This is a genomic window from Variovorax humicola, from assembly GCF_037889915.1.
Lineage (GTDB): Bacteria > Pseudomonadota > Gammaproteobacteria > Burkholderiales > Burkholderiaceae_C > Variovorax > Variovorax humicola.
Genome location: NZ_JBBKZV010000034.1, coordinates 1 through 56,876, shown reverse-complemented (window position 1 = coordinate 56,876; position 56,876 = coordinate 1). Strand labels below are relative to the sequence as shown.

Here is a 56,876-nt window from a genome sequence, read left to right as displayed (position 1 = left end):
TTCTGCCCGAGGTCCGGCCCCACATTGCCGATCTGGCTCAGAGCGCAACCCGCCAGCCCCGCGATGCCCGAGCCCAGCGCAAACGCATACGTGTCGATGCGGGCGGTGTTCACACCCATGCACGATGCAATCGGCCGGTTCTGCGTCACGCCGCGCACGAACAGGCCGAGCCGCGTCTTGCCGATGAGCCATCCCATGGCCAGCAACACCAGCCCCGCGAAGATGATGATGCAGATGCGGTTCCACGGCAGCGTGACGTTGCTCAGCATGGTGAAGCCGCCGCTCATCCAGCCGGGGTTTTCAACGCCAACGTTCTGCGCACCGAAGAACGAGCGCACCAGCTGCTGCAGCATCAGGCTGATGCCCCAGGTGGCCAGCAGCGTTTCCAGCGGGCGGCCGTAGAGGAATCGGATCACGCCGCGCTCCAGGATCGCACCGACCAAGGCGGATGCGATGAACGAAGCCGGAATCGCCGCGACCAGGTAGAAGCCGAACATCGACTCCGGCATGTACTTCTGGAAGATGCCCTGCATGACGTAGGTCGCGTAGGCGCCGATCATCATCAGCTCGCCATGCGCCATGTTGATGACGCCCATCAGCCCGTAGGTGATCGCGAGCCCCAGTGCGGCCAGCAGCAGCACGGAACCCAGGCTGATGCCGCTGAAGATCGCGTTGATGCGATCGCCCCACACCAGCGACGCATCGATGCCGGCAATGGCCCTCTGCAGCGCGGCCTTGACGTCGGCCTCGGTCTCTTCGGTCAGGCGCTCGTTCAGCAGCAGCTTGGTGTCGGGGCTCTTGCTTTGCGCAAGCGCACCGGCCGCGGCGATGCGCTTGCCCTTGTCCGCGCTGTTGAGCAGCGATGCCGCACGCACCAGCTCCAGCTTGGCCTTGATGCCCTCGTTCGTCTCGACGGCCAGCGCCTTCTCGACCATCGGAATCCGCGACTCGTCCGGATTCTTCAGCAACGCATTCGCAGCTTCGAGACGCACCTTCTCGTCCTTGCTGCCGACCAGCTTGAGCACCGACTGCGCGGCATCGAAGGCGCCGCGCATCATGTTGTTGTTGACCACGTCTTCCGCGTCTTCGGGCACCTTCGACTCGGCGCCGGTGACCGGGTCGTAGCCCTTGTCGTCCTTCATCACGAAGACCTTGTCCGCGGTGAACTTGACCGCGTCATCGGACATCGCCTGGATGAACGCGGCCGTCTTCTCGTCGGCCGTGGTCACGGCCTTGTTGAGCGCGGCGACGCGGTCCTCGGTCTCGCCCGAGGCGATGGCCTTGGCTTCGTCCGCGGTCAGCGCGTGGGCCGAGCCGGCCATGAGCAGCATGGCAGCGACTGTGCCCTGGAGAATTCGTCGGAACTTCGCTGTAGGTTGCATGGTTCTGTCCAAAAAGAAGGCCCGCTCTTGCAGCAGGAATCGCAGCAAGGAACGGGCCAGCGGCTCCGCAATGCGCCCGGACAGGCGCTTCGGCGAAGGCCTCTTACATCGACTTGCCAGCCGGATAGTCAGGCTTCTTGTCGTTGCCTTCGATGTACGGGCTCCACGGCTTGGCCTTGACCGGGCCCGGCGTCTTCCAGACCACGTTGAACTGGCCATCGGCCTTGATCTCGCCGATGAACACGCTCTTGTGCAGGTGATGGTTCTTCTCGTCCATCTTCGAGACGATGCCCGACGGCGCCGTGAAGGTCTGGCCGGCCATCGCGGCCACCACCTTGTCGGTGTCGGTGCTCTTCGCCTTCTCGACGGCCTGCTTCCACATGTGGATACCGATCCAGGTGGCTTCCATCGGGTCGTTGGTCAGGGGCTTGTCCATCTGGCCGGGGATCTTCTTTTCCTTGGCGTAGTCGCTCCACTGCTTGATCCAGGCCGCGTTGGTCGGGTTCTTGATCGACATGAAGTAGTTCCATGCGGCCAGGTGGCCCACCAGCGGCTTGGTGTCCACGCCGCGCAGTTCTTCCTCGCCCACCGAGAACGCCACCACCGGCACGTCCTTCGCCTTCAGGCCTGCATTGCCCAGTTCCTTGTAGAACGGCACGTTGGAGTCGCCATTGATGGTCGACACCACGGCCGTCTTGCCGCCGGCCGAGAACTTCTTGATGTCCGCCACGATGGTTTGATAGTCGCTGTGGCCGAACGGCGTGTACTTTTCGTCGATGTCGCTGTCCTTCACGCCCTTGCTCTTCAGGTAGGCGCGCAGGATCTTGTTGGTGGTGCGCGGGTACACGTAGTCGGTGCCCAGCAGCACCCAGCGCTTGGCGCCGCCGCCTTCCTTGCTCATCAGGTAGTCCACGGCCGGAATGGCTTGCTGGTTCGGCGCGGCACCCGTGTAGAACACGTTCTTCGAGAGTTCCTCGCCCTCGTATTGCACCGGGTAGAACAGCAGGCCGTTCATTTCCTCCAGCACCGGCAGCACCGACTTGCGCGACACCGAGGTCCAGCAGCCGAAGATCACGGCCACCTTGTCCTGGCCGAGCAGTTGCTTGGTCTTCTCGGCGAACAGCGGCCAGTTGGAGGCCGGATCCACCACGACGGCTTCGAGCTGCTTGCCCATCACGCCGCCGTGCTTGTTGATGTCGTCGATGGACATGAGCACCATGTCCTTCAGAGCGGTCTCGGAAATCGCCATCGTGCCCGACAGCGAGTGCAGCACGCCGACCTTGATGGTGTCGGCTGCGAATGCGGGCGCGGCGCCAAGAGCGGCAAGCGCGACGCTGGCGGTAATCGCCTTGAGTGTGAATCGACGTTGCATGGCCATCCTTCTCCAGTGGTAGTTGATCGTTCGCCAGCGCCTTGCTGGCGATGGAGAGGAGTCTGCGGATGGGGGGCGTTTCGAGAAATACGCCGGGTGGCGTACAAAATGTGGCGCGGCACGTTTCAGTGCGTGGCAATCAATCAAACCCAAATTGGGTATCAAGAAGCCCAATATGGGTATTTCAACCAGCACCGTGCCACCGCCGACCATGGGTCCGGGGCTGGCCGATGCGCTGCTTATTACGTCGCAGCAGCGCGTCCTGGGCTATCTTGTTCGGGCAAGGAGCGGAGCTTCTCGCATCGGAGCTCATCAAGCCGATCGGCGCTGGCCCGGGCGCGCTGGCCGAGCTTTCCGAGGCCGTCCGCCTAGGGCGTGGGCGAAGCGTCGGCCGCAAGCCTGAACGCCCGCGCCGCAAACGCCCAGACCAGCTTCGAAGCATCCGGCCCCGCCGCATCGCTGAACGCGAGGCTGGAAGCGCCCCCGCTCCACGCATGGCCCAGCGCGGCGACCTGGTACAGCGTGACGCAAATGCGCCCCGACCGCTTGAAGTCGGTGACGCGAGCGGGATAGCGCCTGCCTCGCTGCAGCAAGCGCTCGACGCCGGGACGCGCGCCGCACGCGGTGGCCCACACCGCGGCCGCATTCATGGCGTTGCTCGACGCGACGACCGCGTCATGGTCCCCGTGCACGATCAGCATCGGCGGCAGGGTTGCTCCGACCGCCGCAGCGCCGAACGCCTTGCCGACGGCAACCGCCGGCACCAGCGGCACGCGCCGCCCGCTCATCGCTCCGATGGCGGTCGCACTTGATCGCGCCGCACCCGGCGCCACACCGGAGTGCATCGCCACGGCCTTGAAGCGCGTCGGATACCGCGTGGCCAGCAGCGCCGCCATCCCGGCACCGGCCGAAAGCCCTGCGACCGCCACGCGCTCGCGGTCGATCCCGTACAGGAGACTGACCTGGTCCACCGCCGCCATCAAGGTGGCCGCTTCGCGGTCCGCGTTGCCCGATCGGGTGTCATACCAGTTCCAGCAGCCTTGCGGATGGTGCAGCCTGTCCTGTTCGGGGTAGAGCACCATGAAGCCTTCGCGCGCGGCGATGCGATTCATGCGGGTGCTGGCCGCAAAGTCACGGCCGGTCTGGCCGCAGCCGTGCAGCATCACCATCAATGGTGGTTTCTCGCCACGGTCGGATTTCAGGTTCGGCTTGAACAGGTGGTATCCGCGCGTACCGCCCGGCCCCATTGCCATGCCGGTGAGCCAGGCGCCATCGCCGGGTGGCGGCTTGCGCTGCTCTGCGGCGACGCGCACCACCTCCTTTCCGACCTGTTTCGCCAGGCGCTGGCCAGTGCGAAGCGTGGCGCTGGTGAGCGCCTTCAGGTTGCGCTGGTAGGCGCGCGTGAGGGGAGACGTGGGAGAGCGGCGTGGCATGGTGCGTTGAGCGCCGGTGGGCGGTCAGCCGACACCGTAGCAGCTTCTGCGCCTCAAATATGTACCGCTATGTTCCTGATAGCAAGCTGCGCCCGCCCGGCGGACGATGCGCATCGTCTCTCGTCCGGATTCCGTCAATAGATCTCCGGGACATACATCTCCGCCGGCACCGGCTGGCGCAGATAGTCCTCATTGCGCACCCTCGGCGGCAACACCACCGGCGCATGCGGCACGTCCTCGTACGGGAACTGCCCAAGCAGGTGCGTGATGCAGTTGAGCCGCGCAGCCTTCTTGTCGACGGCCTGCACCACCCACCACGGCGCTTCGGGAATGTGCGTGCGCTCCAGCATGATTTCCTTCGCCTTGGTGTATTCCTCCCAGCGGCGGCGGCTCTCCAGGTCCATCGGGCTCAGCTTCCACTGCTTGAGCGGATCGTGGATGCGCCCGAGAAAACGCATGTGCTGCTCATCGTCGGTGATGGAGAACCAGTACTTGATCACCTTGATGCCCGATCGCACCAGCATGCGCTCGAACTCCGGCACCGAGCGAAAGAACTCCTCGTACTCCGCGTCGCTGCAAAAGCCCATGACATGCTCCACTCCGGCGCGGTTGTACCAACTGCGGTCGAACAGCACCATCTCGCCCGCTGCCGGCAAATGCGATGCGTACCGCTGGAAGTACCACTGCGTGCGCTCGCGATCGTTCGGCGCCGGCAACGCAGCCACGCGGACCACGCGCGGATTCAGCCGCTGCGTGATGCGCTTGATCACGCCGCCCTTGCCGGCCGCGTCCCGCCCCTCGAACAGGATCACGACCTTCTGTCTGCTGTGCTGCACCCAGTCCTGCAGCTTGACCAGTTCGCCCTGCAGGCGGAACAGTTCCTTGAAGTAGTGCTGGCGCGCGGCCTTGTCGGTGCTGGCGGCCATGCCGGACTCGTCGATCTCGCGATCCTCGATCTCGAGTTCCAGTTCCTCGTCGTAGCTGTCGATCAGGTCGCGGGCGATGCGATCCATCAACGCTTCCTGGTCTTGAAGGGTTGCTGGCAATGCGGTCATGGCGGGCATGCTCCAGAAAAAATAGGCGAAAACGACGATGCTGCCGCCCTCATTTGACTGCGGCATGACGCGTCGCGCGCGGTCACGCCACTGTCATACATCGCGGCGAGCATCCGACCTGACATTTTCATGCGGGGAACAGGATCATGGCCACTCTCGCCGACAAAGCCCACCTGCCGGTCTATCCGCCCGCGGCGTCGCGGCCATCGTTCGACACCAAGCCCGGCCCGGTCACGCTGATCGTGTTCGTCGGCCTGCTCGCCGCGGGTCTGCTGTATACAGCCTGGAGCCTGGTCAGCGACGTCACCGCCTCAGGCGCGCAACCCTCCAGCTGGGTTCCCTATCTCCTGCTTGGGGTCGCGTTGCTGATTGCACTGGGTTTCGAGTTCGTCAACGGGTTCCACGACACCGCCAACGCCGTGGCCACGGTGATCTACACGCACTCGCTGCCGCCAAATTTGGCGGTGGTGTGGTCGGGCCTCTTCAACTTCCTCGGCGTGCTGGTGTCCAGCGGCGCGGTGGCGTTCGGCATCATCTCGCTGCTGCCGGTGGAACTGATCCTGCAGGTGGGCTCCGGCGCCGGCTTCGCGATGGTGTTCGCGTTGCTGATTGCCGCCATCATCTGGAACCTCGGCACCTGGTGGCTCGGCCTGCCGGCATCGTCTTCGCACACGCTGATCGGCTCGATCATCGGCGTGGGCATTGCCAACGCGCTGATGCATGGGCGCGACGGCACCAGCGGCGTGGACTGGGCGCAGGCCACCAAGGTCGGCTATTCGCTCCTGCTGTCGCCGCTGGTCGGCTTCGGTTGCGCTGCCTTGTTGCTGCTGGCGCTGCGCGCCCTGGTCAAGAACCGCGCACTGTACGAAGAACCGCGCGGCAACACGCCGCCGCCGTGGTGGATTCGCGGCCTGCTGGTGCTGACCTGCACCGGCGTCTCGTTCGCGCACGGCTCCAACGACGGGCAAAAGGGCATGGGCCTGATCATGCTGATCCTGGTCGGCACAGTGCCGATCACCTATGCGCTGAACCGGGCCATGCCGGCCGGGGAGACCGTGAAGTTCGTGGCCGTGGCCGAACTCGCGCAAGGCGCGATGAGCCGCAGCGTGCCCACGTCATTGCCGGCCGCCAGCGTGCCGGCCGCGCGCGAAACGTTGTCGACTTACCTGCGGACCCGCGAATTCGGCCCCACTGTCGTGCCTGCCGTCGCCATGCTCGCCGGCAGCATTGCCGCCCAGGTGCGCGAGACGGGCTCGCTCGCGGCATTGCCCGCCAACTCGGTGGCCAACGTGCGCAATGACATGTACCTCAGTGCCGAATCGCTCCGGCTGCTCGACAAGAGCGGTGCGGCAAAGTTCGATGCCGAAACCAGATCGACCCTGAATGCGTTCCGCAAGGAGCTCGACGACGCGACCCGCTTTATTCCGCTGTGGGTCAAGGTGGCGGTCGCGATCGCGCTCGGCCTCGGCACCATGATCGGCTGGAAGCGCATCGTCGTCACTGTCGGCGAAAAGATCGGCAAGACCCACCTGACCTATGCCCAGGGCGCCTCGGCCGAACTGGTGGCCATGCTGACCATCGGTGCAGCCGACGTCTACGGGCTGCCGGTATCGACCACGCACGTGCTGTCGTCGGGTGTGGCCGGCACGATGGCCGCCAACCGGTCGGGCCTGCAATGGGGCACGCTGCGCAGCCTGGCCATGGCCTGGGTGCTGACGCTGCCGGCGGCGATGCTGCTGTCGGGCTCGCTGTACTGGCTGTTTACCAAAATCTTCTGACCGCACCTCGCCTTGCCCCTTCTGCATGAACTCGCCGCCGCGTCCTACGGCGGCGATGAATCCGGCCTGATCTGCGGCTACCTGTTCGATGCCACGTCGGCCGAGCCATCGCACGCCTTCGACTCCGCGCAAGCCGCGCAATGGCTGGCGTCGGCCGGCCAGGCGCCGGCGGGCGCCTACTTGTGGCTGCACTTCAACCTGAGCCACGCACAGGCCGAACGCTGGCTGCTGCGCCACGCGGGGCTGCCGGACACCTTCTACGAGACCCTGCGCGACGGCCTGCATTCGACGCGCATCGAACGTGCCGACGATGCGCTGGTCGCCGTCATCAACGACGTGCATTTCGAATTCGGCTTCGAGCCCTCGGACATTTCGACCTTGTGGATCAGCGTCGGACCGCGCCTGGTGGTGACGGCGCGCACCAAGCCGCTGCGCTCGGTCGATGCGCTGCGCACCGCGGTGAAGGCCGGCGACGCGCCCCGCTCCGGCACCGAACTGCTGGAGCACCTCCTGCGTGTCCAGGCCGATGTGCTGGTGGGGATCGTGCGGGACGTGACGACGCGCATCGACGACATCGAAGACAAGCAACTGGCCGGCCGCCTCGACCACAAGCGCGTAAGCCTCGGTGCGCTGCGGCGCTTGCTGGTGCGCCTGCAGCGCCTGTTGGCGCCGGAACCCGCCGCGCTGTTCCGCCTGCTGCAACGCCCGCCCGACTGGATGGACAACGCCGACGCCGATCAACTGCGCGCATCGACCGAGGAGTTCTCATTGGCTGCGCGACATGCAGGCCCTGCAGGAGCGCATCAAGCTGCTGCAGGAAGAGATCGCGGCCAACGTCAACGAGGACAACAACCGCAGCCTGTTCGTGCTCACCGTGGTGACCGTGCTGGCCCTGCCGATCAACATCCTGGCCGGCCTGTTCCGCATGAACGTCGGCGGCATTCCGCTGGCCGAACACAAGCACGGCTTCTGGATCGTGGTGGCGATCATTGCGACCTTCACCGCGGTCGCGGCATGGGCGGCATTCCGCAAGAAACGCTGAAATCACGACTGGCCGGCCCTTCAATGCTACTAATTTCATAGCATATGGATTAGTCGCCATGCGCTCTGCACGCCAATTCGATCCGAAATAGAATCGATGCGTGCCCGCCATCCTCAACGCCGATCTTCACTGTCACTCCGTGGTGTCCGACGGCACCCTGACGCCCGAGGCGCTCGCCGAGCGGGCTGCGGGCAACGGCGTCGAACTCTGGGCCCTCACCGACCACGACGAGATCGGCGGCCAGCACCGTGCAGCGGCTGCGGCCCATGCCAATGGCATGAAGTACCTCACCGGCACCGAGATCTCGGTCACCTTCGCGAACGAAACGGTGCACATCGTCGGCCTGGGTTTCGACCCCGATGACGAAGGCATGAAGAAGGGCCTGGTCGCCACGCGCGGCGGCCGTGGCGTGCGCGCGCAGGAGATGTCCGAGGGCCTGGCCAAGGTCGGCATCCATGGCGCATATGACGGCGCGCTCAAGTTCGTCGGCAACCCGGAGTTGATCTCCCGCACGCACTTCGCGCGCTTCCTCGTCGAGAGCGGCGTCTGCAAGGACACGCATGAGGTCTTCCGCAAATACCTCACCGAGGGCAAGCCGGGCTACGTGCCGCACCGCTGGGCTTCGCTGAAGGATGCGGTGCACTGGATCACCGCGGCCAAGGGCATCGCGGTCATCGCGCACCCCGGCCGCTACAAGTTCACCGCCAACGAGGAATACGCGTTGTTCCTCGAATTCAAGGCGCACGGCGGCCAGGCGGTCGAAGTCGTGACCGGCAGCCACACTGCGGCCGAGTACGTCGAATACGCAGACAAGGCCCTCGAGTTCGGCTTTGCCGCCTCGCGCGGCAGCGACTTCCACAGCCCCGACGAGAGTCACGTCGACCTCGGCAAGCTTCCCCTGTTGCCCGGCAAGCTCATGCCGGTCTGGGAACTGCTCGAAGACAGAATCCAGTGAGCGCCCGCGAGCGCTTGGCACCCACCGCAATCCGGCCGCTCCAGGACGTGGGGCCTTTCGACGAGGGCGGCGACGCAGCCATCGAAGTGGCAAAAAGCCTGCAGGCCGTCGCCCCGCGCAGTACGCGTGACGTCGAATCGGAGCGCATCCTTGCGGCCATCGGCATGGTGCTGCTCGCCGTCGCCTGCTTTGCCACGCTCGACACCACCACCAAGATTTCCGTCTCCGCCGTTCCCATACTGATGGGCGTGTGGTTCCGCTATGCATTCCAGGCGGTCGCCACCACTTCCGTGCTGTTGCCGCTGCACGGCACATCGCTGCTGCGCACGACCCGACCCGGCTACCACGTGCTGCGCGGCGCACTGCTGCTCATCACCAGCGTGCTTGCATTTTTCAGCCTGCTCTACATGCCGCTCGCGGAGTTCACGGCCATCGTCCTGATTGCGCCGCTGGCGGTCACGCTGCTGGCCGCCACCGCGCTCAAGGAACATGTTTCGCCGCTGCGCTGGGTGCTGGTGGCGGGCGGATTCGCCGGCACGCTGGTCATCCTGCGGCCGGGCGGCGGCGCCTTCAGCTGGGCCGTCCTGCTGCCGATCGGGCTGGTGCTCACCAACGCCTGCTTCCAGGTACTCACCAGCAAGCTCGCGCAGACCGAGAACCCACTGACGATGCACTTCTACACTGGCTGGGTCGGCACGCTGATCGCATCGTGCGCGCTGCCTTTCGTGTGGTCCGCGCTGCCCTCGTGGCAATGGTGGGCGCTTCTGTTCCTGATGGGTGCGATGGGCACCGTGGGCCATTTCTTCCTGATCCTGGCCTACCAGCGCGCGCCGGCCTCCACGCTCACGCCGTATCTCTACGCGCAGATCGCCTTCGCCATGTTCGGCGGCTGGATCATGTTCTCGCACATCCCGGACCACGTCTCGCTGGTCGGCATGGGCATGATCGCGGCCTGCGGCGCCGCTGGCGCATGGCTCACCGTGCGCGAGCGGCGCATACCGATCGAACCCGCGGAGTCATGAGCCTCCGCGTGCAGTCTCAAACGCTGAGAATCCCGACATGGCCCAGTACTTCGAAGTCCACCCCGACAACCCGCAGCCGCGCCTTCTGAAGCAAGCCGCCAGCCTGCTCGCACGCGGCGAAATCGTCGCGGTGCCGACCGACTCCAGCTACGCACTCGTGTGCCACCTCGACGACAAGGAGGCGGTCGACAAGCTGCGCCGCATCCGGCAGGTCGACGACAAGCACCACCTCACCCTGCTCTGCCGCGACCTCAGCGAACTGGCCAACTACGCGCGGGTCGACAACAAGCAATACCGGCTGCTGAAGGCCGCGACGCCGGGTGCCTACACCTTCCTGCTCGAAGCCACCAAGGAAGTGCCGCGCCGCGTGAGCCATCCGCAACGCAAGACCATCGGCCTGCGCGTGCCCGATTGCACCGTGCTGTGCGAACTCCTTGCACTGCACGGCGAACCGCTGCTGGCCACCACGCTCATCCCGCCCGGCGAAACCGAACCGATGAACGACGCACAGCAGATTCGCGAACGCTTCGAAAAGCAGATCGGCGCCGTCATCGACGCGGGCGCATGCCCATCCCAACCCACCACCGTGGTCGACCTCACGCCCATGGGCTCGGGTGACGAGCCGGTGCTGGTGCGGCGCGGCCGCGGTCCGCTGGCCGTGCTGGGCCTCTGAGACAATCCGGCGGGTGGATATTTCCAACCTGATTCAAACCGTCCTGATCTATGCCTTGCCGGTGTTGTTCGCGATCACGGTGCACGAGGCCGCGCATGGTTATGCCGCGCGCCATTTCGGCGACAACACCGCCTGGGCGCAGGGCCGCATCACGCTGAATCCGCTGAAGCACATCGACCCCGTCGGCACGATCCTCATGCCGCTGATGCTTTACTTCGCGACCTCCGGCACTTTCCTGTTCGGCTATGCGAAGCCGGTGCCTGTCAACTTCGGAAACCTGCGCCATCCCAAGCGCGACATGGTCTGGGTCGCGCTCGCCGGCCCTGCCTCGAACTTCGTCCAGGCACTGTTGTGGGCCGTGCTGCTGGTCGTGATGGCCGTCAGCGGCATCCAGGAAGACTTCTTCATCCGCATGGCGCAGGGCGGCGTGCTGGTCAACCTGGTGATGTGGGCGTTCAACCTGTTTCCGCTGCCGCCGCTGGATGGCGGCCGCGTGCTGGCCGGATTGCTGCCGCGCGGAGGCGCGCAGCAGCTGCTGGCACGCATCGAACCCTTCGGCTTCTTCATCGTGATGGGACTGGTGATCGCGGGCATCGTCAGCAAGTACTGGCTGAGCCCGCTCATCGCAGTCGGCTACTCCGTCATTCGCACCGTACTCGGTCCCCTGGTCTCATTGCTCAGCTAGGTTTTTTTCCATGGCGACGACTGCTCCCCCTTCCCCCCTGCGCGTTCTCACCGGCATCACCACGTCCGGCACACCGCACCTCGGCAACTACGTCGGCTCGATTCGCCACTCGGTGCGGCAAAGCGTGGCGCCGGGGGTCGAGACCTTCTTCTTCCTCGCCGACTATCACGCGCTCATCAAGGTCAACGATCCGGCGCTCATCCAGCGCTCCACGCTCGAGATCGCCGCCAGTTGGCTGGCCTGCGGCCTCGACCCCGAGCGCGTCACCTTCTATCGCCAGTCCGACATCCCCGAGATTCCCGAGCTGACCTGGTTCCTGACCTGCGTCACCGGCAAGGGCCTGCTCAATCGCGCCCACGCCTACAAGGCCTCGGTCGACAAGAACGTCGCGAAGGGCGACGACCCCGACGCCGACGTGACTGCCGGCCTGTTCATGTACCCGGTGCTGATGGGCGCCGACATCCTGATGTTCAACGCCCACCAGGTGCCGGTCGGCCGCGACCAGATCCAGCACATCGAGATGGCGCGCGACATGGGCCAACACTTCAACCATCTCTACGGGGAGCACTTCACGCTGCCGGAGGCACTGATCGACGACAACGTGGCCACCCTGCCCGGCCTCGACGGCCGCAAGATGAGCAAGAGCTACGGCAACACGATCCCTCTGTTCGCGCCGCGCGCCCAACTGCAAAAGCAGATCGCCAGCATCGTGACCGACTCGCGCGCGCCCGGCGAACCGAAGGACACCGAAGGCTCCGCGCTGTTCCAGATCTACCAGGCCTTTGCCAGTGAAGACGAGACTGACACGCTGCGCCGCGCGTATGCCGACGGCATCGGCTGGGGCGATGCCAAGCAATTGCTGTTCGAGCGCATCGACCGCGAACTCACGCCGATGCGCGAGCGCTACGAAGCCTTGCTGAAAGACCCCGCGCTCATCGAGACGACGCTGCTCGCGGGTGCGGCCAAGGCACGCGCCCTGTCGCGGCCTTTCATGGATCGGCTGCGCCATGCCGTGGGGCTGCGCAACCTTGGCGCACAGCAGGCCAAGGGTGCGGGCAAGGCCGCCAAGACGGCCGCCAAGCCAAGCTTCAAGCAATACCGGGACAGCGATGGCCAGTTCTATTTCAAGCTGCTCGACGCGCGCGGCGAGTTGCTGCTGCAGAGCCTGGCATTTGCTTCGCCGCAAGAAGCCGGCCGCGCCATCGGACTGCTGCAACAGCAACGCGGTACGGCACTTCCAGCGTTGGCAGACCGCCTTCAATCACTGACCCCTGAATCTTCTCGCGCAGTGGTGGAAGCACTCGATACGCTCGCCGCGGCAAGCGACAAATAAGAAGAAATAGCTAGTTGTTACAAGCACTTAAACGCCGCAATTGAGGCGGTGGATCCAGCGTTGCGCACGTACACTTGACGCATGAGCATTTACGTAATCGACGACCATCCCCTGATGCGTGACGCTATCGTCATGGTGCTGCGGCGCCTGCGTCCGGCTGAAAATATTGTCGAACTGGACCGACTCGACAAGCTCGCCGGCGCCGTCAAGCAGCACGGCAAGCCCGACCTCTTCTGCCTCGACCTGAAGCTGCCGGACATCACCGGCGTGTCGGGCGTGGTGTCGGTCAAGCAGATCTATCCCGACGTGCCGATCGCCGTGTACTCGGCCTCGCCCGCAGCGGACATGGAAGAGGCCTGCATCGAGGCCGGCGCCGACATCTACATCGAGAAATCGGCGGGCTCCAGCGAACTCGCAGCCGCCTTGCGCGGCCTGCTGTTGGCGGAAGCAGAAACCGAAGAAAGCGCCGCAGCCAGCAGCAGCACGGGCAAGCTGTCGAAGCGCCAGACCCAGTTGATCGCGATGCTCGACAAGGGCATGAGCAATCGCGAAATCGCCAACGAACTCGACATCAGCGAGCACACGGTCAAGGTGCACCTCTGGCGCCTGTTCCGTCGCCTCGGCGTGAAGAGTCGTACGCAAGCGCTGCATCACGCGCGCAGCCACGGTCTGCTCTCTTCCGGCGCCATATAGGGCTCGCCCCCAGGCTCCGCGACCACTTCGTTGTCGCTCCTCCCTCCCCCTGCCGGGGGGCAATACCAGCGGCCCGGCAAAGCCGGTTCCGCGGTATTTCACGCAATGCCGGTGACGCAAATGCCGGTAGTACGGCGTCTTTGGTCTTTAGCCCACTGAACCTGAAATTCTGGTTTGCGCCTGTGATTCGTCGGCGTCGTGAAGGGCGACGCGGAAGACGCTGCCGCGGCCGAGCCGCGAGCGCACGCTGATGGGGTGGCCCAGGGCGTGCGAAAGGCGCGCGACGATGGCCAGGCCGAGGCCGAAACCATCGGAGGTGCCGGCGTGATCGGCCACCTTGTAGAACTCAAGGAACACGTCGCGCAAGTGCTCGCGCGCAATGCCGATGCCGGTGTCCCAGACCTCGATGCGCACGCCTTCGGGCGTGGCGCGTGAAGCCAGCAGCACGCCGCCTTCGGCTGTGTACTTGATCGCGTTGGCCAGCAGGTTGCCAATCATGCGCCGCACGCGGATCGGGTCGGTCAGCACGGCGCCGCCGGTGGAATGCACGCGAAAACGCAGGCCCTTCGACTCGGCCACCGGGCGGTATTGCAGTTCGAGATCGTGCAGCAGTTGCGTGATGTCGACGCGCTCGATGTGCAGTCGCACCTGGCCGGAGTCGATGCGGGCCAGGTCGAACAGCGAATCGAACAGCGCATTGACTGCGTGCGTCGCACGCACGATCTTCGGCGCGATCTCCTCGACCAGGTCAGGCTCGTTGCGAAGCCAGTCGGCATACAGCGACAGGGCCAGCACCGGCTGGCGCATGTCGTGCGCGGCGCTGGCCAGGAAGCGGTTCTTCATCGCCACGGCCGACACCGCGGCTTGGCGCTGCTGCGTCAGCGAATTGATGAGGATGTGGTTGTGGAACAGCAGTTCGAAGCTGTTGCGCGAGGTCTCGTGAATGCGGCGGCCGGCGCGCAACAGCAACCACCAGTGCAGGACCGGCAACAGCAGGAAGCCGTAGCTGAAGTGCAGTTCGACAAATCGCAACTGCACCACGCGCAATACCAGCGACGCCATCATCGTGATGAACAGCGTGTTCACGTAGCGCTGCAAGAGCGGCGGGTGCAACGCCAAGCCGTTCAACGGGAAGGTCGCGACACCGGCCACCATGAGCCAGCACATGAACTGGCTGACCACCGGTACCCGCTCGAAAAAGATCAGGATCGAAAGACCCCAGGCAAATGCGCTGGCGCTCCACAGGTAGCGGTAGCGGTGAACGAATTGCTCCTGCGATGCGGCATCCGTCTCGGCAAAGCGCAGGGCGTAGAGCCGCTCGCCCCAGACCCGGCAACCTGTTGCGGTGACGCCGATCAGCAACCAGAGGGCGAGTTGCCAAGTCGGCACATAGCCCCAACACAGGCTGACCATGGCCGGCATCAACGCGGCGCCGAACAGGTGCGAGCCGCGCGCGGAGCGCATGAGGCTGCGGATCAACTCACCGCGAACCCACGGCTCAGCTTCGTCCGCCGTGGCGGGTGCCGGCGTCAGGCTGGCAAACGAGGAATTGCCCAATCCGGCGAAGGTGGAACCACCTCTCATGGCGAATTCCTGTTCAAGACGACACGCACAAAAAAGCCCCGGTGAGGGGGCCCTTGTCAGCGGCACAAAGGCCGATGAAAACTTTGGTTTTCGTCTGTAGATTGCGGAGCATTTCACCGAGTTTAACGCCGCCTCGCGACGCACGACAAAGGCAAAAATGCTCCTCGCTCCGGCTCTTTCTCGCGATCAGGTGCGCCGCGCTCACTGGACTTTGTTCTCGAGCTGGCCGCTCTCCTGCAGGTAGTCGACCATCCGGCCGACCTGCACGTCGGTGTACTCCGAGAATCCGCGTAGACCTCGGCCAGCCGGGAGAACAGCTTCCCTTGATCAGGCTGTCAACCACTCTCGCAGCCCATGATTGGCCGATGAAATATTGCCGAAAACTGGATAGCGCCAGCAACGACCGGCCTGGATGATCGGGGGTCACGCAGCTACGTCGTCCGGTCCAAAAGTGAGATTCCATGACCCAGACCCGCAACCTCCAACTTCTTTTTCCGCTTACGGAGTGGCTTGTCGCGACAGCGACGCACATGTGCCTGGAAGCCGACCTGTTCACGGCTGTGCCGGAACTGGTCAGCGGGCTTTAATTGACGGGGACGTCCATGTTTCTTCGCCAATGCCTCCAAGAGGTGCGTAGCCTGCAACGCGAAAGGCAGGCAGGCTTGATCACCTGGCTCGCCTACCCGGCAGGGCAGTTTGATCGCGCACCAACTCCCACGTTCACGCGAACAGGCGACCAACCCACGCATGAGGTCCTGGCTGCGCCGATCACGCTGCACAAGTCGAAGGAGCAGTAGCCGCCTGCCTCTCGGTGCCTCGCCGGCATTGAACTCGCAAGCGCAAAGACCGTGCTTGCAGCCACTACTGCCGCACGCGCGCAGGCCTCATTCACCATGCAAATAGCGTTGGTGCAAAGCTTGCCGAGATGAGTCGCGAGCATTTCGTGCGAGCGGCATCTCGTTGGTCTACGGCAGCCGTTGTCGGCCTGGCTCGGCAAGCCCGTACCCACCGGTGCGCAAGATCGACTTCACCCAGCCCCTGAAGATCGAACGGACGCGCAGCCCGCCCGTATATTTCGAGGTGCTGCGCTTCTGCTCCGCCCCCTCAGCGCAAGACGATGAAGCGCCACGCAAGCCTGCGCATATCGCCCGCGGCTGAAGTCGTCGAGTTGGGCGTTTCCGCAGGCGCTGAACCGGCACGGTCGGGGTCCCTATCGAGATCGGCGGCCCGCGCCTGACATCGTCCCTGAACCCAAAGTTGCGCCACAAGTCACGGTGACGAACTCCGGCAGCACGCATCCGTCGCATATGCAACACCTCTTCCACATTTTCAATGACTGACCAATGCCTGACTCTTTCTGGAATCTGCCGTGTGTCTACGCCGGTTCGGCGACGCGACTGACTACGGCGCGTCGGAGGAGCTGCGCGATGCGCCGGAGTCGGTCGCGAGCACCTGTGCCGGGAGGCTCCTGGACGACGCCGTGGCCGGAAGCGGCGATCCGTCCTCGTTGCGGCACTGCACCGCATCGCCCCAGAAGTCTTCTGACGAAGACCATTCGCGGCGCTTGACGCGAAGCTCCCGAAGGCATTGTCGAAGTAGCGCCATTTGAGATCTCGTTGGGCTGTGTCGCGTAATTCGGGTCGAATACGCGCGATTTGAATGAAAAGATGGTCGCCTTACGAAGGCCCATCACCACCGTTCAGGAGAAGGTATCAGCCGTGGGACCACTTCCGCCCCCCTCCCGATGGGTGGGTAGGAGACGAGACGCCGACGCCCAGCACCCGCCGGCCCGGTCGCTCGCCGCCGGAACATGGGGCGACGCTCAACCCGAGACCGCCCGAAGAGACGCAATTCCAGTCACCTGATCGATTGGGAAAAAGATGGGAGGGAGGCGTCCTGATGTCGGGCTGCAGGCCGCATGAATGCTGAAGATGCCGCGGCGCGATGGTCGCGCTTACGCGACAGCGTCCGCGAACGCATGCTTCGTGCTCGGACGCATCGCGGCATGCGCTCTTGGCATTTCATGCATGAAACGCTGCGCTGCGATTCCGATATCGTCTCTCCGCTTCGTCATACAACTGTCAACAGGAGCTCTTATGCACTTTGCTTCCAGACTCCGCGCCTTCGCCAGCGCGGCCGCGTTGATCACCGCCAGCGCCATTGCGCATGCCCAGGCGGCGCTGCCAAACGTCGTCATCCTGGCGACTGGCGGCACCATCGCCGGCGCCGGCGCGTCGGCCGCCAACAGCGCCACCTATTCGGCGGCCAAGGTGCCCGTCGACAAGCTCATCGCCGGCCTGCCCGAACTCTCCAAGGTGGCCAGCGTGCGCGGCGAACAGGTGTTCCAGGTCGCCTCCGAAAGCCTGACCAACGAGAACTTGCTGACGCTGGCCAAGCGCGTCTCGGCCCTCTCGAAACAGGCCGACGTCGACGGCATCGTCATCACCCACGGCACCGACACGCTGGAAGAGACGGCGTACTTCCTGACCCTCACCGTCCACACGCCAAAGCCGATCATCGTCGTCGGCTCGATGCGCCCCAGCACCGCGATCTCGGCTGACGGGGCGCTGAACCTGTACGACGCCGTCAACGTCGCCGCCAGCAAGGACGCCGCCGGCAGGGGCGTGCTCGTCACGATGAACGACGAGATCCAGACTGCCCGAGACGTCAGCAAGACCGTCAACATCAAGACCGAAGCCTTCAAGAGCCAGTGGGGCCCGCTCGGCATGATCGTGGAAGGCAGGAACTACTGGTTCCGCGCGCCGGTCAAGCGCCACACCATGCAGTCCGAGTTCGACATCGACAGCATCACCGCGCTACCAGCCGTCGAGATCGTCTATGGCTACCAAAGTGTGCCTTCGACGGCGATCGACGCCTTCGCCAAGAGCGGCGTCAAGGCAATCGTCCATGCCGGCACAGGCAACGGCTCCGTCGCCGACCGCATCGTGCCCGTGCTGCAGAAGGTGCGTAGCGGCGGCACCCTCGTCGTCCGCAGCTCGCGCGTGCCGGACGGCTTCGTCATCCGCAACGCCGAACAGCCCGACGACAAGTACGACTGGGTGGTCGCGCACGACCTGCGTCCGCAGAAGGCGCGAATCCTGACGATGGTCGCCTTGACCAAGACCAACGACACCAAGGAACTGCAGCGCATCTTCTGGGAGTATTGAGCCACCCTCAGGCTCTCTCCGCCCCTCCAGGGGCCCCGCGCGCGGGCCGGCGAAGCCGGTTCCGCGGGCCGACAGCGCAATCGGCAGGCCCGCTTCGAGCGATGCCGTCGCGGCCTGTCCATGCACCGTCGCCTTGATGCCCCGGTTCGACGCGGGCTTGATCGTGAGCGAACTGCCCATCAGGACCGCATCGGTGTACCAACCGCCGAGCCCGATTCCAACAACTCGGCGTATCAGCGCCAGAATCGTCGGCCATTGAGCCGGTGATGTAGCCGGTCATCGGCGAGGAGGGGCGCCGGTTTTGGCGAGTGCGGCGATATCGTGCTTGGTCCAGTCCCAGATCTCAACCTGGTAGCCGAGCGCATCGATGCGCTTGATGCGCTCGACGGGCGGAAGAAGAGCCTGTTCGGCGACATGCACGCCTACGGCGAAGAGGGCGTTCGCTTCCACACCAGGCAGAAGTCGGTCATGCAGCGCTGGCCCGAGAGCATCCGCAAGGGGGCGGAGTTTGTGATGCCAACTGCCAAGTAAGCGTTCAGTGCCCTGCGCCGAGGCGCTCGGCGTCCGGCCCCCGTTTCAACTCCAGACGGTAGGCCAGGGCGATGAAGAGGCTCTGCGCCAAGCCGATCGTGCTGGTGAGCGAGCGAAACCCGAAGGTGGTGCTCTCCTGCACGAACAGCGCGACCTGGGCCAGTTCAGAAAGCGGGCTCAACCGACTGTCGGTAATCGCGATGATGCGGGCCCCGCGCGCACTCGCGTTGCGCAGGACGTCCAGCGTCTCCGGCGCATAGGGCGGAAAGGAAACCGCCAGCAGCACGTCGCCCTGGCGCAGGGAACGCAATTGACCCTCCTGCATGCCGCCCATGCCATCGACCAGCAGGATGCGCTTGTCCGTGTGCTGCAGCGCGTAGTCCAGGTAGGCCGCTACCGGGAACGAGCGGCGCATGCCAAGGAGCCAGATCGATTCCGCCTCGGCCAGCAGTTCGACCGCCTTGTCCAGCTCGCTTTGCGCCAGGGTGTCGATGAGCTCCTGGATCCCGCCGATGCTGCCCTTCAGGAATTCCTGCGCGATGTCGACGCTGATCAGCGGCGCGCCAGCCTGGATCACGTCGCGGATGCGCGCCTGGTAGTTGCGGTCCGGCGCCAGTTGCTGGGCAATGGCTTCGCGAAACAGCTTCTGCATCTCGGTGAACCCCGAGAAGCCGAAATGCTTGGCAAAACGCACCACGGCCGAAGGCTGCACGCCGCAGGCGGCGGCCACGTCCTGGATGCCTTCGAGGCCCAGGCGTCCGTGGTGCGCCTCGATGTATTTGCCGATCAGCTTGAGCTGCTTGCTCAGCCCCTTGTATTCGCTCTCCAGGGCTTTGAGCAGCTGCTCGACAGAGGTCACAGAGGGGGCTGCGGTGGTCATGGAGTCAGGATACCAAGACGCCTTCACGTTTCGGCCCACCGCCTTCCCCGGCCCTTTGACCTCCCGCTTCAAAGCATCTCGACCTGGCCGCTGCGCAGCGACCGGGTGATGGCCAGGCCGATGCGCGTCGCCTCGGTGGCGTCGGAGAGCGCCAGGTCGAGCGCCGCCTCGCCGCGGCATGCCGCGACGAAGGCGTTCATCTCGTGCACGAAGGCATCGCCGAAGCGCTCGAAGAAATCGGCCGTCGAGGCATGTCGCACGCCGTGGCTGTCGCTGGTGACCACGCGGTCGCGCTCGGCGCCGTGGCCAATCAGCAATTTGCCGCCGGTGCCGATGACCTCCGTCTGCGTTTCATGGCCGTGCGCGAAGGTGCGCGAGGCATAAAACACTGCGCGCCCGCCACCTTCGAAATCAACCATCGCCAAGCCGTTGTCCACGTCCGCATGCTCGGCAAGGCCGGGATGCATGGCGATGGTGCCGGTGGCGAAGGCGCGCACCGCGCGCGGGTTGCCGAGCATCCAGCGCGCCAGGTCGATGTCGTGCACGCTGCAGTCCATGAAGATGCCGCCGGACTGCGCCGCGTAGCGCACGAAGAAGCCCGAGGGATCGTTCATGTCGCAGGTCTGCGAACGCACGAGAAAGGGCCGCCCGATCGCGCCCTGGCGCATGTCGTCGTGCGCGCGTCGGTAGCTGGCATCGAAGCGGCGCACGAAGCCGACCATCGCCACGCGGTCCGGATGCCGCGCCGCCACGGCCTCGACGCGCTCGCAGTCGGCCACGTCCAGCGCCAGCGGTTTCTCCACGAAGACATGCTTGCCCGCCTTCAGCGCCGCGATGGCCTGCTGCGCATGCAGCGCGGTGGGCGTGACCAGCACGATCGCATCGACATCCGGCGCGTGGATCATGCGATCGAAGTCGCTTGTGGTCTTCTCGATGCCCAGCTCGGTGCGGGCCTCGTCGAGTTCCGAACGAACGGGGCTGCAGGCCCAGACCAGGCGTGCGTTGCGGATGCGATAGGCGAGGTTTTCGGCGTGGCGCCGTCCGAGCCGGCCCAGGCCGGCGATGCCGATGCGAAGCGGGGGTGTGCGGGAGGTGGTGTTGCTCATCGAGATGCCGCGGTCACGCGCTGAAAGTCACGGGCTCGCCGCGCTCGAAAGACAGCGCCGCCGCATCGGCCAGCTTCTGCGCGGCCACGCCGTCGTGCACCGAGGTGCGGAATGCGCCGCCGCTTTGCAACTGCTCGATGAAATGAGTCACCTCGAGCCGGTACGCGGCGCGATAGCGCTCCAGGAAGAAGGCTTCGGGGTTGTCGACCTCGACGCCGGCGGCATCCATTCGCACCACCTCCGTCGGCCGGTGGTTGCCAGCCGCCAGCAGGCCCTTGAAACCCAGCACCTCGAAGCGCTGGTCGTAGCCGTATGCCGCGCGCCGCGAGGCGTTGATCTGGCACAGCCGGCCCGAGCGCGTGCGGATGCTCACGATGGCCGTGTCGATGTCACCCGCCTGGGCAATGGCCGGGTCGGTGAGGCACGAGCCGGTGGCGCTCAGCCACACGGCTTCGTCGCGCCCATCGTCGGCAAGGATCCAGCGGAACACGTCGAAGTCGTGGATCAGCATGTCGCGAAAGATGCCGCCGGACTGCCGCAGGTATTCGACGGGCGGCGCACCGGGGTCGCGGCTGGTGACGATCAGCACCTCGGGCACGCCGATTTCGCCGTCCTCCAGGCGCGACTTGAGCGCATTGAAGGTCGGATCGAAGCGGCGCTGGAAACCGATCATGCAGGCCACGCCGGCCCGCCGCACAGCCGCTGCGCAGGCCTCGGCGCGCGCCACCGACAGGTCCACCGGCTTCTCGCAAAAGATTTGCTTGCCGGCCGCCGCCGCGCGAACGATGAGGTCGCCGTGCGTGGTGGTCGGCGAAGCGATGACGACGGCATCGACAGCCGGATCGGCCAGTGCCTCTTCGATGGAAGCCACCTGCGCGCCCAGCGCATGCGCGAGCGACGCCGCGCTCTGCGATGCCGGATCGCTGACGTAGCGCAGTTGCACGCCGGGCAGCGAGGCAAGGTTGGAAGCGTGGATCTGGCCGATGCGGCCGGCGCCGAAGACGGCTACTTGTTTCATGGTCACGGAGATGGCGGGAACGAGTGATGCGGAACTTCATTGTCCGGACGCACCCCTCGAAATAGAACCGTGTTTCTACTTACTAAATAAATAGAAAATCATTTGCAATCATCAATCCACTTTCATAAGATCGTCTCCAACAAAACAGGGAGACAACTCATGGCCCAAGCACACCCGGCGCCTCGCACGCCTCTTCGCAAAGCCCTCTTCGCCGCAGCCACGCTGGCTGCCGCATCGCTCGCACTACCCTCCTCTCCCGCGCTGGCGGACAACGAGCGCATCGCCGCGCTCTTTCACAACATGGCCGAGCCGTTCTTCGTGTTCATGAACCGCGAACTGCAGGACGAGGCGAAGAAGCTCAAGGTCAAGCTCAGCGTGGTCGACGGCCAGGCGAGTTCGCCCAAGCAGACCTCCGATGTTTCGGTGGCCATCACGCAGGGCGTGGACGGCCTCATCATCGCGCCGACCGACGCCAAGGCGATGACGCCCGCGCTCAACGAAGTGCTCGGTGACAAGATCCCGGTCGTGACGGTCGACCGCCGCGTCGACGGCGCGAAGAGCCCCATTCCCCACGTCGGCGCCGACAACGTGGCGGGCGGCCGCATGATGGCCGAGTGGGTCGTGAAGAACTTCCCCGACGGCGCCAGCATCGTCTTCCTGACCGGCCAGCCCGGCAGCAGCTCGGGCATCGACCGCGCCAAGGGCGTGCACGACGCCTTCGCCAAGGCTGGCCCCAAGTACAAGATCGTGGCCGAGCAAACCGCCAACTGGGCGCGCGACCAGGGCCTCACGGTGACGCAGAACATCCTCACCTCGCTCGCGGGCAAGCCGCCGCAGGTGATCCTGTCCGCCAACGACGACATGGCGCTCGGCGCCGTGGAAGCGATCCAGTCGGCGGGCCTTGCCAGGCAGCGCATCAAGGTGCTGGGCTACGACGCGTCGCCCGATGCGCTCAAGAAGGTGCGCGACGGCGAAATGGCGCTCACGGTCGAGCAAAGCCCGGGCAGGCAGATCCGCACGGCGCTGCAACTGCTGGTGGCCAACATCCGCAACAAGACCGAGATCAAGTCGGTCGGCATCGAGCCGATCCTCATCACCAAGAGCAACCTTTCCGAAGCTGCACGGTCCGGCGAGCTCAAGTGATGGCCGCGCAGTTGCTCAAGGCGAGGGGCATCCGCAAATCCTTTCCGGGCGTCAAGGCGCTGGACGGGGTGCAGCTCGACGTGGTCGCGGGCGAGGTGCACGCGCTGCTCGGCGAGAACGGCGCGGGCAAGTCGACCCTGCTGAAGATCCTGGCGGGCGCGCAGCCGGCCGACGAAGGCGCCATCGAGTTCGAGGGCCAGGCGCTCTCGCCCGCCGACACGCCCATGCTGCGCCAGCGCACCGGCATCGTCACGATCTACCAGGAGTTCAACCTGCTGCCGGCGCTGTCGGTGGCCGAGAACATGTACATCGGCCGCGAGCCGCTGCGCAACGGGCTGATCCACTGGTCGCGGCTGTACGAAGACGCGGGCAAGGTCATTCGCGACCTGGGCATCGACCTCGATCCGCGCGACGCGGTGCGCTCGCTGAGCGTCGCCAAGCAGCAGATGGTCGAGATCGCCAAGGCCATGACCGTCAAGGCGCGGCTGATCGTCATGGACGAGCCGACCGCCGCGCTGAGCGGGCGCGAGGTCGCGCAGTTGCTGGGCATCATCCGCGACCTGAGATCGCGGGGCCTGGGCATCATCTACGTCTCGCACAAGCTCAACGAAGTCAAGGCCATCTGCGACCGCTTCACGGTGTTCCGCGACGGCCGCTACGTGACGACGGGCGCCGTGGCCGACGCCACCGTGAACGACCTGGTGCGCCACATGGTCGGGCGCGAGGTGGTGGGCGTGAAGCGCCGGGCGTCCGGCGTGCTGGGCGAAGTGGTGCTGAAGGTCGAGGGCGTGAGCCGCCTGAAGGCCGTCTCGGGCACCAGCGCGACCTCGCTCTCCGACATGTCGGTGCATGTGCGCGCGGGCGAGATCGTCGGCTTCGCCGGGCTCGTCGGCGCGGGCCGTACCGAGATGGCGCGCGTGATCTTCGGCGCCGACCCCTGCGACAGCGGCACGGTGCGCGTGCTCGACAAGCAGGTGGTGCTGCGTTCGCCCCGGGACGGCATCGACGCGGGCATCGTGCTCGTGCCGGAAGACCGCAAGCAACAGGGCTGCTTTCTCTCGCACTCGATCCGCCACAACATGACGCTGCCCAACCTCGGGCGCCTCAGCAAGATGCGGTGGTTCGTCGACGAAGCGGCCGAGACCCGGATGATCGAGGAATACCGCCGCAAGCTCTCGATCAAGATGTCCAGCGACAAGGCGGCCATCGGCACCCTGTCGGGCGGCAACCAGCAGAAGGTGCTGCTCGCGCGCTGCATGGCGCTGAACCCCAAGGTGCTGATCGTGGACGAGCCCACGCGCGGCATCGACGTCGGCGCCAAGGCCGAAGTGCACCAGGTGCTGTTCGACATGGCCGCGCAGGGCGTGGCGGTGATCGTCATCTCGTCCGAGCTTCCCGAGGTCATGGCCGTGAGCGACCGCATCGTGACCTTCATGAACGGTGCCATCACCGGCTCCACGCCGGGCAGCGAAGCCAGCGAAGAACGACTGATGAACCTGATGGCGCTGGGCACCCGGCCCGAGGCCGAGCTGGCCCTGGCGGCCTGAACCGCAGCGCACGGGCTTCCGCCAGACACGCGCACAGAAGCCCCCATAAGGAGAGACAACCATGACTTCCATCGCCGCCACGGCGCCCAACCCCAAGGGGCCCAAGGAGCGCAAGCACGACCTCATCGGCTTTCTCGAGAAGTACGGCGTGCTGCTGTTCCTGGTGCTGCTGATCGTGCTCTTCGCGTCGCAGAACCCGCGCTTCATCTCCCTGCGCAACATCTCCAACATCCTCACCGAGGTGTCGATCTACGGAATCATCGCGGTCGGTATGACCTGCGTGATTCTCACGGGCGGCGTGGACCTGGCCGTCGGCTCGCTGCTGGCGTTCTCCGCCATGTGCGCGGCCTCGGTCTTGGTGATGCTGGGCGACACCTTCCCGGTGAGCTGGCTCGTGGCGCTGGTCGTCGCCTGCGCGGTCGGCACGGCCGCGGGCTACCTGCACGGCAAGACCATCACCAAGCTCAACGTGCCGCCTTTCATCGTCACGCTGGGCGGCATGACGATCTGGCGCGGTGCCACGCTGATCCTGAACGATGGCGGCCCGATCAGCGGCTTCGACGAAGGCTTTCGCTGGTGGGGGCGCGGCGACGTGCTGGGCATTCCGGTGCCGGTGATCGTGTTCGCGCTGGTCTCGGCAGCCGGCTGCATCACGCTGCGCTATTCGCGCTATGGCCGCTCCATCTACGCCGTCGGCGGCAACCCGGAGGCCGCACGGCTCTCGGGCCTGGACGTGAAGCGCATCGTCGTCAGCGTGTACGTGGTGGTGGGCCTGCTGGCGGGCCTCAGCGGCTTCCTGCTGGCGGCGCGGCTGGGCTCCGCCGAGGCGGTAGCCGGCATTTCCTACGAGCTGCGCGTGATCGCGGCCGTGGTCATCGGCGGCACCAGCCTCTTCGGCGGGCTGGGCGGCGTGGGCGGCACGATCATCGGATCGATCCTGCTGGGCGTGCTGCTCAACGGGCTGGTGATGCTGAACGTCTCGGCCTACTACCAGCAGGTGGTGATCGGCGTGATCATCGTCATCGCGGTCGCCTTCGACACCTACGCCAAGTCCCGCTGCAGCGGCAAGCACTGAACGGCAGCAGACAGACAACCACAAAAAAAAGCATGCACACACTGAACATTCCCGAAGGACGCCGCCACGACCTGGCGTGCCTGGGCCGCCTTGCGGTCGACCTGTACGCACAACAGATCGGCAGCCGGCTCGAGGACGCCACCAGCTTCTCGCGCTACCTGGGGGGCTCGTCCGCCAACATCGCATTCGGTGCGGCCCGGCTGGGCCTGCGCGCGGCCATGATCTCGCGCGTGGGCGATGAGCAAATGGGCCGCTTCCTGGTCGAGGCGCTGCAGCGCGAAGGCTGCGACGTCTCGCAGGTCCAGGTCGATGCGCAGCGCCTCACTGCGCTGGTGCTCCTCGGCATCAAGGACCGCGACACCTTTCCCCTGCTCTTCTACCGCGAGAACTGCGCCGACATGGCGCTGGACGCCGCGAGGATCGACGGCGACTTCATCGCGCAATGCCGCGCGCTGCTGATCACCGGCACGCACCTGAGCACGCCGACGGTGCAGGCGGCCTCCGTCGCCGCGCTCGACCACGCCGCCCGGCACGGCGTGCTGCGCGTGCTCGACATCGACTACCGCCCCGTGCTGTGGGGCCTCACCCAGCGCGGCGAAGGCGCCAACCGCTTCGTGCCCGATGCGGCGGTCACCGGGCGGCTGCAGGCCATGCTGCCGCGCTTCGACCTGCTGATCGGCACGGAAGAAGAATTCCTCATCGCCGGCGGCGTGCCCGGCGACCTGATGGCCTCGCTGCGCGCGGTGCGCGGCGTGACGGCCGCGGCCATGGTGGTCAAGCTCGGTGCTGCCGGCTGCTGCTTCATTCCCGGCGCCGTGCCCCGGCGCATCGACGACGCGCCCACCGTGCGCGGCGAACGTGTCGAGGTGCTCAACGTGCTCGGCGCGGGCGATGCGTTCGCTGCCGGCCTGCTCGCGGGCCTCTTGCGCGGCCAGGGCTTCGAAGCGGCGGCGCGGCTGGCCAACGCCTGCGGCGCGATCGTCGTCTCGCGCCACGCCTGCTCGGCCGCGATGCCGACGCCGGCCGAGCTGGACCACTGGTTCGGCGGCAGCCGCAACCCCAAGGTCGATGCCGACACGCGGCTCGCCCACCTGCACCGCACCACCGCCGCGCGTGCGCAGTGGCCTTCGCCGGCCGTGCTGGCCTTCGACCACCGCGCGCAGTTTGCCGAACTGGCGCGCGAAGCCGGCACCGACGAATCGCGCCTGCCGCGGCTCAAGCAGTTGCTGGTCGACGCCACGGCCCGCGTCGAGCAAAGCCACGCGCTGCAAGGGCGCGTCGGCGTGCTGATCGACGGCAGCTACGGCAGCGATGCGCTCGCCGCCGCCACGGGGCGCGGCTGGTGGGTGGGGCGGCCGGTGGAGCTGCCGCTGTCGCGCCCGTTGCGCTTCGACGGCACCCTGTCCATCGGCTCGCAACTGGCGCAGTGGCCCATCGAGCAGACAGTAAAGTGCCTCGTCTACTACCACCCCGACGACCCGGCGCCCTTGCGCCTGGAGCAGGAATCCCGCTTGGGCGAGCTGTGGGAGGCCACCCGCGCGAGCGGCCACGAGCTGCTGCTCGAACTGATTCCGCCCGCGGACAAGCTGCCCGCCGAAGACACCGACAACGCTCGCGACGCGGTGGTGCTGCGCTCCGTCGAGCGCCTCTACAACCTGGGCTTCCGGCCCGAATGGTGGAAGCTCTCGCCGATGGCGCCGGCCGCGTGGGACCGGTTGGCGCAACTGGTCGCCGAGCGCGATCCCCAGTGCCGCGGCGTGGTGATCCTCGGGCTCAATCAGCCCCTTGCCCAGTTGGTGCGGGGCTTTGCCGCCGCCACCAACCCGATCGTCAAGGGCTTCATGGTCGGGCGCACGCTGTGGGTCGTACCGGGCCTGCGGTGGCTGCGTCAGGAGATTGACGACGAGGCGCTGGTCGGCGAGGTGGCGGGCCACTTTGCCGAACTGGTCGAGGCATGGGACGGATCGCATCCATGACGAACAAGACCCAACGCATCACGATGGCACAGGCGCTGGTGCGCCACCTGGCGGCGCTGCGCGTCGAGATGACCGACGGCACGCTCGCGCCCTATGTCGGCGGCGTGTTCTCCATCTTCGGGCACGGCAACGTGGCCGGACTGGGCGAAGCGCTGGCCGCCGAGCGCCATGCCCTGCCGACCTTGCGCGCCCACAACGAACAGGGCATGGCCAACGCCGCGGTGGCCTACGCCAAGACGCAGTTCCGCCAGCGGATCATGGCGGTCACCACCTCCATCGGCCCTGGTGCGACCAACCTCGTCACCGCCGCCGCGCTGGCCCACGTCAACCGGCTGCCGGTGCTGCTGCTCCCCGGCGATGTCTTCGCCTCGCGCGCACCGGACCCGGTGCTGCAGCAACTGGAGGACTTCGGGAGCGGCGACCTGAGCGTCAACGAGTGCCTGCGCCCGGTGACGCGCTACTTCGACCGCATCGTGCGGCCCGAGCAGATCCTCTCGGCGCTGCCCCGCGCCATCCAGACCCTGACCGACCCTGCGCAGTGCGGCCCGGTGTGCCTGTCGCTGCCGCAGGACGTGCAGACCGAGGCCTTCGACTGCCCCGAGCATTTCCTGCACCCCGAGACGCTGCGGTTCCGGCGCACGCCGGCCGATCACGGCGAACTGGCGCGTGCCACCCATCTGCTGCGCGCCGCGGAGCGGCCCTTGCTCGTCGTAGGCGGCGGCGTGCTCTACAGCCAGGCCTGGGACGCACTGCGCGCCTTCGCCGAGGCCCACGGCGTGCCCGTGGCCGAGACACAGGCCGGCAAGGGCAGCATGCACTGGGATCATCCGCTCAACCTCGGCGCCATCGGCGTGACCGGCTCGCCGGCAGCCAACGCCCTGGCGCGCGAGGCCGACCTGGTGTTCGCCGTCGGCACGCGGCTGCAGGACTTCACCACCGGCTCGAACAGCCTGCTGGGCCACGTGGCGATGCTGAGCCTGAACGTGCAGGCCTTCGACGCCACCAAGCGCGGCTGCACCTCGCTCGTGGCCGATGCGCGCGCCGGCCTCGAACAGTTGCAGGACGTGCTGGCCGGCTGGCATGCGGCACCGCAATGGACCGCGCGCACCCGCGACCTCGCGGCCAGCTGGGTGGCGCGCGTGACCGAGCTGACCACGACACCGCCGCAGGGCGAACTGCCCTACGACGCCGAGGTGATCGGTGCGGTGCGCGATTCGGCAGCCGATTCGCCGGCCAACGACATCGTCGTGTGCGCCGCCGGCACGCTGCCCGCCGAGCTGCACAAGCTCTGGCGCGCGGGCGCGCCCGGCGGCTATCACATGGAGTACGGCTACTCCACCATGGGCTACGAGATCGCGGGCGGACTGGGCGTGAAGCTCGCGCGGCCCGAGAAGGAAGTGATCGTCATGGTGGGCGACGGCTCCTACATGATGATGAATTCGGAGATCGCCACCTCGGTGCTGCTGGGCCGCAAGCTGATCGTGGTGGTGCTCGACAACCGGGGCTACGGCTGCATCCACCGCCTGCAGCGCGCGAGCGGATCGCCGCAGTTCAACAACATGCTGGACGACTGCGTTCCCGAAGGCGGCAACGCCTCGGCCATCGACTTCGCGGGGCACGCCCGCAGCATGGGCGCAGGGGCGGTGCATGTGGAAAACATCGCCGGTCTTCGCGAAGCCCTTCGCGCCGCCCGCGCCGCCCACGGCACGCAGGTGATCGTGATCGACACCACCGCCGAACGCACCACCGCCGACGGCGGCTGCTGGTGGGAGGTGGCGATTCCCGAAGTCTCGGCGCGCGCCGAAGTCAACGAAGCCCGCGCGCGCTACGAAGCCGCCAAACGAGATCAGAAACTGTGAACCCGGTCGCGGGAGAAAACCACGCCATGAACACCTGGAACGTCCGCCTCGGCATCAACCCCCTCTCGTGGATGAACGACGACCTGCCCGCCCTCGGCGGTGCGACGCCGCTGTCCACCGCGCTGCGCGAGGGCGCGGAGATCGGCTACGCCGGCTTCGAACTCGGCAACAAATTCCCGACCGAGCCCGCGGCGCTGAAGGCGACGCTGGCCGAATACGGGCTGGCCTGCGTCTCGGGCTGGTACTCCGGCCACCTGGCCGGGGACACGGTCGATGCGGAGATCGACCGCGGCGCCGCCCACATGGAAAAGCTGCGCTTCAACGGCTGCAAGGTCGTGGTCTATGGCGAGGTCACCGGCTCCATCCAGGGCCGCATGGACACGCCGCTGTCCAAGCGCCCGCGCTTTGCGGGCGAGGCGCAATGGGCCGCCTACGCCGCGCGCCTGAACGCATTCGGCGAACACCTGAAGGCGAAGTACGGCATCACCCTCGCCTATCACCACCACATGGGCGCGTATGTCGAATCGCCGCAGGATGTCGACCAGTTGATGGCGCTGACCGATCCGGCCTGCGTGTCGCTGCTCTTCGACACCGGCCATGCCTACTACGGCGGCGCGGACGACCCGGTGGCGCTGCTGCGCAAGCACGTGCATCGCGTGGCACACGTGCATTGCAAGGACGTGCGCGCCGGCGTGATCCGCCAGACGCGCAACGAGGGCCTGTCGTTCCTGGACGGCGTGCTCAACGGCACCTTCACCGTGCCGGGCGACGGCGATCTCGATTTCGAAGCCGTGCTCTCGGTGCTGCGCGAAGCCGGCTACGAAGGCTGGCTCGTGGTCGAGGCCGAACAGGACCCAACGGTCGCACCCAGCTATGCCTGCGCGAAGAAGGGCTACGAGACCCTGCGCGGCATCGTCGACAAGATGGCCGCGACGCAGGCGCAGGCGGAGGTGCACTGACATGGCACTCAGCCCCCTCCTCGTGAAGGCCACGGCGGAAGGCCGCACCGTGGTCGATGTGACGCCCGAGCGCGCCGGCTGGGCGCACGTCGGCTTCAAGGTGCTGCGCCTGAAGAAAGGCGAGACGGAATCCCTTTCCACCCGAGACCGCGAACTCTGCATCGTCGTGCTGACCGGCACGGTCGACGTCGAAGTGGACGGCCGGCGCTACACGCAGTTGGGCACGCGCGGCAGCGTGTTCGACCCCGTCTCTCCCGCCGCGGTCTATGTGCCGGGCCACGCCGCCGTCGGCATCCAGGCCAGCCGCGATGCCGAGGTGGCGCTGTGCACCGCGCCGGCGGGCCGCCAGAAGCGCGAAGCGTTCGTGATCGATGCGGCCGCGATGAAGCGCTCGGTGCGCGGCAAGGGCAGCAACACGCGCCACGTCTGCGACATCCTGCCGCACGACGATCCGCGCGCCGCGCACCTCCTGGTGGTGGAGGTGCTCACGCCCGCGGGCAACGCCTCCAGCTATCCGCCGCACAAGCACGAGCGCGATGCGCTGCCCGAGGAAACGATGCTCGAGGAAACCTACTACCACCGGCTGAACCCGCCGCAGGGCTTTGCCTTCCAGCGCGTCTACACCGACGACCGCAGCCTCGATGAGTCCATGGCCGTGGAGAACCACGACACGGTGATGGTGCCGCGCGGCTACCACCCGGTGGTGGCGCCGCACGGCTACGACCTCTACTACCTCAACGTGATGGCCGGCCCCGGCCGTTACTGGGCGTTCAAGAACGATCCGGCGCACGAGTGGATGCTGCAGCCGGACGCACAGGACCGGCTGGCGGCCAAGCGCAGCTAGCTGCCCCTCCCTCCCCCTTCTGCAATTGCATCGCACCGCATCGGCCAGACGGCCGGTGGGGGATGCCTTTGCCTGAAGACATCGCGTGCCTTCCCTTCCACAACCAACAAGAAAACAGAGGAGACTTTCATGAGAACAAGACCGAACCGCCTGTCTGCCGCCATCCTGATGCTGTCGGCCGGCCTGTGCCTCCAGGCGCAAGCCCAGGACCCGCAATCCGACGAACCCCCGCAGGCCGAAGCCAAGGACCCCACCAAGGAGTTCGTCAAGAAGATCAACGACGCCACCGGCCTGGAGTTCTGGGGCTACGGCCGCGGCGGCTTCTACAGCGCCGGCACGGGCAAGCTCAAGGGCGGCTACACCCTGGGCGGAGACCTGCAGAAGTACCGCCTGGGCAACGAAGGCGACAACGACCTGGAGTTCGGCATCGGCAAGAAGTTCGACCTGGGCGAGGGCATCAAGTGGGGCGTGTTCTACATGCCCACCATCTACAACGGCAAGGGCGGCACCGCGCAGGCCTACTTCTCCCTGGCCGGCATCTTCGGCAACGCCGCAACCCTCTGGGCCGGCCAGCGCTACCGCCGCATCCAGGACGTGCACATCGTGGACAAGTGGGTGGTGGAGGACGGCGACAACTACGGCGCCGGCATCGACGACATCCCGCTGTGGGGCCTGGGACGCCTGAACATGGCCCTGCACACCGCAGACTCGGTGGACAACCAGGGCGGCAACCCCAACAACGCCAAGCGCATCAACGTGCAGTGGCGCGACATCCCCACCAACCCGGGCGGCAAGCTGGTGGTGACGGGCGGGTTGATCTCGGGCGACTTCGCCCAGGGGCGCGACGGCGGGGCGCTGGGACTCATGCACCTCCAGAAGAACTTCCTGGCGCAGGGCCTGAACAACGTTTTCATCGCACAGGGTTCCAGCGGCCATGCCTCGCTCAGTGGCAAGTTCTACAACCTGGACAACGGCACGACGACCACGGGTCTCTTGCTGCCGCCGGGCTTCGGCTTGGAGAACACGCTGCCCTTTGCGCCGCTGGTGGAGCGCACGGTGATCACGCCGCAGGCGGGTGCCAGGCAGCGGCGCATCCTGGATTCGATGGACTTCCAGTTCGGGCGCTTCGGTGGCCAGGGCCTGATCGGCTACCAGACCACGCGCCCGGACAACGGCCCGGAGACCAAGGACTTCTCGCTGGGCGGGCGGCTCTCCTACGGCATTGCCAAGTACACCAAGCTCCTGACCGAGCTCTCGACCACGCGCCGCAGTACCGACGACCAGCCGCGCCAGACGCTGAACAAGGGCACGATCGCGGTGGCGTTCTCGCCCAACACCGATTTCTGGACTCGGCCGGAGTTCCGGATCTACGCCACGCGTGCGAGCTGGAACAAGGCTGCGGGTGACGCCAACGCCACCAGCTTCGGGGCCAATGGGCGCATGAACGCGACCACCTTCGGCCTCCAGATGGAAGCATGGTGGGAGTGAATCGCAGGCTCCATGCTTGTTTGTTCGGTTGAACAGGCGTGCCGATTGACAAAAAACTGCAACGCGGTCCTGGCATACATACAAGGAACCAGCAGGCACATCAGGTCGGGCTCGACACCAATCACGATGAGAGACACCGAATAGGCGAGAGCCTCTAGGCGTCCGCGCCGAAGCCAGGTGGTGATGCCAGTGCCCTCTACGGGTCTTACCGAGGCGGCTACATCGGCGTCGCGCTACTGTGGCGTTGGGGGTGGTCGACGGCATCCGCTCAGTTCGGTTCCCTTCGGCACAGGCAATAGATGAACATTTGAACGGTTCCAAACGGTGTGTGGTGTTCCTCGCGCTCCTGCTTCAGGAGCGTGAATGGAACCCCGAACTCGGCATGTAGCCCGTGCGGGCTGTAGCGCATCACCGGCAGCCCGCTGCACTTTTCCGGACCGTCCTCGGCAAACGTCGCCACGATGACGTAGCCGCCCGGCTTGACGGCATGCAGCACCGCCCGGACATAGGCCTCGCGCTCCTCGCGAGTCGTGTGGAAGTGGAAGACGGCCCTGTCATGCCACACAGCGTAGGCGTGCTCCGGAAGCTCTATCCGCGTGATGTCGCCAGCAAGCCAGTTGACGTCCCCCGCACGCACACCCAGCCGCATTCTGGCCGTCATCAGCGCCGACTCGGACAAGTCGAGCACGGTGAGACTCGAGTAGCCCTCGTCGAGGAGGTCATCGACCAGTGTCGAGGCGCCTCCACCAACGTCGATGATGCCTGCATCGCTCGCGGCCCCAGTGTCCTGAATGAGTTGCACGGACTGACGCGCGTGCTCCTGAAACCAGCTGACACCGGTCGCCGGCCTTGTCGAGTAGATCCCTTCCCAGTGCTCCTTGGACTGCATGCGAACCGCCTGCTTGATGCCTTCGCGATGAAGATGCCCGCAATGTACCGGCTCGGCCATTTCATTGGAGTCAAGAGGGGATGGCCGACAGCTACACATGCGGCTGAAGCTGTAGGCTTATCCAGTGTTTTGCGTCGTCTACCGATTGCGCCGCTGGGGCGAGAAGCTACCCGTCGAGGAGGTGAAGGCGCGCCCCGGAGCCGGGGTGGTGATCCTCGAGCGAATTCACGGAATGAATGAGGGTTGGGCCCAGTTCTTCGACCCGCGCGAGAGTGGTCCGGCGAAAGATGAGCTGTGCAGTGCGCGCGTCACGAAGATCGCCAAGGGCGGCATGCTGATCGACGGACTGGGAGCGGCACGCTGGCAAGGCATCGACACGGCAGAAATTCGCGACAGCCTCCAGCTCGAGGAACCGCCAGAACCATGGCGGTTGCAGAAGCATCCTCTACCAACGCTGTATGGCTGTCGCGACGCAGATTACCTCGATTCTCTTATGCCGACCTGACCAATCAGCGGCGATCCCATACCGAACAGGGTATCGATCGAATCCTGCAGGGTCACTACAGTCAGAGCATGGCAAAAGATTCGAGATACTTCACCGCGAAGGAATTGGAACAGTTGCTGACTTCGGAGGATCAGCGTCACCTGTCGGCGGAAGACATGGAGTGGCGCATGACGTGGATCGGGATGACCATCTTCACCCTCCTCCTCCTCGTGGCCCAGGCATACTTCGCCATCTGAGGACAGCGGATTCCCTAGCTTGCGCGACTTAGAAGCCGGTTCACGGGCTTCGTCAGGTCATCGGCGTCCAGCCACTCGTGCAGCTTGTTGGTTGACAGCTCCTTGATCGGGCCGACCTTGATTGAAGCCGGGCGGGAAATGCTTCGCGTACCCTGCCCTCGCCTCCTGCCGGTTCATGAAGCCCAACAACACCTTGTGCTCATCGAAGGCACCCTTCGCATCGACCTGGTCGACGGCGAAGGCGCGCTTCGATCGCCCGCCAGCCTCCCACCCTGCTGAATTCTCACCTTGATTGACGCGCTCTCCGGCTAAGCGCGACCCCGTGACGCCGGCACAGCGCTCCAAGGCGGCGCTGGTCAAGGCAGCCCGTCACACCCTGGACGATGGCACCCCGTGCACAGCTTCTTGTTCTTGGCCCTGATGGCCGAGCTCGCAACCATCGTGCGCAATACCTGCCGAGCCCCGCAAGCCGGTCCCGGCGCCCCACCTTCCAGGTCCTCACCACGCCCAACGCGAAGCAGCAGCCGGCGCTCGACTTCATCCAGCAGATTCAGTTGTAGACAGCAGCCGGCCCCCCGATCTCACGCCAAGTCGTTGTGGTGCAAAGGCAAACTCGCTTCGCGCTTAGGGAATCTCGAGTTAGTGGCCTAAAGGAGCCATGACGGAAAAATGGTGGCATCAGCTTTGTCAATTGAACGCTAACTCAGTTCAGGCAATCGGACTACCCGCCACTGCGCCAATTCAATTGACCATTTGGTTTCGGGCGCCGTGAGCCATCGGTGCCGTGCCACTCCAACGCCTGAAAGCCCGCGTGAACGCGCGCTGCTCGGAGAAGCCGAGCAGGAAGGTGATCTCCGTCACGGATAGTTTCGGTCCTTCAGATAGCGCTGGGCCAGATCGACGCGTGTCTGGTCAAGCAAGCCGCTTTAGGTCAAGCCCTCGTCACTGAGTTTTCTTTGCAGTGACCACCGACTCACGAAGATGGCCCCAGACCATGCGACGGGTTCCAATGTGCCTTGGCGAAAAGCGGCGAGTTGTTCGGCCAGCATGACGTCAAATGTGACGGCAGGTGCACGGTTGCGAATGCAATCGGACCTTACGAGATTCTATTCTTCATTTACTTCTCCCTTTCAGCCCTTGGAGCCCGGCCGAGAAAGGTTACCTCTAGTATCAAACTGCCCCTGAATTCGGGGGACACGTCAATGCTAGTTCACCGCGACCAGAATTCGTCATATAGAAGGGTAAGCCTCAAAGTCTGGAAAATGCAGCCAGCGTCTGTAAAACAACAATAAGAGCGCCATTTGCAATACCCATCCAATGGGAAAGAATCAGATCGAAGCCAGCCGTTCCAACCCTGAAGCCTCCTGCAATTCCGAAGACTCCCAAATGTTGCAATCGGAAATTCAACGCCTCGAACAAACGAGACTTCACTATTCAACGCACGACCGGTGCAAAACAATGAGGCGCACCAAAAGCATTGATTGATAATGGACAGCGTCAATGCCTGGCCAAGATAACTAGGGCGCTCACGTGGATGGTTAAAGGTTGCAGCAAATTGCTTAATGCGGCCACCCCGCACGTTTTGACTTGCAAGCTGATTCAGTCCAGGATGGATTATCAGAAACCGAGCCCCTAGGACTCTAAACGCAAGCAATATCCCGGCAATTAACCGAGAGAAGTTACCAATAGAATCGGGGAGCCCTGCGAATTCTGCACGACATTCCAGCCGGTTATGGCCACAATAGCTGCCAACAAAAATAGCCCCAGCAATCCCAGAATGCGGTCAAAGGGACACAAACCACATTCGCTTCCCGACTTGGGTATGCTTTATAACATAGGCAACCTTAATCAAGTCACCCCCACTTGAACTAGGCATTGCCAGATCGAAAAAAGAGCCAATCATTCGTCCAGCGAAATGCCAGAAAAAACGAATCACATATCTGCTGACTTCTCATTCGATCAGCAAACGGCAGGAAACAATAAGGTAAGTTGGCAGCATGAACAGAAAAGCGAACATCAGCCAGTGCCATCTTTCGTCTAGAGCTCCAGAAAATAGAAGAAAAACAACTGAAATCGCGAAAGCCGACTTAAACCAATTGAAGACAGTTGTCTAACGATGCGGAAACCAACCGAGTTGGAAAGCGTAGTCATCTATTCTCTCCGCTCAAGTTCAATCAAGGCAAACATTGCCCAAGCATTTTCGGGGTAAAGTTTTTCAAGTCTCCTTATGGGACGATACATCCATCCGGGCATGAATCCGCGCATGGATACGCCGCCGGAAAGTAGATATGCGAGAGGCATCGTTGGCTCGATACGGTTGATCTGCCATTCCGGAAACATTGCTTCGAAAGTTGAGCGATCGCGTTCAAAAACAATCCAAGGTAAAGCCCCATTTGCGCCAGAAAGCGGGCCCGTGCTCGGGATTGTCCAATCCGCTTCAGGGAGAAACGGTTCGGAATGAAGATGGGTATAAACCCAGCTTGACCATGAAGTCTTCCATGGCTCAATCATCACAATCTTTCCACCAGGATGGATGCACCGAATTGCCTCACGAAAGAAATTTTCCACGTTCGGAATATGATGCAATACGTCGGTCATGACGATTGCGTCCAATGAGCCATTTTGAAAAGGCAGTTGGCAGGCATCTGCCACGATTCGTACACCTGGAGTTTCAAGTATCTCGCTGGTGATTAGATCCGGACAATATTCCGCCATGAATCCAGCGCCAGATCCCAGTTCCAGAACGCGCTTCCTCTCCGGCAGAGCGTTTAAGATGCGTGCGTACCACTCCTCATACAGCAAAGACAAAAATGGCTTTTGCTTGATAATGTCGCGCCTTAAAAGAGTTGTCCTGGGATCGTCAACGGATAAGCCAGCTGTCAGTGGATGTTCTAACAGCCTTTTCAAGAAACCCATATGGCCTCACAAAATAAACTTGATGCGGCGGGCGGCAAATACCACCATCCTCAAAAGCAGCAAACCGTGCTTCCAGCGTTGAATGTTTGTCTCGCCATATCTTCTTGCGCGATAACGAACAGGAACTTCCATGATCTTCAAATTCAGTCGGGCTGCACCAAAAAGAAGATCGAAATCTCCAAACGGATCAAAATCGCCAAAGTACGACCGATTAGCGACGACGCGTAGATAATCCGTTCGACACAGCACTTTGGTGCCACAGAGAGTGTCTCGAATGGGCTGCCCCAGAAGCCAGCTAAATGCCGCCGCAAAGAACTTATTGCCAATTAAATTGGCAAATCGCATTGCGTCGTCTTCCATTGGATAGACCAATCGCACACCGTTGACAAACTCGGCATCTCCATTCGCCATAAGGACATAGAAACGAGGCAAATCCTCAGGCGGAACGGTAATGTCCGCATCAAGAATCATCAAGATGTCGCCGGTCGCGACGTCGAATCCGGCGCGAACCGCATCTCCCTTGCCTTTGCCTGACTGCTTGAGTAGCTTGCAATTTCTTTGAGGATTTTTTCTAATTGCGCGTTCGATTGCGTCGTAGGTATCATCAGTGGAATTACCTTCCACAAAGATGATTTCTGTACCGCCACCCATCTCCGGGATACGTTCCACAAGCTCATCAATATGGCCGGACTCATTTCTGGCTGCGACCACTACGGATACTGTGGGAGGCTTCGCTGATACCAATTTATTCAATGGCCGGGCCACGATAAAATTCACCATCGCCAAAGCGCGGAAGGGAAACAGCTTCGCCAAAAAGCGATTTGCAATATTCGATACAAGAGGAAGAGGAAGCGGCAATATCAACTCTTCAAAGCCGCGTAAAACCTGGAAACCGGATATCTCCACAAGATTTTTCATGTCGTGTCGCGTTAGCCAATTCTGATTAAGATTTGGCGTGGCAAGTCCCAGTTTTCGCGCCAACTGCAATGGACCTTTCCATAACTGACTCCGAAAACTGAAAACCAAACGCGTGCTGGAATTGCAGTAGCTATTCAACTGCTGAAGCACCAACTGCACATCCCATAAATCATTGACGAGGTCGCAGGCGACAATGTAGTCAAATGTTTTGTCTCCAAGATTAAGTGAATGCGCATCCGCCACGGAAAATTCCAGTTCCGGATGGCGAGATTTGGCTTGTTCAATTACTTTGGAAGAAAAATCAATGCCTACCCCATGCGCTGGCTTCAATGCTGCCAGCAAGTCTCCTTGACCGCATCCGACTTCAAGAACTGACGCACCTTCCGGGATGATATGGCGGACGACTTTTTGCAAAATTTTGCGGTAGTAGCCGCCCCATGATGAAGCCTGAGTAGTCGCCACCCCGTCCCAAAATGTACTACGCGTTGTCCGATAGTTTGACGCTTCGCTCTGAAAGGTCTCAATTTTCATTTCGATTCTTCTTTAGCTATTGGGACAAGAATGCGCAGGCCATTCCAGTCACGTTTAGATTTCGCATCGAAATCAGCAGCCAACAAATCGCCAGTACCTTGGTTATAAACCCCAAATGCCAATCCGGTCGATCTTTTATTGCTGAGCGCGAATGGGAAATCAACCGTGTCGTGCCGCCACTCACGGTCTGATTCGAAAGGTTCATACGGATAAAGAGGAAAATCCCTGTTATAAATGATATTTCCTTCATCATCGACGATATGAAAAAACATTATTCTCTTTGCATCTAGATTTGGCTTCGATTTCCACCAAACCTCCACCTTTATTCCTTCGTTCAGGCGTACGAGTTTAAGGCTATGTATTTCATAATTGCCGGAGAACGAAATATTGGATAGCTCAGTACTCTTATCTTTTTTTATCTCTGCCGCGCCCCACCAAACAGGTTCATTGGCCAAAACGAATTCATCTCGCCATGAATGTGACGCAACAAATTTATAAAGTTGCTCACGAAACAACAATCGATCATAAATTCTCAGGAGACGCAGTTCGTTACTTTCTGAAAGAATTTCAATTCCAGCACCTTTACTCGAGCCATTTAACCATGCTTGAAAGATATTCGACTCATCTTCAAATGTGGCGATGTGACGCGCCATCATTTGACTATGAGCAATTTTCTCGTCCATTTTACGTATTAAAATATATTCGCTTGTCAGGAGTACATTTTCTCTAACGGCAAATCCGGCTATCCAATCTTGCGGGCGCTGAACGGTAAAGGTTGGCTGATCTGGATTTATAATTTCCTCATACATTCCGACATTCTCGAAAACGGTAGCGGAAATGCCGGATGCAAAGGAATATAGCTTTGGTCTAGCCTGCTCGCTTCTCAATTTTTGAATAAAGTCATTGGCCTGAGCAACTACATCTTTTCCTTTCCCAACTGCGACATTAACTCCAGTTATTTTTTGCCATTTTTCAGAAGGGACGTCCTGTATAAGCAGGGCAGCTAGATTCACTGCAGGAAATACAGAAACTATCAAAAATAGTGCCTCCACTATGCGTGGCGATTTTTCCCAGGCATGGGTTGCTACCGGGATCAGCATTACAAAACCCATCAGCATGAACGGATAAAAATAGCGGATTTGATTGCCGCCGGACTGAGCCACCAACCAATACCAAGCCCCGATCCCCCAGATAGAAAAGCAAACAAAAATCAAGGCCTTGATCCTTGTTGGGATGCCTACCCCGCTTTCTCTCTTGCTTACGCTTGCTGTTGTCAGAAGACAGATGAGGATGCCCGCACTCCATATAACAATGGCTTCGCCAGAGCTTGCATGACCCCACAAGAGCAGTTCTCCGAATGAAACTGCCAGCACGCTTTTCATAATGATCAAAGCTTGCTGCGCGAAGGATAAGTTTTCCTGGGAAATGTATTTTGATAAAGTACAAAGCGCAATTGCGGTCCCATAGATAACTATCGCGCTTAAACAACCCCACCGCAGATACCCCGATAGGGATCGCGTGATATTTCCTTGTTCCCTAGCGCGTTTTATCTCTAACGAAATAAGCGCAAACCAGCTCACGGCAAGCAATGCCATTACCATGAGGCCCGATGGTTTTATGAATAGTGTAAGTACGGCCAATATCCAACCGCTGATAAGCCAAAAAATTGACGTATTGTTAAGACTTCTGATAACAGCAGCGGTAGCTATGGCCGCAATGCCAGCTTGAAAATTATCAACCAAACCCCATCTGACTGGTTCAGGAAAGGTTTCAACCATATCCAGATGGTAAAACATCGGTAAGCTGGTAAACAGCAAGGCCGTGCTGGCCACCTTCCAACTGCCTGGCCGATGCAAGGTTGATCCTGCGGCTAGGTAGGCAGCAAATGCAACAGATAGAATTGGCAGGAAAACCGAGCGAAAATGAAATCCACGATAATCCAACGTGAACCCAAATGGATACGACATTAATATCGTGCCTGGGGGACGTGCTGTTGGCTCAATATCAAGTGGATTAAAGGGTTGGCCTTTATTCCATGCTTGCCAAAAATTTATGGCTTTCTGCATGTAGCTCAATGGGTCATACAATGGTGGCTGATTACTATTGACAACATGCTGCCAAATAGTCAGCCCCAGAAATATGAGCCATGTAATCACTATCAAATGCGGCAACCAGCGAGGCAAACTTGTGTGAGACAGTCGAATATGGCTTCTCCCAATTGCCTTTTGAGTATTGCTTGAAATTTTCATGTATTTATATTGATAGTCTCTGATTCACTGTGCTTCTTACCCGTGCCCACGGACGGTTGGGTGACTCGATCATGAGCCGGCGTGAGGTCTCCCCCGAATTCGGTCGTGTCTTAACTAGAGCCGGGCTGCTATCGGCCTTTGAACTGACCTCATTTTGACGAACTCACTCGGGGTCAGGTTACCGCGAGCGACCTGTGTGCCCGGCAGGTGTCGTAGTTTTCCAGCCAAGCCTGTCGGACGCCGGGTTGCGACTTGCCACCAATGCCGTGCGCGATCGCATAGCGGAACACCTGGGAGCACATCTGCAGGCAGCGGTTGGCGATGTCCAGCGCACCGCGAGCCTCGATGGCCTTCACCATCCGCACCCGTTCCGGCGCCTCGACGCTCGCCACCGGCCGCGAGCCTATCGCCGGGAATACATCGGCCACTATCCGGGCAATCACGTACTGCGCATGCCGGTCGCTACGGGCGCTTTTCCCGTGCTCATGCTACTGGCTCGCAACCGACTCGAAGGAATGCGCGCTGACGGCCTCCTGACGTACCAGCGCGAAATCGTGGATTCACGGATGCCCATGCATACCCGTGCGGACGCAAAAAAGCCCGCTACAGAGGGGACTGTGCGGGCTTTTCATGTTTTCGCAGGCCGATGCGGACCGTCAAAAACTCATCTTTGGAGGAGAGGGAGGGATTCGAACCCTCGGTACGTTCGCACGTACGCCTGATTTCGAGTCAGGTACATTCGACCACTCTGCCACCTCTCCGGTGTCTGTCGAGCCTACGATTATAGCAGCCTCTTTGAGCCGCCTTGAAACTCAGGCGCGAAGAACCGCGACGCCCCCAAGATACGGTTGCAATGCCTCAGGCACATTGATCGAGCCGTCCTCGTTCTGGTGGTTTTCCAGCACCGCGACCAGCGTGCGGCCCACCGCGAGGCCGGAGCCGTTGAGCGTGTGGACCAGTTCATTCTTGCCTTGCGCGTTCTTGAAGCGCGCCTGCAAGCGCCGCGACTGGAAAGCCTCGCAATTCGACACGGAACTGATCTCGCGATAGGTGTCCTGCGCCGGCAGCCAGACTTCGAGGTCGTAGGTCTTGGTGGAGCCGAAGCCCATGTCACCGGTGCAAAGCAGCACCACGCGATACGGCAGTTCGAGCGCCTGCAGCACGGCCTCGGCGTGGGTGGTCATTTCCTCCAGCGCTTCGTAGCTCTTGCCGGGATGCACGATCTGCACCATCTCGACCTTGTCGAACTGATGCTGGCGAATCATGCCGCGCGTGTCGCGCCCGGCGCTGCCGGCTTCGGAACGGAAGCACGGCGTGTGGGCGGTGAGCTTGATGGGCAGGGCCGACTCGGCCACCACCTCGTCGCGCATGAAGTTGGTCAGTGGCACTTCGGCCGTCGGGATCAGGTAGAGCGCCGAATGATCGGGAGCCGGCTCGCCGTCCTGGCCGCCCTTCTTCGCCGCGAACAGATCGCCCTCGAACTTGGGCAGTTGGCCGGTGCCGCGCAGCGTGTCGGCGTTGACGATGTAGGGCACGTAGCACTCGGTGTAGCCGTGCTGTTGCGTCTGCAGGTCGATCATGAGGTGGGCCAGCGCGCGGTGCAGGTGGGCGATCGGCCCCTTCATCGCGGCGAAGCGCGAACCCGACAGTTTTACGCCCATCGCGAAGTCCAGGCCGAGCGGCTCGCCGAGGTCGACGTGGTCTTTAGCGGTGAATCCGAGCGGCGTGGCCGAAGCCCCGACGCCGCCCTTCGGCGCCCAACGCCGGATTTCGACGTTGGCATGTTCGTCCTCGCCGACCGGCACGCTGGCATGCGGCAGGTTGGGCACGGCCAGCAGCAAGGCCTGCAGTTCGGGCTGGATCGCTTCGAGGCGCGTGAGCTGCGACTCCTGCTCTGCCTTGAGCGCGTTGACCTCGGTCATGAGCGCATCGACCGATTCGCCCTTGGCCTTGAGGGGCCCGATCTGCTTGTTCAGCGTGTTGCGGCGGGCCTGGATTTCCTCGGTGCGGGTCTGCAGCAGCTTGCGCTCGGCCTCGAGGGCGCTGAAGGCGTCGACGTTGAGGTAAGGCTGAGGGGTCTTTCGCGTTTCAAGGCGCGCCACGGCCGAAGCCAGGTCCTTGCGTAACAGGGTGATATCGAGCATGCCGCGATTTTAGGAGGGGATATTGCCTGCCTCCGTTCACGGCATGGGGTCGCGGCGCGGGTCGCGCGGATTTACCATGAGCCCCCTCATCCACCAAGGGACACCTCATGGAAGCCTATCTGTCATTCAACGGCAATTGCGCCGAAGCCTTCGATTTCTACGGCAAGTGCCTGGACGGCAAGACGCTGTTCAGCATGACCTTCGGCGACAGCCCGATGGGCGCGCAAACGCCGGCGGACTACAAGAGCAAGATCATGCACGCCACCTTCGAGGCGCGGGGCCAGAAGATCATGGGTTCCGACATGCCGCCGGGTATGCCATTCGAAGGCTACAAGGGTTTTTCGCTGTCAGTGCAGTCCAACGACGTGGAGGCCGGGCGCAAGATGTTCAACGCGCTCGCCGAGGGCGGCAAGGTCACGATGCCCTACGAGCCGACCTTCTGGGCCGCAGGCTTCGGCATGCTGGTCGACAAGTTCGGCGTGCCGTGGATGGTCAACGTCGAGCAGCCCGCAGCAAAGGGCTGACGCAGGGTAGAAGCTCAGCTCAGCTCAGCTCAGCTCAGCTCAGCTCAGCTCAGCTCAGCTCAGCTCAGCTCAGCCGTGCTCAGCCGTGCTCAGCCCTGCTCAACCCTGCTCAACCCTGCTCAGCCCTGCTCAGCCCTGCTCAGCCCTGCTCAGCCAGCTCAGCCAGCTCAGCTTAGGCCAAGGTGCCCGGATCGACGTTTGCGCCACAGATGATCAGACACACCTTTTCGCTGGCGCGCGGCAAATAGAGGCCGGTCTGCAGCGCAGCCAACGGCAGCGCGGCGGCTGGTTCGACTGCCAGCTTCAATTCTTTCCAGAGCCAGAGTTGTGCGGCGCGAATCGCGTCATCGGGAAGCACCAATGCGTCGCGCACCTGGCGCTGCGTGATCTCCCACGAAATGGCGCCGATGCGCCGGGCACCCAGCGAATCGGCCGCGACGCCGCTCACTTCCACGTCGACCGGCGCGCAGGCCTCGCGCGCACGGAACAAGGTCGGTGCGCGCTCGGGCTCCAGCGCCACGACGCGGCTGCGCTGCTCGAACCATGCGGCCAGTCCGGCGATGAGGCCGCCACCCCCCACACTGACCAGCACCGAATCGGGCAAGCCACCCTGCTGCTCGATCTCGCGGCCCAGCGTGCCCGCGCCGGCGACGACCTCGAGTTGGTCATAGGCATGCGTCAGCAGCGCGCCTGTCTCGCGCTGCCGGGCGAGGCAGGCTGCGAGTGCATCGGCATACAGGTCGCCGACCACGACCACTTCGGCACCGAGGGCGCGCAACCTGGCGCGCTTGGCCTCGGGCGAGACACCGGGCAGGAAGACTTCGCATCGAACACCGATCGCACGGGCCGCCGCGGCCGTCGCGATGCCGGCATTGCCACCTGAAGCCACCACCACGCCGCTGGCCGGAATATCGTTGGCGAGCAGCCGGTTCATCATGCCGCGCGCCTTGAAGCTGCCGCTGACCTGCAGCTGCTCCAGCTTGAGCCAGACCTCGACGCCCTCCGCGCCGTTCAAGCCGAGCGCAGGCGCGCGCAGCTTCCAGAGCGGCGTCTCCAGGAGGAAATGCGCAGCGCGTTCATGCAAGCGCTGCGAGGCGACGTCGATTTCGTCGTGCCAGCGGATGTTGGCGGTTTCGCTCAACCGATGTGTCCCGACAGCGGCTGGTCGAGCTTGAGGCCCTTGGGGAGCGGGAACTTGATGGTCTCTTCAATGCCGTCCATCTTGCGCACCGAAACCGCACCAAGCGCCCGGATGCGCTCGATCACCTCGCTCACCAGCACCTCGGGCGCCGAGGCACCGGCGGTGAGACCGATGCGGGACTTGCCTTCGAACCATTCGGGCTTCAGCTCGGACGCGCTGTCGACCATGTAGCTCTCGGTGCCAAGGCGCTGCGCCAACTCGCGCAGGCGGTTGCTGTTGGAGCTGGTGGGGCTGCCGACGACGATCACCAGGTCGACCTGCGGACTCATGATCTTGACGGCGTCCTGCCGGTTCTGCGTGGCGTAGCAGATGTCTTGCTGCTTGGGCTCGCGCACTGCGGGGAAGCGTGCGCGCACGGCGGCGGCAATCTCGGCGGCGTCGTCCACGCTCAGGGTGGTCTGGGTGACGACCGCGAGCTTTTCGGCCTGCCGCGGCTGCACGCGGGCCACATCGGCCACGTCTTCCACCAGGTGAATGCCGCTCGACAACTGGCCCATCGTGCCCTCGACCTCGGGATGCCCCTTGTGGCCGATCATGATGAACTCGTAGCCTTCTTTCGCTAGCTTTGCGACCTCGACGTGCACCTTGGTGACGAGCGGACACGTCGCATCGAAGATGTCGAAGCCGCGATCGCGCGCCTCCTGCTGCACCGCCTTGCTCACGCCGTGCGCGCTGAACACCAGCGTCGCGCCGGGCGGCACATCGGCCAGGTCTTCGATGAAGATCGCGCCCTTGCCCTTGAGAGAGTTCACGACGAAGGTGTTGTGCACGATCTCGTGGCGCACGTAGATCGGCGCGCCGAACTTGGCCAGTGCGCGCTCGACGATTTCGATGGCACGGTCCACGCCTGCACAGAAGCCGCGCGGCTCCGCCAGGATGACTTCCTCGAGCTTTCTTGCGGCCGTCACAGCACGCCGATCAAGTGCACCTCGAAGGTCACGGGCTGGCCTGCGAGCGGATGGTTGAAGTCGAACTGCACGGCCGTGTCGCTCGAGTCGACCACCGCGCCGGCATAGCTGCCCAGGCCGTCCGGCGTGGGGAACTGGACCACGTCGCCGACCGCATAGCGCTCGTCGGGGTCGCCCATTTGCGCGAGGAGTTTTTTCGCGACCCACTGAAGCATCTCGGGATTGCGCTCGCCGAAGGCCTCGCCGGAAGCGAGTTCGAAGGTCGCGTGCGTGCCCTCCTCGAGCCCGATCAGGCGCTGCTCCATCGCGGGCGACAACTCGCCGGTGCCGAGCGACAGGGTTGCGGCCTTGTCGGCAAAGGTGTTGATGATGTCGCCCGCAGGGCCGGCCAGCCGGTAGTGCAGTGTGAGGAATGAGCCGGGTGTGACAACGGCGATGGAGGTGAGCGAAGACAAGATGGGAGTCTCGATAAACTGAACCCAGCATTTTAGGGAGTGGGGTCAAAGACCCCTGAAGAACATGACTTTCAAGGATCTGCCGGCCGAAATGCGACCGCGCGAAAAACTGATTGCACGCGGCGCAGGTGCGCTGGGCGACGCCGAACTGCTCGCATTGCTTCTGCGAACCGGCATCGCCGGCAAGAACGTGCTGCACTTGTCGCAGGAACTGCTCGACCGCTTCCAAGGTATCGCCGGGCTGCTCAACGCCAGCCTGGACGACCTGAAATCGATCAAGGGGCTCGGCGGCAACGCGAAGCGGGCCGAACTCAGCGCGGTGCTGGAACTGGCCCGCCGCGCGCTGGCCGAGCAACTCAAGGAGCGCGCGGTGTTCGACTCGCCGGATGCCGTCAAGCGATACCTCCAACTGCACCTGGCATCGCGCACGCACGAAGTCTTCGCGGTGCTCTTCCTGGATGCCCAGCACCGGCTGATTGCGCTCGAGGAATTGTTTCGCGGCACGCTCACGCAAACCAGCGTCTATCCGCGTGAGGTCGTCATGCGCGCCTTGCACCATCACGCTGCGGCCGTCGTGCTGGCGCACAACCATCCCAGCGGCTGTGCCGAGCCCTCGCGCGCAGACGAGATGCTGACGCAGGCCCTCAAGGCTGCGCTCGCGCTGATCGACGTGCGGGTGCTCGACCATGTGATCGTCGGCAAGGGCGGGGCGCTGTCGATGGCCGAGCGCGGCCTGGTTTAAGCCGCGTCCCGTACGATGGGGCAATGGCTGCATCGAAACCCTCCAGTCTCAAGACGCTTTCCGACCTGAAGACGATCCAGCGTTCGCTCGCCGAGCAGCGTGAACGCGAAGCCACCGAGGCCGCGGCACGCGTGGCCGCCGAGAAGAAAAGGCTGGCCGAGAGCGACTTGTTTTCGCGGGCCATCGGCGCGACGCAACCCTTGCGCCGCAAGGCCGCGGTGCCGCTCGCGCCCGAGCCGCCGGCGCCGATCCCCGTGCAGCATCAACTCGACGAACAACGCGTGCTGCGCGAATCGATCAGCGACGACTTCGACGTGACCACGCTGCTCGACGTCGACGACGCGATGAGCTTTCGCCGGCCTGGCATCGGCACCGACGTGACGCGCAAGCTGCGCGCGGGCGAATGGTCGATCCAGCGGGAAGTGGACTTGCATGGCCTGCGCAGCGACGAGGCGCGCGACGCACTCGGCGCATTCATACGCGGCGCGCACAAGCAGGGTTTGCGCTGCGTGCGCGTGGTCCACGGCAAGGGCCTGGGCTCGCCAGGCAAGCAGCCGGTGCTGAAGACCAAGACGCAGCGCTGGCTGATCCAGAAGAACGAGGTGCTGGCGTTCGTGCAGGCCAAGCCGGCGGAAGGCGGGGCCGGGGCGCTGGTCGTGTTGCTGGCGCCTGCTGGAAGGTAGGCTCGGCCCCAGGTTCCGCGCACTTCGCGTCGCTCCTCCCACCCTACCGCGGCAACCGGCTGTCGATCACCGCTGAGTCCTGAACCCGACATGGGCTTGGCGGCGAAGGTATGCCTTTTGTCGAACTAGAAGACTGGTCAGTGGCCCATTGCGGTCCTTGAGTTCGTGTGATTCGGTGCCTGATAGCCGCCATTCGGTGGCGCGGCCCACGCCGCCGGGGCCGGTGACCCAATTGTCGATCGCCTGGCTATGCCCGTGTGCTGGTGGGCGCCATCGGCACCGCTCTAGCCGTGGGTGCGACCGTCATCGACCAGATTGCCTGTCTGCTCAGCCGCGCTGCCGCCTCATGTGAGACCATCGCCACCCACGTGACGACGCTGATCGGCGCTATCTTTCGCTCTCTTGGGCGCACGGCGCAGGCGGGCGTGTCGATCACCGCAGCGTTCTTGCGCTGGTGCTTCGATCTGTTGTCCACCTCGGTGCACGCAGTGGCGCTGCGTGCTTTGTCGCTCGTTGGCTGACGCTGACTTTTTGCAAGCAGGCATCAAGGCTCACAGGAGGGTTCTCCATGCCACAGTTTTATATGTTCAAGTGCAGCACTTGCAACACGCAGATCAGGGGCCCGAAGGTTCAACTCGGCAAACCGAACACTTCCAAGACTGGCTCCCTTTTCGTCGGAACCAACCGGCCACCAGGCGTGGCATGCAGCAACCTGGGGCACACGGGGGTCACCTACACCGGAAAAGAAGACCTGCGGGAGACGCTCTACGAGTTGTGCCAAAGCCCCACCATCACGAGCCCGACGGGCGGCGACAACGTGGCGGGCTACATTGATGGCACCGAGTTCAAGTTCTATAAGTCGGACAACCTGGCGCGGCCCGCAGTGGTCAACGCACTATTGGGCAAGGCGAAGTCCAACTACGCAACGGTCTACACCAACCGCGCGGATGCGCTTTGGATCAAGCACTATCCAAAGATGAAGGTGAAGTTGATGGACCAACTGAAGCCCACCGAGGGTGACGGAGCGGTCGGCGTGACACTGGCCTTGCAAACCGTCAAGAAGTGGCCCCGCCAGATTGCTGCAATCGCGCTGAAAGCCCCCATCCCAGGCGGCGGCCTCCACGCAGCGGCGGCAGGCCTTAGCAAAGACCTCGACCTCCCGCCCGGCAGCCGCAAGAAGGGCCTGGCCCGCGCGCTTCGGTACTACATGCTGGCCACCTACTCGCTGGTGGACATCAGCTCGGCCGAAGCCTACGAAGGGTTGAAGAACTACGTGGGCGCCTTGCTCGTCAGCGACCAGGGGCAGATCCTCGCCGCGGGCATCAACACCGGGTCGTTCCGCCACGCCGAGGTCAGCATGCTGCTGTCCTACTTCCGCAACAATCCCACAGCGACCAAGGTGCCCGAAAACAGCGTCATCTTCTCGACGCTCACCCCGTGCAAGGGGTGCACCGGTTTTCTCTCGGTGACGAAATCCAGCAACTGCGTGATTTATTTCGGCCAGGAAGACACCGGCAAAGACGGCAAGGTCGGCAAGAAGATCTCCACTCAATTGAGTGAGAAAACCAAGGCCCCTGTCGGACGGAGCAAGGAAAAGCTCCCCGGCGAGATCGTTCCCGACGATACCGAGGACACCGAGGGCACAGGCGTCGTTGCGATGGGCACCGCGAGCGAAATCCACAAAGTTCAAGTGGACAAGGGCCTGACCAGCTGCATGGGCACCGGGTCGATCGCGACCCAGATTGGCAAAGCGAAGCATGCGAAAGAAGTCCTGCGTTCCGGGAGCGAAGCCCTCATCCACAAGATGCTCAGGACACGCGCCACAGACGCCGAGAGCGAGGTCAAGCATGCCGTCCTCACGCATATTGGCCAATGGCTGGGTACGTCGAGGTCCGTTGAGTAATTCGGCCCCATCGGGCGGCAGGTTCGCGGCCACGGGCAAGGCACGCCGGCCGATACGCTTGAGCAAGGACGCCAGCGGGTCGGTATTGCTCGCATCGACCGTGGTGATGCCGTAGGCTTCGCCCTCCATGCGCACGAGCTTCTCCAGCATTTCCGTGACTTTCTTGGCCGAGTCGATGCGACCGACCGTCGAGATCACTTTCAGGTAGATCTCGTTCAGCGGGTCGCGCCGGTGGGGGCCGTTGTCGTCGGTGCCCGAGGTGTCCATCAATTCGCCGAGGCGGGTGAACAGGGTCGATCGAGCCGGTGGCCAATTCCAGATCGGCCAGCAAGGCCCGAAACAGGTCGCTAGAGCAAGGTCTTCAGGGCGACGGCTGCATCGGCGACCGTCGCCGCATCAGGATTCCGCCGTGCCTCCAGCAGCTTGCGGCTCATCATGTGGTCGACCGGCGCGTTGACCGACTCGACGCAGATCAACTGGTCGCCGACGTAGTGGAATAGCGAGAACGCGTTCGGGTTCGCGCCCGGACCGGGGCGGCGCACGGTGTGCAGGCCCGGCGTGCCCTCGGCGGGCATCAGGCCGGCCATCTGCAGGCGCAGGCCGCCCTGGTCGGACCAGAACCACGCGAGCACGTCGTGCGGCTTCGAGGCGCCGGTGAGCGTGGCTGTCGCGGTGCGGGCCTGGTCGTTGGCGTTCTGGACGGACTCCAGCCGCAGCGGGCGGCCTGCGCGGCGGTCGGGGAAGCGCGTGCAGTCGCCGATGGCGAGCACATCGGCATCGCTGGTCTGCATGTGCGCATCGACCACGATGCCATCGGCGCATTCGAGGCCGGCGGCCCGCGCGAGCGCGGTCTCGGGCACGGCGCCGATGCCGAGCAGCAACAGGTCGACCGGCAGTTTCGCGCCGTCGACCTCGATCGACACCAGGCGCCCGCCTTCGGTCTCGAAAGCCCCGACCTTCGCGCCGAGCACGATGTCGATGCCGGCCGCGCGGTGCGTGGCGAGCACATGCGCCGACAGCTCGGGCGAGACGGCGCGGCCCAGCAGGCGCGGCGCGATCTCGATCACGCGCACCGTCTTGCCGAGCGCCTTCGCCGTGGCCGCGACCTCGAGGCCGATGAAGCCGCCGCCCAGCACGGTCACGTCCTGCGCAGCCATGAGCCGGGTGCGCAGGCGCTGCGCCTCCTCGGCGGCACGCAGCGATACGACGTTGTCGAGCGCACTCGTCGACAGGCCCGCAAGCTGACGTGCGCGCGTGCCCGTGGCCAACACCAGCCGCTCGTAGGGCAGTACCGCGCCGGAGCGCAGCGCAACGGTGTGTGTGGCGCGGTCGATCGACACGGCCGCGTCGTTCAGGTGCAGCGTGATGCCGGCATCACGGTACCAGTCGGCTGCCTTGTGCGGCTGGGTGGCTTCCTCGACGCTCTTGAGAAAGGTCTTGGACAGCGGCGGCCGGTGATAAGGCTCGCAGGGCTCCTCGCAGACCAGGTGCACGCGCGCGCCCTGCCCCGCCTCGACGAGGCCTGCACACAGTTGCGCGGCGGCGTGGCCACCGCCGATGATGACGATCGAATTCATGTTGTTTGACCAGGTTCTTGATGCGGTCTATTCGCCGCGGTTGCGCATCCAGTCCGCGGTCTGGAAGAAGGAATTTCGAAGGCGTTCGCGCAGGGCATGAGGCACGCCGGTCTCGCCCATGGCCTGGTCCATGCAAGCCAGCCATTCGTCGCGCTCGCGGATGCCGATGCTGTGGCCGCCGATGCTTTGCGGCAGGTGGCGCGCCCGCAGCATCGGGTGGCCGAAGCGATCGGTGTAGTGCTGCGGTCCGCCGAGCCAGCCGCACAGGAACCAGAACAGGCGCTGGCGGGCGTTGTCGAGGGTGTTGCCGTGCACTGCGCGCAAGCGCGCATAGGCGGGCTCGAGGTCCATCAGGTCATAGAAGCGCTCGACCAGCGCATGGACCTTGTCTTCGCCGCCGATCCACTCGAACGGGGTCGCGAACGGGGCTTTTTCTTCAATCTGCATGGGTGGGGAGTATCGCGCGACGCCAAGACCCGCATTCCATAATCCCAAGCCGGACCCAGATCCACGTTGCCCCATGGGAGACCCGCTTGCCTGACACCTCCGCCCCCACCCCTGTCGCCGCTTTCACCCCCACGACGACTGCCGAGCTGCCCGTCATCGACGTGTCGGCACTCGTGCGCCCCGGCGCGGGCCGCGATGCCGTGGCGGCGCAGATCGGCGCCGCCTGTCGCGCGCACGGCTTCTTCTACATCACCGGCCACGGCATCGACCCCGCGCTGGCCGCCCGGCTGGAACGGCTGAGCCACCAGTTCTTCGACCTCGACGAGGCCACCAAGATGCAATGGCGCATGGCTCTCGGCGGTCGCGCATGGCGCGGCTACTTTCCGCTGGCGGGCGAACTCACGTCGGGTCGGCCGGACTGGAAGGAAGGGCTGTACCTCGGCACCGAACTGGCCGACGACCACCCGATGGTGCAGGCCCGCCTGCCGGTGCACGGGCGCAACCTGATCCCCGATGTGCCCGGATTCCGCGAGGCCATTCGCGACTACATGGCTGCGGTGACGCAGCTCGGCCATCGACTCATGGAAGGCATCGCGCTCAGCCTGGGGCTGCCGGCGCACTACTTCGCGGAGCGCTACACGCACGACCCGCTGATCCTGTTCCGCATCTTCAACTACCCGACGCAGGCGGTGCCCGAGGGCCTCGACGTGCAGTGGGGCGTGGGCGAGCACACCGACTACGGGCTGCTCACCATCCTGCGCCAGGATGACGTAGGCGGCCTGCAGGTGCGCACGCCCGGCGGCTGGATCGAGGCGTCGCCGGTGGCCGATTCCTTCGTCTGCAACATCGGCGACATGCTCGACCGCATGACGGGCGGGCTCTACAAGTCGACGCCGCATCGCGTCACGCGCAATACCTCCGGGCGCGACCGCCTGTCGTTCCCGCTGTTCTTCGACCCGAACTTCGAAGCGCGCGTCCAGCGCATCGAGGGGCTCGCCGGCGCGGACGCGCTGGACGACAGCGCGGCGCGCTGGGACCGGGCCAACGTGCATGCCTTCAATGGGCGCTACGGCGACTATCTGCTCGACAAGGTATCGAAGGTGTTCCCGCAGTTGCGCGATGAAGTGCTTTGAGCGGGCCTCCCCACCCTATTCCGCAGCCCGCCGCAGCGTGTCCACCACCGGCCGCCGCAACACCTCGCGCAGGCCCCACCAGCCTGCCCCCAGCGCCAGCACGGCACCCGCCAGCGAGCCGAAGATGGGCACCAGCGGCGACGCGGTCCAGGTGAACTCGAACACATAGCGGGCCAGTGCCCAGCCGATCACCGACGCGACGATGCTGGCCAGGAAGCCGGCCAGCAAGCCGACGCCGGCCAACTCGGCACGCTGCACTTGCCGCAGCAGGGTGCCACGGGCCCCGACGGCTCGCATTACCGCGAACTCGCGCGCACGCTCTTCACGCGTGGCAGTCACCGCGGCAAACAACACCACCAGACCCGCCGCGAGCGTGAAGCCGAACAGGAACTCGACCGCGCGAATCACCTGGTCGAGCACGCGCTGGATCTGCACGATCGTGGCGCTCATGTCGACGTTGGTGACGTTCGGGTAGGTGCGCACCAGCGCGTTGTCGAAGCCCTTGGTCTCGGGCGCGCGGAACGCGCCCATGTAGGTGATGGGCACGTCGGCCAGGCTGGACACCGTGTACATCACGAAGAAGTTGGCATGCAGCGAGCCCCAGTCGACCTTGCGCAGCGAGGTGATGCGCGCGTCGCTCGGGATGCCGCCGATGTCGAAGCGCAGCCGGTCGCCGAGTTTGAGGCGCAGCGTCTCGGCCAGGCCTTCCTCGACACTGACTTCGCCTTGCGCCTGGGGATTCCACGCGCCGGCGGTGATGTTGTTGTGCGGTGGCGCCTCGGCGCTGTTGCTGAGGTTGAACTCGCGATCGACCAGGCGCTTGGCGCGGTCGTCGACATAGTCGTCGGGCGACACGGGCTTGTCGTTGATGGCCACGAGGCGGCCGCGGATCATCGGGTACCAGTCGAACTTGTGGACGCCGGCATCGCGCAGCGATTTCTGGAAGGCGTCGCTCTGGTCGGGCATCACGTTGATGACGAAGCGGTTGGGCGCGTCCGGCGGCGTGGCGCGGCGCCAGCTGGCGACGAGGTCGGTGCGCAGCAGCACCAGCAGGACCAGCGCGAGCAAGCCCACGGCCAGGGCGCTGACCTGCACCACCGCATACACCGGCCGCGCCGAGATCTGGCGCGTGGCCAGCACCAGCCAGCGTGGCGCGGTGCTTTCGTTGACGCTGCGCCGCAGGACTTTCACGGCGAACCAGCTCAACAAGGCGAAAACCGCCACCGCCGCGCCGAAGCCGCCGACGGCGATCAGGCCGAGCTTGATGTCGCTGCTGGCCGCGATGAGCAATGCCGCAAAACCGAGCACGCCGATGCCGAGCACCGTGACCGAGGCCGGCTTCAGGCCGCCCACGTCGCGCCGGATCACCCGCAACGGCGGCACCCTGGCCAGTTGCAGCACCGGCGGCAGGCCGAAGGCGAACAGCAGCGTCAACCCCATGCCGAGCCCGAACCCGACCGGCCACAAGGTCGGCGCGGGCAAGGCCGTTTCGACCAGGCCGGCCAGCAGCACGACGAACGCATAGTGGATGCCGAAGCCGGCCGCCACGCCCAGCGAACTGGCCACGAGGCCAACGATGGCGAACTCGAAGGCATAGGCGCCGGCGATGGTGCGCTGGCTCTGGCCCAGCACGCGCAGCATGGCGCAATCGTCGAGGTGGCCGGCGGCGAATCCGCGCGCGGCCAGCGCGACGGCGACGGCGCTGAGCAATGCCGCGAGCAAGGCGACCAGGTTCAAGAATTTCTCGGCCCGGTCGAGCGTCTGTCGCATCTCCGGGCGGCCGCTTTCGAACGACTCCAGGCGCATGCCGCGCAGTTCGCCCTTCTTGATGCCGGCATCGACCTCATCGCTGAACTGCTTGACGGAACGCGCCTCGCCGGCCACCGCAAAGCGATAGCTCACGCGGCTGGCCGGCTGCACGAGGCCGGTGCGAGCCACGTCGGCCTGGTTGAGCATCACGCGCGGCGCAAAGCTCATGAAGCCTGCGCCGCGATCGGGTTCGAGCGTGATGACGCGGGCGATGCGCAAGTCGGTGTCGCCGAGCAGCAGGCGGTCGCCCACCTTCAATGCCAGCGATTCGAGCAGCGACGCATCGACCCATGCTTCGCCCGGCGCCGGGACGTCGCGCGTGGGCGCACCGGGCTCATCCGCCGTGAGGGCCGTCTGCAGGCTGCCGCGCAACGGATAGCCGGCGATCACGGCCTTGAGTGCGACGAGCTTGGTGGCGCCGCCTTGCGCGTCGTCGGCGCGCGCCATGGTCGGAAAGCCGTAGCTGCCGGTGGCCTGCAGGCCGAGCGCACGGGCGCGCGCGACGAAGGCCTGCGGTGTCGGGTTGTCACTGGCCAGCACGGCATCGCCACCGAGCAACTGGCGCGCGTCGCGCTGCAGCCCGCCCTTCAACCTGTCTGCAAAGAAGCCGACCGCCGTGAGCGCCGCAACCGCCAGCAGCACGGCAACGATGAGCAGGCGCAGTTCGCCGGCACGCAAGTCGCGCCACAGCGTGCGCCAACCAAGGCGTATGGATGCAATCATGCGCGACACCATAGCCGAGTCGCGGCGTTCCGGCGAAACGCCGGCCCTCGAAGCCCCTACGCGTGCAACGGCCCGGCCAGGTCCGGTTGCAGCGCCAGCCGCTCTGCCCCCGCATAGCAAAGGAAGCGCCGATTCGTCGCGCGCCCGATTGCGCAGAGACCGACGCGCTGCGCCACCTCGTGCCCCATCTGCGTAATGCCGCTGCGCGAGACCACGATGGGCACGCCCATCTGCGCCGACTTGATGACCATTTCGCTGGTGAGCCGGCCGGTCGTGTAGAACACGCGGCCGCTTGCCAGAGAGGCCGATGGCTGCATCGCGATCCAGCCGGCGATGGTGTCGATGGCGTTGTGCCGGCCCACGTCCTCGACGAAGCACTGCATCTTGACCCCATCGTCGGCCTCGAGCGTGAACAGCGCGCAGCCATGCACCGAACCTGCTGACTTGTAGGTGCTCTCCTGAAGCCGGATGGCATTGACCAGTGCATAGAGCTGCGCCTGCGTGAAGCGCGTGTCGGGCAGCTTCAGGGCGTCGATGCCGGCCATGAGGTCGCCGAACACGCTGCCTTGCCCGCAGCCGGTGGTCACGACTTTCTTCGCGGTTCGTTCCTCGATGCGGTCGATGCCCGCGTGCGTCCTGACGGCCGCGGCGCCGACCTCCCAGTCGACGGTGATCGACTCGACATCGGAGGCCGATTCGATCAGCCGCTGGTTGAGCAGGTAGCCGAGCACCAGCAATTCGGGCTGCGCGCCGAGCGTCATCAGCGTGACGAGTTCGCGCCGGTCGACGTAGACGGTGAGATCGCGTTCGGCCGGGATGGAGACGGTGCCGTGCTCACCGTGCTCGTCGATGACAGCGACTTCGCGCGTCAGCGGTGCGCGCGCGGTGGTCAGGCGGGGAAGCGTCGCCGCGTGGACATGGGGCTCGGGCATGGACATGCCGGGCACGATAGCCCAAAACCGAGACGCCAAGTCTCGGGTCGGGGCTTCCCGCGGTTCAACTCACTTTCAGGCAATCGCGTTGGGTGACCGAGAAATCGACCAGTTGCTCGCCCACCATGAAGAGGTGCCTGAACGTGACGCCGCGCGCCAGCAACGCGCGCACGTTGGGCGTGCCGCAGTTCTTCGCGGTGATGCGGCTTCGCAGGGCGGAAGAGTCCGCGCCGCCGGGCCGGATGTAGTGGTAAGTGGCCACTCGCGAGCTCGATTCATATTCGGCACCGATCAACGTGGCCTGGTCTTCCATCCGGATCGGCACCTGTTGCAGCACGCTCTGGACGCCGCTCTTCATGCCCGCTTCGAGCTCGGTGTCGCTCAGGGTCGAAAGGCGGGCCTGGTCATCCGCCGCAACGGCGGGTACGCCGAGCGCCATCAGGGCAACGGCAAGGACAATGTGCGGCAGGTGGCCGCGAAGCGGTGATCGGCGCATTTGAAGGCTCTCGTCGGTTCGCGCGGACGGTGTCCACGAGTAGCCAAACTATGACTTTCGTATTCATACGAGTCAACGAGCGATCGGCATAAGCCGGACGGCCGAACGGGCCGATGTGTGACATCGGCCCGGGTGCGTCGATTTGAATCGGCGGGTCGACCGATTCGATTTGCAATCGATGGCTGTTGCTGACTTTCTTCAGGCGGATGCGGCGTGCAACTTGCCGTCGGACATCGTCTTCTCACGCAGCCTGTCGTACTCGGCCTTGGGCACCGGCACCGCATTCGGGTTGCCGAGGTCGTTCATGTGCACGCGGTAGGTTTCACGCGCAGTCCATGCCGCCACCGCCGCGATG

50 protein-coding genes, 1 tRNA gene and 3 pseudogenes (1 of these 54 running past the window's edge) are annotated in these 56,876 nt (G+C 64.1%); 28 read left to right on the top strand and 26 right to left on the bottom strand.

The genetic code is table 11. The features are described from left to right. The 4 genes from urtB to ppk2 all read right to left on the bottom strand — a co-directional run. Positions 1 to 1,331, bottom strand: partial view of an urea ABC transporter permease subunit UrtB gene (gene urtB, locus WKW80_RS31360; protein WP_340367514.1) — the 5' portion only. 220 nt of this gene lie to the left of the window's left edge; 1,331 of the gene's 1,551 nt are visible here — the first part of the coding sequence; it begins with the start codon at positions 1,329 to 1,331; its stop codon lies beyond the left edge, outside the window. Positions 1,332 to 1,485: 154 nt separating this feature from the next. Beyond that, on the bottom strand, positions 1,486 to 2,754 hold the full coding sequence (urtA, locus tag WKW80_RS31355; RefSeq protein WP_340367503.1) for an urea ABC transporter substrate-binding protein: 1,269 nt from the start codon (positions 2,752 to 2,754) through the stop codon (positions 1,486 to 1,488). 368 nt (positions 2,755 to 3,122) lie between these two features. Next, on the bottom strand, positions 3,123 to 4,187 hold the full coding sequence (locus WKW80_RS31350; RefSeq protein WP_340367502.1) for an extracellular catalytic domain type 1 short-chain-length polyhydroxyalkanoate depolymerase: 1,065 nt from the start codon (positions 4,185 to 4,187) through the stop codon (positions 3,123 to 3,125). Positions 4,188 to 4,321: 134 nt separating this feature from the next. Continuing rightward, positions 4,322 to 5,242 (bottom strand): polyphosphate kinase 2, encoded by a 921-nt coding sequence (gene ppk2, locus WKW80_RS31345; RefSeq protein WP_422822999.1) that lies wholly within the window; start codon positions 5,240 to 5,242, stop codon positions 4,322 to 4,324. A 146-nt stretch (positions 5,243 to 5,388) separates the two neighbouring features. Between ppk2 and WKW80_RS31340 the strand changes: the two genes are divergently transcribed. The 8 genes and pseudogenes from WKW80_RS31340 to WKW80_RS31305 all read left to right on the top strand — a co-directional run bounded on the left by WKW80_RS31340 (position 5,389) and on the right by WKW80_RS31305 (position 13,423). Further along, the gene (locus tag WKW80_RS31340) at positions 5,389 to 7,020 is read left to right on the top strand and encodes an inorganic phosphate transporter (RefSeq protein ID WP_340367501.1); all 1,632 of its coding nucleotides are present in this window, start codon (positions 5,389 to 5,391) and stop codon (positions 7,018 to 7,020) included. Positions 7,021 to 7,032: 12 nt separating this feature from the next. After that, positions 7,033 to 8,062 (top strand): annotated as a pseudogene (locus WKW80_RS31335) (transporter). 100 nt (positions 8,063 to 8,162) lie between these two features. After that, entirely contained in the window at positions 8,163 to 9,017 is an 855-nt protein-coding gene (locus WKW80_RS31330) for a 3',5'-nucleoside bisphosphate phosphatase (RefSeq protein WP_340367500.1), read from the top strand. Between the two features lie 164 nt (positions 9,018 to 9,181). Then, a complete protein-coding gene (locus WKW80_RS31325; protein WP_340367512.1) occupies positions 9,182 to 10,039 on the top strand; it encodes a DMT family transporter in 858 nt (285 codons plus the stop codon). A gap of 37 nt (positions 10,040 to 10,076) precedes the next feature. Next, on the top strand, positions 10,077 to 10,712 hold the full coding sequence (locus WKW80_RS31320; protein ID WP_340367499.1) for an L-threonylcarbamoyladenylate synthase: 636 nt from the start codon (positions 10,077 to 10,079) through the stop codon (positions 10,710 to 10,712). Positions 10,713 to 10,725: 13 nt separating this feature from the next. Beyond that, entirely contained in the window at positions 10,726 to 11,397 is a 672-nt protein-coding gene (locus tag WKW80_RS31315; RefSeq protein WP_340367498.1) for a site-2 protease family protein, read from the top strand. A 10-nt stretch (positions 11,398 to 11,407) separates the two neighbouring features. Next, positions 11,408 to 12,730, top strand: coding sequence for a tryptophan--tRNA ligase (locus tag WKW80_RS31310; RefSeq protein WP_340367497.1), 1,323 nt, complete (start codon positions 11,408 to 11,410; stop codon positions 12,728 to 12,730). 81 nt (positions 12,731 to 12,811) lie between these two features. Beyond that, on the top strand, positions 12,812 to 13,423 hold the full coding sequence (locus WKW80_RS31305; RefSeq protein ID WP_340367495.1) for a response regulator transcription factor: 612 nt from the start codon (positions 12,812 to 12,814) through the stop codon (positions 13,421 to 13,423). A 147-nt stretch (positions 13,424 to 13,570) separates the two neighbouring features. Here WKW80_RS31305 and shkS read toward each other — a convergent pair whose 3' ends face one another. Beyond that, complete coding sequence (gene shkS / locus WKW80_RS31300; protein WP_340367494.1) at positions 13,571 to 15,007, bottom strand: surface-behavior sensor histidine kinase ShkS; 1,437 nt, start codon at positions 15,005 to 15,007, stop codon at positions 13,571 to 13,573. 461 nt (positions 15,008 to 15,468) lie between these two features. Here shkS and WKW80_RS31295 point away from each other — a divergent pair, with 461 nt between their 5' ends. Together WKW80_RS31295 and WKW80_RS31290 are read left to right on the top strand one after the other, a co-directional pair. Then, entirely contained in the window at positions 15,469 to 15,594 is a 126-nt protein-coding gene (locus WKW80_RS31295) for a hypothetical protein (RefSeq protein ID WP_340367493.1), read from the top strand. 424 nt (positions 15,595 to 16,018) lie between these two features. After that, complete coding sequence (locus WKW80_RS31290) at positions 16,019 to 16,165, top strand: hypothetical protein (RefSeq protein WP_340367492.1); 147 nt, start codon at positions 16,019 to 16,021, stop codon at positions 16,163 to 16,165. 243 nt (positions 16,166 to 16,408) lie between these two features. Here WKW80_RS31290 and WKW80_RS31285 read toward each other — a convergent pair whose 3' ends face one another. Then, positions 16,409 to 16,612 carry a hypothetical protein gene (locus tag WKW80_RS31285; protein WP_340367491.1) on the bottom strand — a complete coding sequence of 68 codons (204 nt, stop codon included), beginning with the start codon at positions 16,610 to 16,612 and terminating at the stop codon, positions 16,409 to 16,411. A 491-nt stretch (positions 16,613 to 17,103) separates the two neighbouring features. On the opposite strand from WKW80_RS31285, the gene WKW80_RS31280 reads away from it, so the two are divergent. After that, on the top strand, positions 17,104 to 18,174 hold the full coding sequence (locus tag WKW80_RS31280; RefSeq protein WP_340367490.1) for a type II asparaginase: 1,071 nt from the start codon (positions 17,104 to 17,106) through the stop codon (positions 18,172 to 18,174). A gap of 387 nt (positions 18,175 to 18,561) precedes the next feature. Next, a pseudogene (locus tag WKW80_RS31275) lies at positions 18,562 to 18,705 on the top strand (methylmalonate-semialdehyde dehydrogenase (CoA acylating)); the annotation flags it as partial. 4 nt (positions 18,706 to 18,709) lie between these two features. Here the strand turns inward: WKW80_RS31275 and WKW80_RS31270 are convergent. From WKW80_RS31270 to iolG, 3 genes are all read right to left on the bottom strand, one after another. Then, a complete protein-coding gene (locus WKW80_RS31270) occupies positions 18,710 to 19,585 on the bottom strand; it encodes a MurR/RpiR family transcriptional regulator (RefSeq protein WP_340367489.1) in 876 nt (291 codons plus the stop codon). A gap of 68 nt (positions 19,586 to 19,653) precedes the next feature. Continuing rightward, positions 19,654 to 20,691 carry a Gfo/Idh/MocA family oxidoreductase gene (locus tag WKW80_RS31265; RefSeq protein WP_340367488.1) on the bottom strand — a complete coding sequence of 346 codons (1,038 nt, stop codon included), beginning with the start codon at positions 20,689 to 20,691 and terminating at the stop codon, positions 19,654 to 19,656. Positions 20,692 to 20,704: 13 nt separating this feature from the next. After that, positions 20,705 to 21,709 (bottom strand): inositol 2-dehydrogenase, encoded by a 1,005-nt coding sequence (gene iolG, locus WKW80_RS31260; protein ID WP_340367487.1) that lies wholly within the window; start codon positions 21,707 to 21,709, stop codon positions 20,705 to 20,707. 159 nt (positions 21,710 to 21,868) lie between these two features. Here iolG and WKW80_RS31255 point away from each other — a divergent pair, with 159 nt between their 5' ends. From WKW80_RS31255 to WKW80_RS31220, 8 genes are all read left to right on the top strand, one after another. Beyond that, complete coding sequence (locus tag WKW80_RS31255; protein WP_340367486.1) at positions 21,869 to 22,852, top strand: sugar ABC transporter substrate-binding protein; 984 nt, start codon at positions 21,869 to 21,871, stop codon at positions 22,850 to 22,852. Further along, positions 22,852 to 24,399 (top strand): sugar ABC transporter ATP-binding protein, encoded by a 1,548-nt coding sequence (locus WKW80_RS31250; protein WP_340367485.1) that lies wholly within the window; start codon positions 22,852 to 22,854, stop codon positions 24,397 to 24,399. The genes WKW80_RS31255 and WKW80_RS31250 overlap by 1 nt, the downstream gene beginning before the upstream one ends. Positions 24,400 to 24,460: 61 nt before the next feature. After that, positions 24,461 to 25,474, top strand: a complete 1,014-nt coding sequence (locus WKW80_RS31245; RefSeq protein WP_340367484.1) for an ABC transporter permease — start codon at positions 24,461 to 24,463, stop codon at positions 25,472 to 25,474. 32 nt (positions 25,475 to 25,506) lie between these two features. After that, positions 25,507 to 27,450: a bifunctional 5-dehydro-2-deoxygluconokinase/5-dehydro-2-deoxyphosphogluconate aldolase gene (locus WKW80_RS31240; protein WP_340367483.1), complete on the top strand. Its 1,944-nt coding sequence runs from the start codon at positions 25,507 to 25,509 to the stop codon at positions 27,448 to 27,450. After that, positions 27,447 to 29,309 (top strand): 3D-(3,5/4)-trihydroxycyclohexane-1,2-dione acylhydrolase (decyclizing), encoded by a 1,863-nt coding sequence (gene iolD / locus WKW80_RS31235; protein WP_340367482.1) that lies wholly within the window; start codon positions 27,447 to 27,449, stop codon positions 29,307 to 29,309. The genes WKW80_RS31240 and iolD overlap by 4 nt, the downstream gene beginning before the upstream one ends. A gap of 26 nt (positions 29,310 to 29,335) precedes the next feature. Next, a complete protein-coding gene (iolE, locus tag WKW80_RS31230; RefSeq protein ID WP_340367481.1) occupies positions 29,336 to 30,268 on the top strand; it encodes a myo-inosose-2 dehydratase in 933 nt (310 codons plus the stop codon). A 1-nt stretch (position 30,269) separates the two neighbouring features. After that, positions 30,270 to 31,112 (top strand): 5-deoxy-glucuronate isomerase, encoded by an 843-nt coding sequence (gene iolB, locus WKW80_RS31225; RefSeq protein WP_340367480.1) that lies wholly within the window; start codon positions 30,270 to 30,272, stop codon positions 31,110 to 31,112. A gap of 129 nt (positions 31,113 to 31,241) precedes the next feature. Next, positions 31,242 to 32,600 carry a carbohydrate porin gene (locus WKW80_RS31220; RefSeq protein ID WP_340367479.1) on the top strand — a complete coding sequence of 453 codons (1,359 nt, stop codon included), beginning with the start codon at positions 31,242 to 31,244 and terminating at the stop codon, positions 32,598 to 32,600. A 268-nt stretch (positions 32,601 to 32,868) separates the two neighbouring features. On the opposite strand, the gene WKW80_RS31215 is transcribed toward WKW80_RS31220, so the two are convergent. Further along, complete coding sequence (locus WKW80_RS31215; RefSeq protein WP_340367477.1) at positions 32,869 to 33,549, bottom strand: methyltransferase domain-containing protein; 681 nt, start codon at positions 33,547 to 33,549, stop codon at positions 32,869 to 32,871. 64 nt (positions 33,550 to 33,613) lie between these two features. Here WKW80_RS31215 and WKW80_RS31210 point away from each other — a divergent pair, with 64 nt between their 5' ends. Together WKW80_RS31210 and WKW80_RS31205 are read left to right on the top strand one after the other, a co-directional pair. After that, positions 33,614 to 33,994 (top strand): hypothetical protein, encoded by a 381-nt coding sequence (locus WKW80_RS31210; RefSeq protein WP_340367476.1) that lies wholly within the window; start codon positions 33,614 to 33,616, stop codon positions 33,992 to 33,994. A 68-nt stretch (positions 33,995 to 34,062) separates the two neighbouring features. Then, positions 34,063 to 34,230: a hypothetical protein gene (locus WKW80_RS31205; RefSeq protein WP_340367475.1), complete on the top strand. Its 168-nt coding sequence runs from the start codon at positions 34,063 to 34,065 to the stop codon at positions 34,228 to 34,230. A gap of 57 nt (positions 34,231 to 34,287) precedes the next feature. Here WKW80_RS31205 and WKW80_RS37500 read toward each other — a convergent pair whose 3' ends face one another. From WKW80_RS37500 to serS, 8 genes and pseudogenes are all read right to left on the bottom strand, one after another. Further along, complete coding sequence (locus WKW80_RS37500) at positions 34,288 to 34,575, bottom strand: hypothetical protein (RefSeq protein WP_422823000.1); 288 nt, start codon at positions 34,573 to 34,575, stop codon at positions 34,288 to 34,290. 396 nt (positions 34,576 to 34,971) lie between these two features. Further along, positions 34,972 to 35,103: pseudogene (locus WKW80_RS37495) on the bottom strand (helix-turn-helix transcriptional regulator); the annotation flags it as partial. A gap of 1,278 nt (positions 35,104 to 36,381) precedes the next feature. After that, positions 36,382 to 37,146, bottom strand: coding sequence for a class I SAM-dependent methyltransferase (locus WKW80_RS31200; protein WP_340367474.1), 765 nt, complete (start codon positions 37,144 to 37,146; stop codon positions 36,382 to 36,384). 6 nt (positions 37,147 to 37,152) lie between these two features. Next, positions 37,153 to 38,595: a glycosyltransferase gene (locus WKW80_RS31195; protein WP_340367473.1), complete on the bottom strand. Its 1,443-nt coding sequence runs from the start codon at positions 38,593 to 38,595 to the stop codon at positions 37,153 to 37,155. Beyond that, a complete protein-coding gene (locus WKW80_RS31190) occupies positions 38,592 to 40,844 on the bottom strand; it encodes a hypothetical protein (RefSeq protein ID WP_340367472.1) in 2,253 nt (750 codons plus the stop codon). Before WKW80_RS31190 ends, WKW80_RS31195 begins: the two co-directional genes overlap by 4 nt. A 173-nt stretch (positions 40,845 to 41,017) precedes the next feature. Next, on the bottom strand, positions 41,018 to 41,287 hold the full coding sequence (locus WKW80_RS31185) for a phage integrase central domain-containing protein (RefSeq protein WP_340367471.1): 270 nt from the start codon (positions 41,285 to 41,287) through the stop codon (positions 41,018 to 41,020). 228 nt (positions 41,288 to 41,515) lie between these two features. Then, positions 41,516 to 41,605, bottom strand: a tRNA-Ser gene (locus tag WKW80_RS31180). Between the two features lie 51 nt (positions 41,606 to 41,656). Beyond that, on the bottom strand, positions 41,657 to 42,988 hold the full coding sequence (gene serS, locus WKW80_RS31175) for a serine--tRNA ligase (RefSeq protein WP_340367470.1): 1,332 nt from the start codon (positions 42,986 to 42,988) through the stop codon (positions 41,657 to 41,659). A gap of 107 nt (positions 42,989 to 43,095) precedes the next feature. Here serS and WKW80_RS31170 point away from each other — a divergent pair, with 107 nt between their 5' ends. Continuing rightward, positions 43,096 to 43,512, top strand: a complete 417-nt coding sequence (locus tag WKW80_RS31170; RefSeq protein ID WP_340367469.1) for a VOC family protein — start codon at positions 43,096 to 43,098, stop codon at positions 43,510 to 43,512. Positions 43,513 to 43,684: 172 nt separating this feature from the next. On the opposite strand, the gene WKW80_RS31165 is transcribed toward WKW80_RS31170, so the two are convergent. From WKW80_RS31165 to WKW80_RS31155, 3 genes are read right to left on the bottom strand one after another with little or no spacing between them, the layout of a single operon-like run. After that, on the bottom strand, positions 43,685 to 44,635 hold the full coding sequence (locus WKW80_RS31165) for a threonine/serine dehydratase (RefSeq protein ID WP_340367511.1): 951 nt from the start codon (positions 44,633 to 44,635) through the stop codon (positions 43,685 to 43,687). Between the two features lie 14 nt (positions 44,636 to 44,649). Continuing rightward, the gene (gene ispH / locus WKW80_RS31160; protein ID WP_340367468.1) at positions 44,650 to 45,621 is read right to left on the bottom strand and encodes a 4-hydroxy-3-methylbut-2-enyl diphosphate reductase; all 972 of its coding nucleotides are present in this window, start codon (positions 45,619 to 45,621) and stop codon (positions 44,650 to 44,652) included. After that, entirely contained in the window at positions 45,618 to 46,076 is a 459-nt protein-coding gene (locus WKW80_RS31155) for an FKBP-type peptidyl-prolyl cis-trans isomerase (protein ID WP_422822998.1), read from the bottom strand. Before WKW80_RS31155 ends, ispH begins: the two co-directional genes overlap by 4 nt. A gap of 64 nt (positions 46,077 to 46,140) precedes the next feature. Here WKW80_RS31155 and radC point away from each other — a divergent pair, with 64 nt between their 5' ends. From radC to WKW80_RS31135, 4 genes are all read left to right on the top strand, one after another. Next, positions 46,141 to 46,818: a RadC family protein gene (gene radC, locus WKW80_RS31150; RefSeq protein ID WP_340367467.1), complete on the top strand. Its 678-nt coding sequence runs from the start codon at positions 46,141 to 46,143 to the stop codon at positions 46,816 to 46,818. Between the two features lie 23 nt (positions 46,819 to 46,841). Further along, complete coding sequence (locus tag WKW80_RS31145) at positions 46,842 to 47,501, top strand: Smr/MutS family protein (RefSeq protein ID WP_340367466.1); 660 nt, start codon at positions 46,842 to 46,844, stop codon at positions 47,499 to 47,501. A 290-nt stretch (positions 47,502 to 47,791) separates the two neighbouring features. Next, positions 47,792 to 48,022 carry a hypothetical protein gene (locus WKW80_RS31140; protein WP_340367465.1) on the top strand — a complete coding sequence of 77 codons (231 nt, stop codon included), beginning with the start codon at positions 47,792 to 47,794 and terminating at the stop codon, positions 48,020 to 48,022. Positions 48,023 to 48,198: 176 nt separating this feature from the next. After that, positions 48,199 to 49,404 (top strand): cytidine/deoxycytidylate deaminase family protein, encoded by a 1,206-nt coding sequence (locus WKW80_RS31135; RefSeq protein ID WP_340367464.1) that lies wholly within the window; start codon positions 48,199 to 48,201, stop codon positions 49,402 to 49,404. 347 nt (positions 49,405 to 49,751) lie between these two features. On the opposite strand, the gene WKW80_RS31130 is transcribed toward WKW80_RS31135, so the two are convergent. Then, positions 49,752 to 50,981 (bottom strand): NAD(P)/FAD-dependent oxidoreductase, encoded by a 1,230-nt coding sequence (locus tag WKW80_RS31130; protein ID WP_340367463.1) that lies wholly within the window; start codon positions 50,979 to 50,981, stop codon positions 49,752 to 49,754. A gap of 27 nt (positions 50,982 to 51,008) precedes the next feature. Continuing rightward, entirely contained in the window at positions 51,009 to 51,428 is a 420-nt protein-coding gene (locus WKW80_RS31125) for a group II truncated hemoglobin (RefSeq protein WP_340367462.1), read from the bottom strand. 86 nt (positions 51,429 to 51,514) lie between these two features. Here WKW80_RS31125 and WKW80_RS31120 point away from each other — a divergent pair, with 86 nt between their 5' ends. Further along, positions 51,515 to 52,561, top strand: a complete 1,047-nt coding sequence (locus tag WKW80_RS31120) for an isopenicillin N synthase family dioxygenase (RefSeq protein WP_340367461.1) — start codon at positions 51,515 to 51,517, stop codon at positions 52,559 to 52,561. Positions 52,562 to 52,576: 15 nt separating this feature from the next. Here the strand turns inward: WKW80_RS31120 and WKW80_RS31115 are convergent, their stop codons facing one another. The 3 genes from WKW80_RS31115 to WKW80_RS31105 are packed head-to-tail and all read right to left on the bottom strand — an operon-like array spanning position 52,577 to position 56,521. After that, positions 52,577 to 55,093 carry an ABC transporter permease gene (locus WKW80_RS31115; protein ID WP_340367460.1) on the bottom strand — a complete coding sequence of 839 codons (2,517 nt, stop codon included), beginning with the start codon at positions 55,091 to 55,093 and terminating at the stop codon, positions 52,577 to 52,579. Between the two features lie 56 nt (positions 55,094 to 55,149). Beyond that, a complete protein-coding gene (locus WKW80_RS31110) occupies positions 55,150 to 56,031 on the bottom strand; it encodes a formate dehydrogenase accessory sulfurtransferase FdhD (protein WP_422822997.1) in 882 nt (293 codons plus the stop codon). Between the two features lie 58 nt (positions 56,032 to 56,089). Next, positions 56,090 to 56,521: a hypothetical protein gene (locus WKW80_RS31105; RefSeq protein WP_340367459.1), complete on the bottom strand. Its 432-nt coding sequence runs from the start codon at positions 56,519 to 56,521 to the stop codon at positions 56,090 to 56,092. Positions 56,522 to 56,876: the final 355 nt, after the last annotated feature.

What these genes read in the sequence shown, in the direction of transcription:
- WKW80_RS31285 (WP_340367491.1), bottom strand. Translation starts at nt 16,612, where the DNA reads ATGGCGCTACTTCGACAATGCCTTCGGGAGCTTCGCGTCAAGCGCCGC.
- WKW80_RS31125 (WP_340367462.1), bottom strand. Translation starts at nt 51,428, where the DNA reads ATGCAGATTGAAGAAAAAGCCCCGTTCGCGACCCCGTTCGAGTGGATC.
- WKW80_RS31200 (WP_340367474.1), bottom strand. Translation starts at nt 37,146, where the DNA reads ATGGGTTTCTTGAAAAGGCTGTTAGAACATCCACTGACAGCTGGCTTA.
- WKW80_RS31170 (WP_340367469.1), top strand. Translation starts at nt 43,096, where the DNA reads ATGGAAGCCTATCTGTCATTCAACGGCAATTGCGCCGAAGCCTTCGAT.
- WKW80_RS31270 (WP_340367489.1), bottom strand. Translation starts at nt 19,585, where the DNA reads ATGACCACCGCAGCCCCCTCTGTGACCTCTGTCGAGCAGCTGCTCAAA.
- WKW80_RS31215 (WP_340367477.1), bottom strand. Translation starts at nt 33,549, where the DNA reads ATGGCCGAGCCGGTACATTGCGGGCATCTTCATCGCGAAGGCATCAAG.
- WKW80_RS31110 (WP_422822997.1), bottom strand. Translation starts at nt 56,031, where the DNA reads ATGTCCATGCCCGAGCCCCATGTCCACGCGGCGACGCTTCCCCGCCTG.
- shkS (WP_340367494.1), bottom strand. Translation starts at nt 15,007, where the DNA reads ATGAGAGGTGGTTCCACCTTCGCCGGATTGGGCAATTCCTCGTTTGCC.
- iolD (WP_340367482.1), top strand. Translation starts at nt 27,447, where the DNA reads ATGACGAACAAGACCCAACGCATCACGATGGCACAGGCGCTGGTGCGC.
- WKW80_RS31245 (WP_340367484.1), top strand. Translation starts at nt 24,461, where the DNA reads ATGACTTCCATCGCCGCCACGGCGCCCAACCCCAAGGGGCCCAAGGAG.
- WKW80_RS31295 (WP_340367493.1), top strand. Translation starts at nt 15,469, where the DNA reads ATGACCCAGACCCGCAACCTCCAACTTCTTTTTCCGCTTACGGAGTGG.
- iolE (WP_340367481.1), top strand. Translation starts at nt 29,336, where the DNA reads ATGAACACCTGGAACGTCCGCCTCGGCATCAACCCCCTCTCGTGGATG.
- WKW80_RS31320 (WP_340367499.1), top strand. Translation starts at nt 10,077, where the DNA reads ATGGCCCAGTACTTCGAAGTCCACCCCGACAACCCGCAGCCGCGCCTT.
- WKW80_RS31325 (WP_340367512.1), top strand. Translation starts at nt 9,182, where the DNA reads ATGGTGCTGCTCGCCGTCGCCTGCTTTGCCACGCTCGACACCACCACC.
- WKW80_RS31115 (WP_340367460.1), bottom strand. Translation starts at nt 55,093, where the DNA reads ATGATTGCATCCATACGCCTTGGTTGGCGCACGCTGTGGCGCGACTTG.
- WKW80_RS31340 (WP_340367501.1), top strand. Translation starts at nt 5,389, where the DNA reads ATGGCCACTCTCGCCGACAAAGCCCACCTGCCGGTCTATCCGCCCGCG.
- WKW80_RS31145 (WP_340367466.1), top strand. Translation starts at nt 46,842, where the DNA reads ATGGCTGCATCGAAACCCTCCAGTCTCAAGACGCTTTCCGACCTGAAG.
- WKW80_RS31265 (WP_340367488.1), bottom strand. Translation starts at nt 20,691, where the DNA reads ATGAGCAACACCACCTCCCGCACACCCCCGCTTCGCATCGGCATCGCC.
- iolB (WP_340367480.1), top strand. Translation starts at nt 30,270, where the DNA reads ATGGCACTCAGCCCCCTCCTCGTGAAGGCCACGGCGGAAGGCCGCACC.
- WKW80_RS31130 (WP_340367463.1), bottom strand. Translation starts at nt 50,981, where the DNA reads ATGAATTCGATCGTCATCATCGGCGGTGGCCACGCCGCCGCGCAACTG.
- WKW80_RS31190 (WP_340367472.1), bottom strand. Translation starts at nt 40,844, where the DNA reads ATGAAAATTTCAAGCAATACTCAAAAGGCAATTGGGAGAAGCCATATT.
- ppk2 (WP_422822999.1), bottom strand. Translation starts at nt 5,242, where the DNA reads ATGACCGCATTGCCAGCAACCCTTCAAGACCAGGAAGCGTTGATGGAT.
- WKW80_RS31310 (WP_340367497.1), top strand. Translation starts at nt 11,408, where the DNA reads ATGGCGACGACTGCTCCCCCTTCCCCCCTGCGCGTTCTCACCGGCATC.
- WKW80_RS31220 (WP_340367479.1), top strand. Translation starts at nt 31,242, where the DNA reads ATGAGAACAAGACCGAACCGCCTGTCTGCCGCCATCCTGATGCTGTCG.
- urtA (WP_340367503.1), bottom strand. Translation starts at nt 2,754, where the DNA reads ATGCAACGTCGATTCACACTCAAGGCGATTACCGCCAGCGTCGCGCTT.
- WKW80_RS31350 (WP_340367502.1), bottom strand. Translation starts at nt 4,187, where the DNA reads ATGCCACGCCGCTCTCCCACGTCTCCCCTCACGCGCGCCTACCAGCGC.
- WKW80_RS31250 (WP_340367485.1), top strand. Translation starts at nt 22,852, where the DNA reads ATGGCCGCGCAGTTGCTCAAGGCGAGGGGCATCCGCAAATCCTTTCCG.
- WKW80_RS31280 (WP_340367490.1), top strand. Translation starts at nt 17,104, where the DNA reads ATGCACTTTGCTTCCAGACTCCGCGCCTTCGCCAGCGCGGCCGCGTTG.
- WKW80_RS31195 (WP_340367473.1), bottom strand. Translation starts at nt 38,595, where the DNA reads ATGAAAATTGAGACCTTTCAGAGCGAAGCGTCAAACTATCGGACAACG.
- iolG (WP_340367487.1), bottom strand. Translation starts at nt 21,709, where the DNA reads ATGAAACAAGTAGCCGTCTTCGGCGCCGGCCGCATCGGCCAGATCCAC.
- WKW80_RS31105 (WP_340367459.1), bottom strand. Translation starts at nt 56,521, where the DNA reads ATGCGCCGATCACCGCTTCGCGGCCACCTGCCGCACATTGTCCTTGCC.
- WKW80_RS31205 (WP_340367475.1), top strand. Translation starts at nt 34,063, where the DNA reads ATGGCAAAAGATTCGAGATACTTCACCGCGAAGGAATTGGAACAGTTG.
- serS (WP_340367470.1), bottom strand. Translation starts at nt 42,988, where the DNA reads ATGCTCGATATCACCCTGTTACGCAAGGACCTGGCTTCGGCCGTGGCG.
- WKW80_RS31305 (WP_340367495.1), top strand. Translation starts at nt 12,812, where the DNA reads ATGAGCATTTACGTAATCGACGACCATCCCCTGATGCGTGACGCTATC.
- WKW80_RS31240 (WP_340367483.1), top strand. Translation starts at nt 25,507, where the DNA reads ATGCACACACTGAACATTCCCGAAGGACGCCGCCACGACCTGGCGTGC.
- WKW80_RS31255 (WP_340367486.1), top strand. Translation starts at nt 21,869, where the DNA reads ATGGCCCAAGCACACCCGGCGCCTCGCACGCCTCTTCGCAAAGCCCTC.
- radC (WP_340367467.1), top strand. Translation starts at nt 46,141, where the DNA reads ATGACTTTCAAGGATCTGCCGGCCGAAATGCGACCGCGCGAAAAACTG.